The sequence below is a fragment of the Flavobacterium sp. genome (genome assembly GCF_040402895.1).
Taxonomy (GTDB): domain Bacteria; phylum Bacteroidota; class Bacteroidia; order Flavobacteriales; family Flavobacteriaceae; genus Flavobacterium.
On sequence record NZ_JBBALR010000006.1, the window covers coordinates 1 to 57,671 of the forward strand.

Annotated in this window: 55 protein-coding genes, 1 tRNA gene and 2 pseudogenes (1 of these 58 running past the window's edge); 25 read left to right on the forward strand and 33 right to left on the reverse strand. The window is 32.0% G+C overall.

What is annotated here, in order from left to right; all coding sequences use genetic code 11:
• The first annotated feature begins 13 nt into the window (after positions 1-13).
• From ABWP60_RS06560 to ABWP60_RS06570, 3 genes are all read left to right on the forward strand, one after another.
• Complete coding sequence (locus ABWP60_RS06560; protein WP_353150609.1) at positions 14-160, forward strand: hypothetical protein; 147 nt, start codon at positions 14-16, stop codon at positions 158-160.
• Between the two features lie 420 nt (positions 161-580).
• Complete coding sequence (locus tag ABWP60_RS06565; protein WP_353150239.1) at positions 581-1,855, forward strand: leucine-rich repeat domain-containing protein; 1,275 nt, start codon at positions 581-583, stop codon at positions 1,853-1,855.
• Between the two features lie 108 nt (positions 1,856-1,963).
• Positions 1,964-2,677, forward strand: coding sequence for a T9SS type A sorting domain-containing protein (locus tag ABWP60_RS06570; RefSeq protein WP_353150242.1), 714 nt, complete (start codon positions 1,964-1,966; stop codon positions 2,675-2,677).
• Positions 2,678-2,815: 138 nt separating this feature from the next.
• On the opposite strand, the gene ABWP60_RS06575 is transcribed toward ABWP60_RS06570, so the two are convergent.
• A tRNA-Met gene (locus ABWP60_RS06575) sits at positions 2,816-2,888 on the reverse strand.
• A gap of 249 nt (positions 2,889-3,137) precedes the next feature.
• Here ABWP60_RS06575 and ABWP60_RS06580 point away from each other — a divergent pair.
• Positions 3,138-3,890 carry a DUF2490 domain-containing protein gene (locus ABWP60_RS06580; protein ID WP_353150244.1) on the forward strand — a complete coding sequence of 251 codons (753 nt, stop codon included), beginning with the start codon at positions 3,138-3,140 and terminating at the stop codon, positions 3,888-3,890.
• Between the two features lie 104 nt (positions 3,891-3,994).
• Here ABWP60_RS06580 and groL read toward each other — a convergent pair whose 3' ends face one another.
• The 9 genes from groL to miaB all read right to left on the reverse strand — a co-directional run bounded on the left by groL (position 3,995) and on the right by miaB (position 11,452).
• Complete coding sequence (gene groL, locus ABWP60_RS06585; protein ID WP_353150247.1) at positions 3,995-5,620, reverse strand: chaperonin GroEL; 1,626 nt, start codon at positions 5,618-5,620, stop codon at positions 3,995-3,997.
• A 64-nt stretch (positions 5,621-5,684) separates the two neighbouring features.
• Positions 5,685-6,038: a four helix bundle protein gene (locus ABWP60_RS06590; protein WP_353150250.1), complete on the reverse strand. Its 354-nt coding sequence runs from the start codon at positions 6,036-6,038 to the stop codon at positions 5,685-5,687.
• A 28-nt stretch (positions 6,039-6,066) separates the two neighbouring features.
• Complete coding sequence (locus ABWP60_RS06595; protein WP_291240988.1) at positions 6,067-6,342, reverse strand: co-chaperone GroES; 276 nt, start codon at positions 6,340-6,342, stop codon at positions 6,067-6,069.
• A 137-nt stretch (positions 6,343-6,479) separates the two neighbouring features.
• The gene (secG, locus tag ABWP60_RS06600; RefSeq protein ID WP_353150253.1) at positions 6,480-6,818 is read right to left on the reverse strand and encodes a preprotein translocase subunit SecG; all 339 of its coding nucleotides are present in this window, start codon (positions 6,816-6,818) and stop codon (positions 6,480-6,482) included.
• Positions 6,819-6,828: 10 nt separating this feature from the next.
• Positions 6,829-7,659, reverse strand: a complete 831-nt coding sequence (locus ABWP60_RS06605; protein WP_353150256.1) for a DUF8458 domain-containing protein — start codon at positions 7,657-7,659, stop codon at positions 6,829-6,831.
• A gap of 97 nt (positions 7,660-7,756) precedes the next feature.
• On the reverse strand, positions 7,757-8,260 hold the full coding sequence (locus tag ABWP60_RS06610; RefSeq protein ID WP_353150259.1) for an LptE family protein: 504 nt from the start codon (positions 8,258-8,260) through the stop codon (positions 7,757-7,759).
• Positions 8,261-8,275: 15 nt separating this feature from the next.
• On the reverse strand, positions 8,276-9,544 hold the full coding sequence (locus tag ABWP60_RS06615; RefSeq protein WP_353150262.1) for a sigma-54 interaction domain-containing protein: 1,269 nt from the start codon (positions 9,542-9,544) through the stop codon (positions 8,276-8,278).
• A 42-nt stretch (positions 9,545-9,586) separates the two neighbouring features.
• The gene (locus ABWP60_RS06620) at positions 9,587-9,958 is read right to left on the reverse strand and encodes a GxxExxY protein (RefSeq protein ID WP_353150265.1); all 372 of its coding nucleotides are present in this window, start codon (positions 9,956-9,958) and stop codon (positions 9,587-9,589) included.
• Between the two features lie 39 nt (positions 9,959-9,997).
• Complete coding sequence (miaB, locus tag ABWP60_RS06625) at positions 9,998-11,452, reverse strand: tRNA (N6-isopentenyl adenosine(37)-C2)-methylthiotransferase MiaB (protein ID WP_353150268.1); 1,455 nt, start codon at positions 11,450-11,452, stop codon at positions 9,998-10,000.
• Positions 11,453-11,668: 216 nt separating this feature from the next.
• Here miaB and topA point away from each other — a divergent pair, with 216 nt between their 5' ends.
• From topA to ABWP60_RS06660, 7 genes are all read left to right on the forward strand, one after another.
• Entirely contained in the window at positions 11,669-14,170 is a 2,502-nt protein-coding gene (topA, locus tag ABWP60_RS06630; protein WP_353150271.1) for a type I DNA topoisomerase, read from the forward strand.
• Positions 14,171-14,228: 58 nt separating this feature from the next.
• On the forward strand, positions 14,229-15,371 hold the full coding sequence (locus ABWP60_RS06635) for a formimidoylglutamase (RefSeq protein WP_353150274.1): 1,143 nt from the start codon (positions 14,229-14,231) through the stop codon (positions 15,369-15,371).
• Between the two features lie 136 nt (positions 15,372-15,507).
• A complete protein-coding gene (porK, locus tag ABWP60_RS06640) occupies positions 15,508-16,887 on the forward strand; it encodes a T9SS ring complex lipoprotein PorK/GldK (RefSeq protein ID WP_353150277.1) in 1,380 nt (459 codons plus the stop codon).
• Between the two features lie 58 nt (positions 16,888-16,945).
• Complete coding sequence (porL, locus tag ABWP60_RS06645; RefSeq protein ID WP_353150280.1) at positions 16,946-17,581, forward strand: type IX secretion system motor protein PorL/GldL; 636 nt, start codon at positions 16,946-16,948, stop codon at positions 17,579-17,581.
• A gap of 54 nt (positions 17,582-17,635) precedes the next feature.
• Entirely contained in the window at positions 17,636-19,177 is a 1,542-nt protein-coding gene (gene porM, locus ABWP60_RS06650) for a type IX secretion system motor protein PorM/GldM (RefSeq protein WP_353150282.1), read from the forward strand.
• 18 nt (positions 19,178-19,195) lie between these two features.
• Positions 19,196-20,095, forward strand: a complete 900-nt coding sequence (gene porN, locus ABWP60_RS06655) for a type IX secretion system ring subunit PorN/GldN (protein ID WP_353150285.1) — start codon at positions 19,196-19,198, stop codon at positions 20,093-20,095.
• 121 nt (positions 20,096-20,216) lie between these two features.
• A complete protein-coding gene (locus ABWP60_RS06660; RefSeq protein ID WP_353150288.1) occupies positions 20,217-21,272 on the forward strand; it encodes an NAD(P)/FAD-dependent oxidoreductase in 1,056 nt (351 codons plus the stop codon).
• Here the strand turns inward: ABWP60_RS06660 and ABWP60_RS06665 are convergent.
• Entirely contained in the window at positions 21,261-21,653 is a 393-nt protein-coding gene (locus ABWP60_RS06665) for a DUF983 domain-containing protein (RefSeq protein ID WP_353150291.1), read from the reverse strand. The genes ABWP60_RS06660 and ABWP60_RS06665 overlap by 12 nt on opposite strands.
• Before the next feature lie 63 nt (positions 21,654-21,716).
• Between ABWP60_RS06665 and ABWP60_RS06670 the strand changes: the two genes are divergently transcribed.
• A complete protein-coding gene (locus ABWP60_RS06670) occupies positions 21,717-23,627 on the forward strand; it encodes an ABC-F family ATP-binding cassette domain-containing protein (RefSeq protein WP_353150293.1) in 1,911 nt (636 codons plus the stop codon).
• Positions 23,628-23,690: 63 nt separating this feature from the next.
• Here the strand turns inward: ABWP60_RS06670 and ABWP60_RS06675 are convergent, their stop codons facing one another.
• The 5 genes from ABWP60_RS06675 to ABWP60_RS06695 all read right to left on the reverse strand — a co-directional run bounded on the left by ABWP60_RS06675 (position 23,691) and on the right by ABWP60_RS06695 (position 30,324).
• Positions 23,691-25,838, reverse strand: coding sequence for a S46 family peptidase (locus ABWP60_RS06675; protein ID WP_353150296.1), 2,148 nt, complete (start codon positions 25,836-25,838; stop codon positions 23,691-23,693).
• A 179-nt stretch (positions 25,839-26,017) separates the two neighbouring features.
• Positions 26,018-27,295, reverse strand: coding sequence for a zinc-dependent metalloprotease (locus ABWP60_RS06680; RefSeq protein WP_353150299.1), 1,278 nt, complete (start codon positions 27,293-27,295; stop codon positions 26,018-26,020).
• A 53-nt stretch (positions 27,296-27,348) separates the two neighbouring features.
• A complete protein-coding gene (gene obgE / locus ABWP60_RS06685) occupies positions 27,349-28,350 on the reverse strand; it encodes a GTPase ObgE (protein ID WP_353150302.1) in 1,002 nt (333 codons plus the stop codon).
• 95 nt (positions 28,351-28,445) lie between these two features.
• On the reverse strand, positions 28,446-29,720 hold the full coding sequence (locus ABWP60_RS06690) for a hemolysin family protein (protein WP_353150305.1): 1,275 nt from the start codon (positions 29,718-29,720) through the stop codon (positions 28,446-28,448).
• Positions 29,721-29,751: 31 nt separating this feature from the next.
• Positions 29,752-30,324 carry an adenylate kinase gene (locus ABWP60_RS06695; protein ID WP_353150308.1) on the reverse strand — a complete coding sequence of 191 codons (573 nt, stop codon included), beginning with the start codon at positions 30,322-30,324 and terminating at the stop codon, positions 29,752-29,754.
• Positions 30,325-30,422: 98 nt separating this feature from the next.
• Between ABWP60_RS06695 and ABWP60_RS06700 the strand changes: the two genes are divergently transcribed.
• From ABWP60_RS06700 to ABWP60_RS06715, 4 genes are all read left to right on the forward strand, one after another.
• Entirely contained in the window at positions 30,423-30,956 is a 534-nt protein-coding gene (locus ABWP60_RS06700; RefSeq protein ID WP_353150311.1) for a HEAT-like fold family protein, read from the forward strand.
• A gap of 60 nt (positions 30,957-31,016) precedes the next feature.
• Positions 31,017-32,183: a 5-(carboxyamino)imidazole ribonucleotide synthase gene (locus ABWP60_RS06705; RefSeq protein WP_353150314.1), complete on the forward strand. Its 1,167-nt coding sequence runs from the start codon at positions 31,017-31,019 to the stop codon at positions 32,181-32,183.
• A gap of 9 nt (positions 32,184-32,192) precedes the next feature.
• Positions 32,193-32,678: a 5-(carboxyamino)imidazole ribonucleotide mutase gene (gene purE, locus ABWP60_RS06710; RefSeq protein ID WP_353150317.1), complete on the forward strand. Its 486-nt coding sequence runs from the start codon at positions 32,193-32,195 to the stop codon at positions 32,676-32,678.
• A gap of 66 nt (positions 32,679-32,744) precedes the next feature.
• Positions 32,745-34,769, forward strand: a complete 2,025-nt coding sequence (locus ABWP60_RS06715) for a M3 family metallopeptidase (RefSeq protein ID WP_353150320.1) — start codon at positions 32,745-32,747, stop codon at positions 34,767-34,769.
• On the opposite strand, the gene ABWP60_RS06720 is transcribed toward ABWP60_RS06715, so the two are convergent.
• A complete protein-coding gene (locus ABWP60_RS06720; RefSeq protein WP_353150323.1) occupies positions 34,766-35,536 on the reverse strand; it encodes a hypothetical protein in 771 nt (256 codons plus the stop codon). The two genes, ABWP60_RS06715 and ABWP60_RS06720, sit on opposite strands and share 4 nt — an antisense overlap.
• 142 nt (positions 35,537-35,678) lie before the next feature.
• Between ABWP60_RS06720 and gcvP the strand changes: the two genes are divergently transcribed.
• The 6 genes from gcvP to ABWP60_RS06750 all read left to right on the forward strand — a co-directional run bounded on the left by gcvP (position 35,679) and on the right by ABWP60_RS06750 (position 43,001).
• The gene (gcvP, locus tag ABWP60_RS06725; protein ID WP_353150326.1) at positions 35,679-38,522 is read left to right on the forward strand and encodes an aminomethyl-transferring glycine dehydrogenase; all 2,844 of its coding nucleotides are present in this window, start codon (positions 35,679-35,681) and stop codon (positions 38,520-38,522) included.
• A gap of 313 nt (positions 38,523-38,835) precedes the next feature.
• A complete protein-coding gene (locus tag ABWP60_RS06730) occupies positions 38,836-39,894 on the forward strand; it encodes a 3-oxoacyl-ACP synthase III family protein (RefSeq protein ID WP_353150329.1) in 1,059 nt (352 codons plus the stop codon).
• Positions 39,895-39,972: 78 nt separating this feature from the next.
• Positions 39,973-40,503 (forward strand): class I SAM-dependent methyltransferase, encoded by a 531-nt coding sequence (locus tag ABWP60_RS06735; RefSeq protein ID WP_353150332.1) that lies wholly within the window; start codon positions 39,973-39,975, stop codon positions 40,501-40,503.
• A 68-nt stretch (positions 40,504-40,571) separates the two neighbouring features.
• Positions 40,572-41,420, forward strand: coding sequence for a glycosyltransferase family 2 protein (locus ABWP60_RS06740; protein ID WP_353150335.1), 849 nt, complete (start codon positions 40,572-40,574; stop codon positions 41,418-41,420).
• Between the two features lie 67 nt (positions 41,421-41,487).
• Complete coding sequence (locus tag ABWP60_RS06745; RefSeq protein WP_353150338.1) at positions 41,488-42,234, forward strand: MlaE family ABC transporter permease; 747 nt, start codon at positions 41,488-41,490, stop codon at positions 42,232-42,234.
• Entirely contained in the window at positions 42,234-43,001 is a 768-nt protein-coding gene (locus tag ABWP60_RS06750; RefSeq protein ID WP_353150341.1) for an ABC transporter ATP-binding protein, read from the forward strand. Before ABWP60_RS06745 ends, ABWP60_RS06750 begins: the two co-directional genes overlap by 1 nt.
• On the opposite strand, the gene ABWP60_RS06755 is transcribed toward ABWP60_RS06750, so the two are convergent.
• The 6 genes from ABWP60_RS06755 to rsgA are packed head-to-tail and all read right to left on the reverse strand — an operon-like array spanning position 42,998 to position 46,635.
• Positions 42,998-44,251 (reverse strand): 3-phosphoshikimate 1-carboxyvinyltransferase, encoded by a 1,254-nt coding sequence (locus ABWP60_RS06755; protein WP_353150344.1) that lies wholly within the window; start codon positions 44,249-44,251, stop codon positions 42,998-43,000. The genes ABWP60_RS06750 and ABWP60_RS06755 overlap by 4 nt on opposite strands.
• A complete protein-coding gene (locus ABWP60_RS06760) occupies positions 44,248-44,610 on the reverse strand; it encodes a four helix bundle protein (protein ID WP_353150347.1) in 363 nt (120 codons plus the stop codon). Before ABWP60_RS06760 ends, ABWP60_RS06755 begins: the two co-directional genes overlap by 4 nt.
• A 60-nt stretch (positions 44,611-44,670) precedes the next feature.
• Positions 44,671-44,997, reverse strand: coding sequence for a nucleotide pyrophosphohydrolase (locus ABWP60_RS06765; protein ID WP_353150350.1), 327 nt, complete (start codon positions 44,995-44,997; stop codon positions 44,671-44,673).
• A 1-nt stretch (position 44,998) separates the two neighbouring features.
• The gene (locus tag ABWP60_RS06770) at positions 44,999-45,184 is read right to left on the reverse strand and encodes a hypothetical protein (protein WP_353150353.1); all 186 of its coding nucleotides are present in this window, start codon (positions 45,182-45,184) and stop codon (positions 44,999-45,001) included.
• Between the two features lies 1 nt (position 45,185).
• Positions 45,186-45,638, reverse strand: a complete 453-nt coding sequence (gene dtd, locus ABWP60_RS06775; protein WP_353150356.1) for a D-aminoacyl-tRNA deacylase — start codon at positions 45,636-45,638, stop codon at positions 45,186-45,188.
• A 19-nt stretch (positions 45,639-45,657) separates the two neighbouring features.
• A complete protein-coding gene (gene rsgA, locus ABWP60_RS06780; protein WP_353150359.1) occupies positions 45,658-46,635 on the reverse strand; it encodes a ribosome small subunit-dependent GTPase A in 978 nt (325 codons plus the stop codon).
• Positions 46,636-46,769: 134 nt separating this feature from the next.
• On the opposite strand from rsgA, the gene ABWP60_RS06785 reads away from it, so the two are divergent.
• Entirely contained in the window at positions 46,770-47,225 is a 456-nt protein-coding gene (locus tag ABWP60_RS06785) for a hypothetical protein (protein WP_353150362.1), read from the forward strand.
• Between the two features lie 31 nt (positions 47,226-47,256).
• Here the strand turns inward: ABWP60_RS06785 and ABWP60_RS06790 are convergent, their stop codons facing one another.
• The 4 genes from ABWP60_RS06790 to ABWP60_RS06805 all read right to left on the reverse strand — a co-directional run bounded on the left by ABWP60_RS06790 (position 47,257) and on the right by ABWP60_RS06805 (position 51,151).
• Positions 47,257-48,339, reverse strand: a complete 1,083-nt coding sequence (locus ABWP60_RS06790) for a chorismate mutase (protein ID WP_353150365.1) — start codon at positions 48,337-48,339, stop codon at positions 47,257-47,259.
• Between the two features lie 119 nt (positions 48,340-48,458).
• Positions 48,459-49,142 (reverse strand): SDR family NAD(P)-dependent oxidoreductase, encoded by a 684-nt coding sequence (locus tag ABWP60_RS06795; RefSeq protein ID WP_353150368.1) that lies wholly within the window; start codon positions 49,140-49,142, stop codon positions 48,459-48,461.
• 8 nt (positions 49,143-49,150) lie between these two features.
• The gene (locus ABWP60_RS06800) at positions 49,151-50,458 is read right to left on the reverse strand and encodes an ABC1 kinase family protein (RefSeq protein WP_353150371.1); all 1,308 of its coding nucleotides are present in this window, start codon (positions 50,456-50,458) and stop codon (positions 49,151-49,153) included.
• 15 nt (positions 50,459-50,473) lie between these two features.
• On the reverse strand, positions 50,474-51,151 hold the full coding sequence (locus ABWP60_RS06805; protein WP_353150374.1) for a TetR family transcriptional regulator C-terminal domain-containing protein: 678 nt from the start codon (positions 51,149-51,151) through the stop codon (positions 50,474-50,476).
• A 117-nt stretch (positions 51,152-51,268) separates the two neighbouring features.
• Here ABWP60_RS06805 and ABWP60_RS06810 point away from each other — a divergent pair.
• Positions 51,269-51,922, forward strand: a pseudogene (locus ABWP60_RS06810) (ATP-binding cassette domain-containing protein); the annotation flags it as partial.
• Between the two features lie 32 nt (positions 51,923-51,954).
• Here ABWP60_RS06810 and ABWP60_RS06815 read toward each other — a convergent pair.
• From ABWP60_RS06815 to ABWP60_RS06825, 3 genes and pseudogenes are all read right to left on the reverse strand, one after another.
• Complete coding sequence (locus tag ABWP60_RS06815) at positions 51,955-52,686, reverse strand: head GIN domain-containing protein (protein ID WP_353150377.1); 732 nt, start codon at positions 52,684-52,686, stop codon at positions 51,955-51,957.
• Positions 52,686-53,774 (reverse strand): acyloxyacyl hydrolase, encoded by a 1,089-nt coding sequence (locus ABWP60_RS06820; protein WP_353150380.1) that lies wholly within the window; start codon positions 53,772-53,774, stop codon positions 52,686-52,688. The genes ABWP60_RS06815 and ABWP60_RS06820 overlap by 1 nt, the downstream gene beginning before the upstream one ends.
• A gap of 55 nt (positions 53,775-53,829) precedes the next feature.
• Positions 53,830-54,051 (reverse strand): annotated as a pseudogene (locus tag ABWP60_RS06825) (methylenetetrahydrofolate reductase [NAD(P)H]); the annotation flags it as partial.
• A 212-nt stretch (positions 54,052-54,263) separates the two neighbouring features.
• On the opposite strand from ABWP60_RS06825, the gene metK reads away from it, so the two are divergent.
• A complete protein-coding gene (gene metK, locus ABWP60_RS06830) occupies positions 54,264-55,535 on the forward strand; it encodes a methionine adenosyltransferase (protein WP_353150386.1) in 1,272 nt (423 codons plus the stop codon).
• A gap of 59 nt (positions 55,536-55,594) precedes the next feature.
• Here metK and accD read toward each other — a convergent pair whose 3' ends face one another.
• The 3 genes from accD to tamL all read right to left on the reverse strand — a co-directional run.
• Positions 55,595-56,449, reverse strand: a complete 855-nt coding sequence (gene accD / locus ABWP60_RS06835; RefSeq protein ID WP_353150389.1) for an acetyl-CoA carboxylase, carboxyltransferase subunit beta — start codon at positions 56,447-56,449, stop codon at positions 55,595-55,597.
• A gap of 86 nt (positions 56,450-56,535) precedes the next feature.
• Complete coding sequence (fbaA, locus tag ABWP60_RS06840) at positions 56,536-57,603, reverse strand: class II fructose-bisphosphate aldolase (RefSeq protein WP_353150391.1); 1,068 nt, start codon at positions 57,601-57,603, stop codon at positions 56,536-56,538.
• A gap of 62 nt (positions 57,604-57,665) precedes the next feature.
• Positions 57,666-57,671 carry the 3' end of a translocation and assembly module lipoprotein TamL gene (gene tamL / locus ABWP60_RS06845; RefSeq protein WP_502904813.1) on the reverse strand. Its footprint extends 2,565 nt past the window's final position, so only the last 6 of its 2,571 coding nucleotides appear in the window; its start codon lies beyond the right edge, outside the window; it ends in the stop codon at positions 57,666-57,668.

Here is a 57,671-nt window from a genome sequence, read left to right on the forward strand (position 1 = left end):
AAGTGTATTTGATATGACAGGAAAACTGATCGAGAATAGAGAAGTTATGCCTTCAATATTACAAGACGTACAGTTAGGTTCAAATTGGTCTACGGGTGTTTACAATGTTATTGTAACGCAAGGGGAAGAAATAAAATCACTTCGAGTGATTAAGAACTAATCCAATTTCAACTAATTCAAAAACGCCTTTTCAGAAATGAAAGGGCGTTTTTTTTAGCAGTATTCTTGACTATTTTATTCAGATAATATAATAAAAAAACGGCTAAAATTCTTTCAGCTGTTTTTGGTTTAACTCTGTAGCCCTTTCAGAGGGCGACTAAAACAATTTGCTTAAAGACTATAAGTAATTTTTGTTGATTTATGAAGGCAAATAAACTTCTAGATTTATTTTTTTAAATATCGAAAACTCATATTCAATCCAATTTTTAAAAAAATCGTTTTTAATATATTTTATGCAAAAAAAAATTTGTAGATTTGAGTTAGCATTTTAAAATTTTATACCATTTTACTCAAAAGCAGCTATTCCATTACTATCAAGTAAAAAACGTTTAAAAATAATAATCCCAAACTAACTTAAAGTATGAAAAAAATTCTATTTTCATTAGCTCTAATTTTTGGAGCTTTAACAGACTCAAATGCCCTAGTAAGAATTGGTGCTAATTCGGGAGCCGGCTCCTCCTCCATCACTAGATTAACACCATCAGATGTTTTACTTAGTACAAATCCAACAACAAATATTACTAGTGGTGGTATTATTTATACAGTTACTTCGCAAACCACTGTTAAAGTGGGTTTAAATCCAGGTGCAAGTGGTGAAATTGTCATTCCAGCAACGGTAACTACAGATTTTGGTACATATTCAGTAACTAGTATTGGTAATAATGCTTTTTTTTCTTGTACTGGTTTAACATCTGTAACCATTCCAAGCTCAGTAACGAGTATTGGTACTCAAGCTTTTTCATCTTGTACTAATTTAACAGCTATAACCATTCCAAACTCAGTAACGAACATTGGGACTTTTGCTTTTTTTCAGTCTGGTTTAACTTCTGTAATAATTTCAAACTCATTAACGGAAATTAGTCAAAATACTTTTTCATATTGTACTAATTTAACATCTGTAACCGTTCCAAACTCAGTAACGAACATTGGTGTTCAAGCTTTTGCATTTTGTACTAATTTAACTTCGGTGACAATTGGAAACTCTGTGTCAATTATTGGTATAACTGCTTTTAAAGGTTGTTCTAGTTTAACCACAGTAACCATACCAAACTCGGTAACTAATATAAGTAACTATGCTTTTGAGAATTGTACTAGCTTAACTTCGGTAACAATTGGAAACTCGGTAACGAATATAGGTTATCGAGCTTTTGGTGAATGTACTAATTTAACTTCGGTTATTTGTAATGTAACAATACCCATAACAATTCCTGAAAATGTTTTTCAGTATGTAAACCAAGCCGCATGTAGCCTAACAGTTCCCGTAGGTAGTATAGCTGCTTATCAAGCGGCCGCAGTTTGGAAAAATTTCGCTCCAATTTTTAGCTTCTCAAAAGTCATTGATTCTCAATGTGGTGTTACTTTGTCAGCTTTAAATACTGTTATTAGAGCCAAAGCAATAACTGGTGTTTCCCGTTATAAATTTAAAGTTGTTCATGGAACAACAACTCAAATCATAGAGCCAACAAGCGAAAGATGGTTTCGTTTAACGTCTTTACCAGGTGGTCCTTTTTTTAATACAACTTATACTATTAGTGTAGCTGTTAAAAAGAATAACGTTTGGAGTGACTTTGGTGATGAATGTTCGGTAACAACACCTACTGCTCCATTAAGTAAATTAATAGATAGACAATGCTGAACAACTTTAGCTTCAATAAATACTTATATTTCACCTTATCGTTTATGGAATAATACAGGTTTCAGATATAAAGTTGTTAATGGAGCATCAACACAAACTATTGAAGCAGTGGGATCGTTCCGATTATCCTCTTTACCAGGTGGTGCTTTTTATAACACAACCTATACAATTAGTGTAGCAACTAGATATAACGGAGTATGGAGCGAATATGGTGATGAATGTACTGTAACAACTCCTGCTGCTCCATTAAGCAAATTAATAGATAGACAATGCGGTACGACATTAGCTTCAGGTAATGCTACTTTATTATATGCTACTTCCGTTTCTGTGGCTCAAAAATATCGTTTTGAAGTTAGTTTAGGAACAGATGTGTATACGTATGACACGGCATCAAGTAGTGAAAAACGTTTTAGAATGACTAACGTTCCTGGTTTAACATTAGTTAGCGGCACAACCTATACTGTTAGAGTAGCTACTATGATAAATGGACTATGGCAACCTTATGGTGAATCATGTTCTGTTACTACTTTTCGTGTTGCACCAAACTTTGTGAAATCAATGAATGTAGATACCATAAACTTTAATGTAGTGACGTATCCAAACCCATTTACAGAAAACTTTAATTTGAACTTAACTTCACTAAGTGAAGAAAAAGTAACTGTTATGGTGTATGATATGACAGGAAAATTATTAGAGAGAAAAGAAGTTGTACCAAGTGACTTGACAGAACTTCAAATTGGAACTAATTTTGCTTCTGGAGTTTACAATGTTATTGTAAGTCAAGGAGAGAATACCAAATCACTTCGAGTGATTAAGAAATAATCCATTTTCAACTAATTCAAAAACGCCTTTTCAGAAATGAAAGGGCGTTTTTTTAGCAGTATTCTTGACTATTTTATTCAGATCATATAATAAAAAAACGGCTAAAAGAAATTTTAGCCGTTTTTTGGTCCTCTTTAGTAGCGGGAACAGGACTCGAACCTGTGACCTTCGGGTTATGAGCCCGACGAGCTGCCTACTGCTCTATCCCGCGATATATGTTTAATTCTATTTTCTACTTTGAGGAATTAAGCAATGTTTCATCCTTAATTCTTTGGCAAATATACAACCAATTTTGGTTTTGACAAGTAAAACTTAAAAAAATATTAAACCATTTTATATTTGCATCATTTACAATAAATTAAGAATGATAAACATAAATATAAAATTGTAAAAAGCTGTAGTTTTATTTCAAAAAATTTAAATTTTAAGTCTTAATTTTACATTTAAATAAATTAAAAAAATGAAATTACGATTTAAAATTGTTTTCGGGTTAACTTTTACGCTTACCACAGCATTTGCACAAAAAACAATTCATGGACAAGCCAATTGGCTATTCTATACGGGTCAATACAAACTAACCAACAAGTTTGGTGCGCATTTAGAAGTGCAATGGCGTGGTGATGCTAATTTTGAGCAAAACAGACAGAATTTATTCAGAATTGGCGGCATATATTACTTAAACAATCAAATTACTTTTAGCGCGGGTTACGGATTGATTAAAACTTTCAAACCTTCGTTAACTGATTTTTTTACAGAAAACAGAGCTTGGGAACAAATACAATATAATCACAAATGGTCTGATAATAAGAATTTAATGACACAGCGTTTTCGTTTAGAACAACGTTTTGTAGATAATATTATTTTAAATAGTGATGATGAAATTGTAGTAGAAGCGACCAATTATCAAAATAGACTAAGATATTTGAATCGTAATTTATTTCATTTATTTAAATTTAATAATGAAAGAAACAAAGCGTATGCCATTTTACAAGACGAATTTTTTTTTAATTTAGGAGACAATAAAGTAAATGCTAACTTCTTCGATCAAAACAGGCTTTTAATTGGTTTCGGAATTAATTATGATGATACCATTCGGCTAGAAGTTGGTTATTTAAATCATTTGGTAACACCTGAAATTGGAAACAACATCATGAATCATAATGTTTCCATGAGTATAACGCATAATTTAGATTACACGAATTCTAATAAATAACAAAGTTTAAACAAACCAAAAATCCGTCAAGAAAACTTTCATGACGGATTTTTTATATTAATTTATTCACAAAGTTGGAATAATTGGGTGTCGAGGCTCTCGACTTACATCATTCCTGGCATTCCGCCACCCATTGGGCTTGGGCTTGATTCTTCTTTAATTTCAATCAAGGCACATTCTGTAGTTAAAATCATACCCGCTACAGAGGCTGCATTTTCTAAAGCTACACGAGTTACTTTTTTCGGATCGATAATTCCTGCTGCTAACATTTGAACGTATTCTCCTGTTTTGGCATTAAATCCGAAATCACCTAAACCTTCTGTCACTTTTGCAATTACAACAGAACCTTCTCCTCCAGCATTTTCAACGATAGTACGTAAAGGAGCTTCAACGGCACGAGAAATAATTTGTATTCCAGTAGCTTCATCTGCATTTTCAGATTTTAACGAAGCTAAAACGGTTTTAGCACGCACTAATGCAACACCTCCACCAGCAACAATACCTTCTTCTACAGCCGCACGAGTAGCATGTAACGCATCGTCAACTCTATCTTTTTTCTCTTTCATTTCAACTTCCGATGCTGCTCCAACATAAAGTACTGCTACACCACCAGCTAATTTAGCCAAACGTTCTTGTAACTTTTCTTTATCATAATCCGAAGTAGAGGTTTCCATCTGTGCTTTAATTTGGTTCACACGTCCTTTTATTAATTCCGTTTCTCCTGCACCGTTTACAATAGTAGTATTGTCTTTATCAATAGAAATGGTTTCAGCTGTACCTAACATTTCTAAAGTTGTGTTTTCTAATGAATACCCACTTTCTTCCGCAATTACAGTACCACCAGTTAAAATCGCTATGTCTTCTAACATGGCTTTTCTTCTGTCTCCAAAACCTGGTGCTTTTACAGCGGCAATTTTTAATCCACCACGTAATTTATTGACAACTAAAGTAGCTAATGCTTGACCATCAACATCTTCCGCAATAATTAATAACGGACGACTTGATTGTGCCACAGGTTCTAAAATAGGTAATAATTCTTGTAAGTTTGAGATTTTTTTATCGTACAATAATACATACGGATTGCTTAATTCTGCCACCATTTTATCAGCATCTGTCACAAAATAAGGTGATAAATAGCCTCTATCAAATTGCATTCCTTCTACAACATCTACATAAGTATCGGTTCCTTTAGCTTCTTCAACCGTGATTACACCCTCTTTACCAACTTTAGTAAATGCTTTCGCAATTAAATCGCCAATGGTTTCATCATTATTTGCTGAAATAGAAGCTACTTGCTTAATTTTCTCAGAAGAATCTCCAACCGATTGGGTTTGCTTTGCTAAATCGGCAACAATTGCTTCTACTGCTTTATCGATTCCACGCTTTAAATCCATTGGATTGGCGCCAGCTGCTACATTTTTCAACCCTTCTTTTACGATGGCTTGAGCCAAAACAGTAGCTGTTGTAGTTCCATCACCAGCTAAATCATTAGTTTTTGAAGCCACTTCTTTAACCATTTGCGCGCCCATATTTTCTAATGGATCGGCTAATTCAATTTCTTTTGCAACAGAAACACCATCTTTAGTAACCGTTGGGCCTCCAAATGATTTCGAAATTATTACATTTCTACCTTTTGGACCTAAAGTTACTTTTACTGCATTTGCTAATGCATCTACACCACGTTTTAATCCATCACGTGCTTCAATATCAAATTTTATATCTTTTGCCATTTTTTTTATTGTTTTAGGCAGAAGGCTTTATGCTTTAAGCAAACCAACTGCTGTTAATTTTATTTTATTTAGTAAGTACCAATTTCAATTTATAAATTTTACTTTTAATTAAATTTATTTTTGAATTAAATGTTTCAAAATTATTTAATTCAATATAGTTTAAATCTTTTGAGAGAGTTAATAAATATTCTGTTTCAGAGGCTGAACCTAATGCAATATTTAAAAATTGATTAAATTCTTTGTCGCTATTTCTTCCACATCCTTCACTAATATTTGTTGGTATAGATGAAACTGCTCTTCTAATTTGACTGGTCAAACCGAACAACTCTTCTTTTGGAAAACCAGAAGTAATTTTATAAACTTCTAATGTTAATTCGTGACTTAATTGCCAAATATCATATTTTTTAAAATCTCTCATAGCTTAGCTTATTGCTTAAAGCCTATTGCTACAATATTGCATAAATCTCATCTTCACGCATAATTAGGTAATCTTTACCTTCGTATTTTAATTCTGTTCCTGCATATTTACCATACAAAACAGTATCACCAATTTTTACAGTCATTGTATAATCGGTTTTACCTGTTCCAACGGCAACAACAGTTCCTTTTTGAGGTTTTTCTTTTGCTGTATCTGGAATAATAATTCCGGAAGCAGTCGTTGTTTCTGCTGCAGATGGTTCTATTACTACTCTATCTGCAATTGGTTTAATGTTTAATGCCATAATTATATTGAATATATTTGTTAGTGAACGCTTTCTTTAATTTCAGAAATTGTGCCAAACCCTTTTTCTGACAAATTTACTTAAAATAAAAATGCCAGCACTGACAGGCTGGCATTATATACTATATTTTGCAAAAATTATTTTGCTGTATCCGCTGGTTTTGTAGATGGAGTTGTTACTGGTTTTGCTGGCGCGTCTTTAACGATAGCAGGTGTAGCATTTTCGTCTACTAATTTAGAACCACCTGAACCATTATTAAAACTTAAAGTTGAAAATAAGATTAAAGCAATCAATGACCCTCCTAAAACCCAAGTTGTTTTTTCTAAAAAGTCAGTTGTATTTTTGACACCACCCATTTGACCTCCTCCTCCAAAAGAAGAAGATAAACCTCCACTCTTAGGATTCTGAACCATAATTGTTAATATTAATAAGAAACAAACGATGATGATTAATGCTAAAAAAATTGTAAATGACATAACTTCTGTATTAATTATTTTGTTGTAAAATTTTTATATTTTTTATTCGGTCTGCAAAGTAACTACTTTTTTCTGGATATTTCAAATTTAATATTTCATAAGCTTGTATTGCTTTGGTATATTTTTTTTGTTCAAGATAAATTTGCGCCAACGTTTCTGTCATAATTGAAGAAGGCATTTCGTTGCTTTTATTAATATTTATTGGTGTTGACGTATTATATTTTACTTGTGGCATTTTAGGATTTAACTCGATAAACTTTTCTATTAAATCAATTTTTTTTTCTAATTCCGAGGTTTTTTCAACTTCTTTTTCAGAATGTTCACGTACAATTGGCGTTATTTTAGCTAATTGAAGCCATTCTGAAAAGGAATGGGTTTCATTTTTATCAAATTGCAAGGGCTTACCAATTTCTAGTGCAATTTCTACTTCATTATTAATCTGTTTTTGATTAGAAAGTGGCAATGTTTCATTGGAATTTTTTATTTCTGAAAAAACATTTAAAGTTTCAGGAGCATTTTTTTCTTTCACATATTCAAAATCGGAAACTAGTATATTTTGAAATTCTGCACGATACTTGTCATACACTTCTTGTTGAAAAATTTTAAAATTATCGGAAGTAATAAAATCAAATAAAACACTTCTATCCGAAGTGTGTGCAGCCGTTTTTTTTAATTCATAATTATATCTGAAACTCTCTTGATTATACAATCCTTTTAAATACAAAGCACGTGCACTTTGATAAAAAGGAAATTCATTTACAATAGTTTCAAGCACTACCGTTTGTTTGTCGTTAATTGCTTTAGAATTATTGAGTAGATTTATATAATCGTTTGTGTTCATTTTATGTGAGATTCAAAAATAAAGATTGAAGTATTATGATTTTAAATATTTTTTTAAATTAATTATTGAATTTAATTTTTGATATTGCAATTGACAACTACCATTTGGCTAAAGATTCATTAAAAATATCTTGCGTAATTCTTTCATAAATGATTTCCAACGCTTCGTTTAAAACTGCAGAAGGCAATAAATTGGCATCATAATCATGAAAAAATGAAAAACGCTTTTCGAAATTATCATCTTCTGAATTTTTGCTTGAATACCTTACATTTATAGAAATTGTCATTCTGTTTTGAGAAGATTGCTGACTCGCATTTGATGCCATTGGCGTAATACGATATTCTACAATTTCTCCTTCATACAGCAAATCGCCACCAGAAGTTACCAAATCTAAATTGGTTTGGTTTTGAATGGTATTTTGTAATTTTTGCGTGAATGTTCGTTCAATTCCCACCTCAACAATTTCAGCATTATTTTGAAAATAATTTACCTGAAACGTTTTGGCATTAATTTTTCCTGTTCCTGTAAAGTTGTATTTAACATTACAACCCACAAGTAAAAACAAGGTTAAAATTGTGATTATTTTAATTTTAAATTTCATCTTTTTATTCTAAAACTACAAATCAAATTGTTTAATTTTTCTATATAAAGTTCTTTCAGAAATACCTAATTCCTCTGCAGCTGCTTTTCTTTTTCCTTTATTTTTTTCTAACGATTTTTTTATTAATTCTATCTCTTTCGCTTCTAAACTAAGGGTTTCCACTTCATCAATAGCCTCCGCATAAAGATAATTATTGTTAAAGTCGTCTTCATCATCAAACTCTTCTTGTTCTACTTCTTCTTCAACAGGTAAAACATTTCTTTTTATTTCTTGTTCAAAAATAGTGTTTTTTTCTTCAGAATTTCCATAAATTTTTTGAATTAGCGATTTGTTATTTTCTTGCACTTTAGCATTTCCATTTTGCATTAGTTCCAGTGTAAGTTTTTTTAAATCATTTAAATCGCTTTTCATATCAAAAAGTACTTTGTACAAAATTTCGCGCTCATTACTAAAATCGGAAGTGCTCTTTTTCTCTCCAACTACTTGCAGTGAATTACTTTCCATATTTGGCAAATACGATTTTAATGCCGTTAATGAGATATCTCTATTAGTTTCTAATACCGATATTTGCTCGGCAGAATTTCGTAATTGTCTTATATTTCCACTCCAACGGTAATGCATTAAATAAGTTATAGCATCCTCTGATAATTTAATCGGAGGCATTTTATATTTGTGTGCGAAATCGGCAGCAAATTTGCGAAACAATAAATGAATATCTTCTTTTCTTTCGCGTAAAGCCGGTAGATTGATTTCGACAGTGCTTAGACGATAATATAAATCTTCTCTGAATTTTCCTTTTTCAATAGCTTCTAACATATTCACGTTTGTAGCCGCTACAATACGAACATTAGTTTTTTGTACTTGAGAAGAACCCACTTTTATAAATTCGCCATTCTCTAATACTCGCAACAAACGTACTTGTGTAGTCAACGGTAATTCGCCAACTTCGTCTAAAAAAATAGTTCCTCCATTGGCTACTTCAAAATAGCCTTCTCTTGTTCCAGTGGCACCAGTAAAAGATCCTTTTTCGTGACCGAAAAGTTCTGAATCTATCGTCCCTTCTGGAATGGCACCACAATTTACCGCAATGTATTTCCCGTGTTTTCTATGTGATAAAGCATGAATAATTTTAGGAATACTTTCTTTACCTACACCACTTTCTCCAGTTACCAATACAGAAATGTCTGTGGGAGCAACCTGAATGGCTTTTTCTACCGCACGATTGAGTTTTGGATCGTTTCCAATAATCTCAAAGCGTTGTTTTATGTTTTGAACTGATTCCATTTTTTAATTATTTTGCCACGGATTATATGATTTTCAAAGATTTTATAGTACAAATCTGTTATGTTGTAATGATTTTGTTTGAAAATTTACTAACAACCCTACTTCAGATTTTGCTAATTTCATATAATTTAAAATTTGGGCTTTATGCTCATTAGAAAATTCTTTAACTGCCTTAACTTCTAATATGATATCTTCATTAACAACAAAATCAGCATAAAATTTATGATTTAAAACTTTACCTTTATATTCAATCAAAAATTCTTTTTCTCTTTCAAACTGAATATTGTTTTCCGTGAATTCAATTTCAAGTGCATCTTTATATACTACTTCCAACAAGCCTGGACCTAAATAATTATGGACATTCATACAAATTCCAATAATTTTAAAAGTTTCTTTTTCTCTATATAACTTCATATATACAATCTGTGAAAATCCTTTAATCCGTGGCTAATACTAATTCATGATTTCTGAATACCCAACAGCTTCACCTATTAATGTTCCACTGGTACAATCTGATATTTTTACTAATACAAAATCACCCGGTTTATAATGTTCTTTTGGAAAAACTACTACCGTATTTTGAGAATTTCTTCCACTCCACTGTTTGTCGGAACGTTTAGAATCTTTTTCTACTAATACTTCAACGGTTTGACCAACAAATCGCTGGGTGCGTTCTAATGCGATACGTTGCTGTAAATCGATAATTTCATTTAATCTTCGTTTCTTTACTTCTTCTGGTACGTCATCTTCCATTTTTCTTGCCGCCAAAGTTCCTGGTCTTTCTGAATAAGCAAACATAAATCCGAAATCGTATTTTACATATGCTAACAAACTTAAAGTATCTTGATGATCTGCTTCTGTTTCTGTTGGAAATCCAGCAATAATATCTTGTGAAAGTGAGATGTCTGGAATAATTCTGTAAATATTGTCAACTAATGTAATGTATTCTTCACGAGTGTGTTGACGGTTCATTTCTTTTAAAATTCTGGTACTTCCACTCTGAACGGGCAAGTGAATGTAATTGCAAATATTATGGTGTTTTGCCATAACTTCAATTACTTCAATATGCATATCTTGAGGATTTGAAGTAGAAAAACGAAATCGCATTTTTGGAAATTGTGTAGCACATCTATCTAACAATTGAGCAAAATCTACAGAAGTGGCTTTTTGCATTTCACTTGCTTTAACAAAGTCTTTTTTCAATCCACCACCATACCAAAGATAACTGTCTACATTTTGACCTAACAAAGTTACTTCTTTGAAACCTTTACGCCATAAATCAGCAATTTCTTCGATAATACTTTCTGGTTCTCGACTACGTTCTCTTCCACGAGTAAAAGGCACTACGCAAAACGTACACATGTTATCACAACCACGAGTTATCGATACAAATGCTGTAATTCCGTTACTACTTAAACGTACTGGAGAAATATCCGCATAGGTTTCTTCACGAGAAAGAATAACGTTTATCGCATCACGACCGTCTTCAACTTCTCTCAATAAATTAGGAATATCTTTGTAAGCATCTGGTCCTACGACCATATCTACAATTTTTTCTTCGTCTAAAAATTTTTCTTTTAATCGTTCTGCCATGCATCCCAGAACGCCTACTTTCATTTTAGGATTGAAATCGCGTTTTATGGCATTATATACTTGTAATCGCTTTCTAACAGTTACTTCTGCTTTATCTCTTATGGAACAGGTATTTACTAAAACCAAATCGGCTTCTTCTAAAACTTGCGTCGTATTATATCCTTCATTAGCCAAAATAGAAGCCACCACTTCGCTATCGGCAAAGTTCATTTGGCAACCATAACTTTCTATAAATAACTTCTTTTGGTTGCCTTGCTTTGTCTCCAAAACCATTGAAGTGCCTTGCTTACTTTCTTCTATAATCTTTTCTTCCATAACCCTCATTATAATTTTATTTTCGAAAACTGTTTTTTCAAAAATTCAGAAAGCAAAGATAATACTAAATTTTACTATCTGCCAAATTGTCAGCGTCAGTTTAACAAAAATTTAAAAACAATTAGTTAATCAAACAATAAGTAAAAATCAAAAAAACGATACCTATATATATTAATCAAAAAAATAATATACTTTTGCCAAATCAAATAATTGAAAATGGCGAAGAATTTAGTTATCGTGGAGTCACCTGCAAAGGCAAAAACCATTGAAAAATTTTTAGGAACCGATTTCCAAGTGGAATCAAGTTACGGACATATTGCCGATTTACCATCAAAAGAAATTGGTGTAGATGTAAAGGGTAATTTTCAACCTAAATATGAGGTATCTCCAGATAAAAAAGCATTAGTAAAAAAACTAAAAGACTTATCTAAAAAAGCAGATATGGTTTGGTTAGCTTCCGATGAGGACCGAGAAGGAGAAGCAATTTCTTGGCATTTATCTGAAGAATTAAAATTAGATCCAGCCAAAACAAAACGCATTGTTTTTCACGAAATTACAAAAACTGCCATTTTAAAAGCCATTGAAAACCCGAGAGATATTAATTATAATTTAGTAAACGCACAACAAGCTCGAAGAGTTTTAGACCGTTTAGTGGGCTACGAATTATCTCCGGTTCTTTGGAAAAAAGTAAAAGGTGGTTTGTCTGCCGGACGTGTGCAATCCGTTTCTGTTCGATTAATTGTAGAACGCGAACGTGAAATTCAGAATTTTAAAGCCGTTGGCAGTTATTCAATTAGCGCCGAATTTATTAATGAAGCCGGAAAAACAGTAAAAGCCAAACTAAGTAAAAATTTCAATACAAAAGAAGAAGCACAACAATTTTTAGAAAAAAATATTGCTGCCGATTTTAAAGTGGCCGATTTAGAAACAAAGCCAACAAAAAAATCGCCTACAGCACCTTTTACGACATCTACGTTACAACAAGAAGCCGCTCGTAAATTGTATTTACCTGTAGGAATTACTATGCAAATTGCTCAACGTTTATACGAAGCCGGTTTGATTACTTACATGAGAACGGATAGTGTAAACCTTTCGCAAGAGGCCATGGCTGCCGCACAAGCAGAAATTACTTCGTATTACGGAGCAGCATATAGTAAACCAAGAAATTATAATACCAAATCTAAAGGGGCTCAAGAAGCGCACGAAGCCATTCGTCCTACAGATATGAGTCGCCATACCGTTGATATTGATAGAGACCAAGCGCGTTTATATGATTTAATTTGGAAACGTACGTTAGCCTCACAAATGAGTGATGCGCAACTGGAACGAACCAACGTAAAAATTACAACTAATACGCATAATGAGTACTTTTCTGCAACAGGCGAAGTAATAAAATTCGATGGTTTTTTAAAAGTATATTTGGAAGGAAATGATGACGATGAAGAAGAACAAGAAGGCCTACTACCCGCATTAAAAGTAAACGAAAAGCTTACCAATAAATTTATTACTGCAACAGAACGATTTACGCGCCCTGCAAGTAGATATACGGAAGCGTCACTTGTAAAAAAATTAGAAGAATTAGGTATTGGTCGTCCTTCAACTTATGCGCCAACTATTTCTACAATAATCAACAGAAATTATGTTGAAAAAGGAAGTTTTGAAGGTACAGAAAGGAAATACGAACAATTAACCTTACTTGGTAAAGAAATAAAATCGCAAACTTTAAAAGAAAACTCTGGTTCGGATAAAGGGAAATTAGTGCCAACTGACATTGGAGGAATTGTGACTGACTTTTTAGTGAAAAACTTTGAAAGCATTTTAGATTATAATTTTACAGCTAAAGTAGAGCAAGATTTTGATGAAATTGCAGCTGGAAACGAAGATTGGCATAAAATGATGCGAAACTTTTACGATCATTTTCATCCAATTGTTACCAAAGTGGAAACAACAGCAGAACGTGAATCTGGTGAACGAATTTTAGGAACCGATCCAAAAACAGGAAAACCAGTAAGTGTTCGATTAGGAAAATATGGCGCAATGGCGCAAATTGGTGCTATTGATGACGAAGTAAAACAATTTGCAAGTTTAAGAAACGAACAAAACCTTAGTAACATAACACTAGAAGAAGTTTTAGATTTATTTTTATTACCCAAATCGTTAGGAACGTATGAAGGCGAAGAAATAGAAGTAAACAACGGACGTTTTGGACCTTATGTGAAATTTGGAACACAATTTATTTCTTTAGCTAAAGGGGAAGAACCTTTAGACGTTTCAATGGAAAGAGCCATCGAATTAATCAATGAAAAAAACAAAGCAGACTCTCCAATTGCTACTTACGATAATTTACCTGTACAAAAAGGAGTTGGCCGATTTGGTCCTTTCTTAAAATGGAATGGTATTTTTATCAATGTAAATAAAAAATACAATTTTGATAATTTATCGCAAGCTGATATCAATGAATTAATTGAAGACAAACAACAAAAAGAAATCGAAAAAGTACTTCATTATTGGAAAGAAGAAGGTATTAAAGTAGAAAAAGCACGTTGGGGAAGATCTGTAATTACAAAAGGAAAAATTAAAATTGAATTAAGTAAAGATATAGATGCTACAAAATTAACTCTTGAAACAGTAAAAGAGATGATTGAAAAGAAAGCACCCGCTAAAAAAACAGCTACTAAAAAAGCACCTGAAAAAAAAGCTACAGCTAAAAAGAAATAATTTATGTGTTTATCATTCTGAATTAATTTCAGAATCGAATACATTCAAAATATAATTTATGATATTCGAATATTTACAACCTGTATCAGAAGAACTTCAAAACTTTACAGAAAGCTTATCTAATCAAACATTAGGTAAAAAAATTGTAATGCATACCGCTACCGATTATCCTAATTTAGAAAATATATCCATCGCACTCATTTGTGTAAACGAAAATAGAGGTGCAGATTTAGAAAATGAAAATTACAATTTTAACGATTTTAGAAAAGCTTTTTATCAATTATTTCCAGGTAATTGGAACAAAGGAATAGCCGATTTAGGTGATGCCTTAGTAGGAAATGAAACAAGTGACACCTATTTTGTGTTAAAAACCATTTGTGCCAGTTTAATTAAGCAAAAAATTATACCTTTGGTTGTTGGTGGTTCACAAGATTTAACTTATGCTTTGTATCGTGCTTTTGATCAATTGGACCAAATGGTAAATTTAGTCGCAATTGATAATAAATTTGATTTTGCAAAAGATGAAAAACTTGACTCGGATTCATACTTATCGAGAATAATTGTAGAAGAGCCAAATAATTTATATAATTTTTGCAGTATGGGCTATCAAACCTACTATACCTCGCAAGAAGAAATAGATTTAATCGAAAAATTGTATTTTGACACCTACAGATTAGGTGAAATAAGTAAAAATTCAGCAATAGTTGAGCCTGTTTTTAGAGATGCCGACATAATTAGTCTTGATTTAAAGTCAATAAAATCATCCGATTCAGGAAATACAACAGAATTTTATCCAAACGGATTTGATGGAAGAGAAATTTGCACATTAGCCAGATATGCAGGAATTAGCGATAAAGTTAGTATTTTTGGAATTTTCAATCAATTTTATTCTAAAAATGAAAACCAACTTATAGCGCAAATCGTTTGGTATTTTATAGAAGGATACCACTTAAGAAGTTACGAATATCCATTTGAAGATAAAACAGATTATAATAGATATATAGTATTAGCAGAAGACCAAGAGTTGGTTTTTTACAAAAGTAACCGATCAGAAAGATGGTGGATGGAAATAAATTACAATACCATATATAATAAAACAGTTAAAAAAACGTTATTACCATGTACAAACGATGATTATGTAGCGGCTTGTAATGCTGAAATCCCCGAAAGATGGTGGAAAGCACACAGAAAAAGCTTTTAAAAAATCGTTAAAAGCATAGCAAAAATCGATAAAATACACTTTTTTTTATTTTATTTTTAATTTGCTATTGTATATGTCAAAATAAATAGATAGGTTTGGAGCCTTAAATAAAATAAAATTTTATAACCCAATTAATATGAAAAAGTTTTTAGTATTATCGGCAGCCTTAGCTCTATTAACTAGCTGTGGAAAAGGCGATAAAGGTGAACTGGTAGGAGTTAAAGGAAAAAAATGGTTTTCAGAAAAACCTTTTGGTATGTCACTTATACCTGGCGGTGCATTCATCATGGGTAAGTCAGATGATGATGTTGCCAACGTACAAGATGCGCCCACTAAAACAGTTACTGTGACTTCATTTTACATGGATGAAACGGAAATTACAAATAGCGAGTACCGTCAGTTCGTAGAATGGGTTAAAGATTCTACTATTAGAACAAGATTGGCCATACAAGCAGAAGAATCTGGTGTAAAACCAGCTGCAGGAGGAAAAGGAACAGGAAGTATTGGAGACTTTGCTTTTGCGGATGCCGATCCAGCTAAAATGACAGCATATGACAAATATATGTACGAAAATTATTATAGTGTAGGTACAGATTCAGATCTTTATGCTAATAGAAAAACAAACAAAAAAGTAAAATTGATTAAAGAAACTTCAAAATATCCAGATGCAGATTATGTTGAAGTAATGGATTCTATGTATTTACCAGAATCAGAATCGTTTAATGGGTTAAAAACGATAGATGTAAGTAAATTAAAGTTCAAATACAATCAAGTTGATTTAAACAAAGCAGTAAAGAAAAAAGGCCGTAAAAACTTTTATGAAGATGCAAAGCCTTTAGAAATATATCCAGATACAACCGTGTGGATTAAAGATTTTGCGTATTCATATAACGAGCCAATGCACAATAGCTATTTTTGGCACCAAGCTTATGGAGACTATCCAGTTGTGGGTGTATCTTGGGATCAAGCAAAAGCATTTTGTGCTTGGAGAACCATGTATAAAAACTCATATGTGAAAAAACAAAAAGGTAGAGACCAAGTAAATTCTTTCCGTTTACCTACTGAAGCAGAATGGGAATATGCCGCAAGAGGCGGAATTGAATCAGGTACATACCCTTGGGGTGGACCTTATGCTAAAAACGACCGTGGTTGTTTCTTAGCCAATTTCAAACCTATGAGAGGAGATTATGCTGCTGATGGTGCTTTATATACTGTAGAAGCAAAATCGTATGAGCCAAATGATTTCAACTTATACAACATGGCAGGAAACGTTTCAGAATGGACCGATTCTTCTTATGATGCTGGTGCTTACGAATTCGTTTCATCAATGAATCCAAATGTTTCTGATAAAGCAAATCAAAGAAAAGTAATTCGTGGTGGATCATGGAAAGACGTAGCTTTCTTCTTACAAGTTTCAACACGTGATTTTGAATATGCGGATTCAGCAAGAAGCTATATTGGTTTCAGAACGGTACAAGATTATATGGGAACGGATGCAACAGGAATCAAAAAATAATAAATAAAAATTTAACTAAACTAAATAATTATAACTTAACTAACTAAAATTTTAAATTATGGCAATTTTAAGCAAAAAAGCAATGAATTTCGCTTACGGTATGGGAGCAGCAGTAGTAATCCTTGGAGCACTTTTCAAATTAATGCACTGGCCTTTCGCAGGAATAATGCTAATCGTTGGATTAGGAACTGAGGCATTTATTTTTGGTTTATCTGCTTTTGAAACACCTGAAAATGATTTAGATTGGTCTTTAGTTTACCCAGAATTAGCTGGTGGAGACGCTAAACCAAAATCAGGAAAAAAAGAAAACCCGGAAGAAGCTCAAGGTCTATTATCTCAAAAATTAGACAATTTATTAAAAGAAGCTAAAATTGATGGAGAATTAATGACAAGCTTAGGAAATAGTATTAAAAACTTTGAAGGTGCTGCTAAAGGTATCGCTCCAACAGTTGATGCTATTGCTTCTCAAACAAAATATGCAGAACAAATGGTTAGCGCAGCTACTTCATTAGAAGCGTTAAACAACTTATACAAAGCACAAATTGATGGGGCTCAGAAAAATGCGGATGCTAATGCAGAAATTGCAGAAAATGCATCTAAATTAAAAGAGCAAATGCAATCTATGACATCAAACATATCTTCATTAAATGCGGTATATGGTGGTATGTTAACTGCAATGCAAAACAAAGGATAATTAGTTTTATCAAATAAATTAAACAAATTAATTAACTAAACTAATTAGAAAAAAATGGCAGGAGGAAAACTTACCCCTAGACAGAAGATGGTTAATCTGATGTATTTGGTTTTTGTGGCAATGTTAGCAATGAATATGTCAAAAGAAGTATTATCGGCTTTTGGTATCTTAAATGACAAAATCACAGAATCAAATGGTATTGCAGAAGCAAGAAATCAATCAGCTTTCGATCAGTTAGCTCAAAAAGCGCAAGATCAACCAAAACAATATGGTGATAAAAAAGCTAAAGTTGATAAAATCAGATTATTATGTAAAGAATTCTACAGCTATGTAGAAGGATTAAAAACACAATTCACTAAAGACGTTGAAAGAAAAGAAGATGGAAGTCTTAATTTCGAAGCAATGGATAAAGGTGATATAATTGATGAATACTGGTTTTCTGGTGATAGACCATCAGCTAAAGGTACTGAATTTTTAAATAAATTTAGCACGTTCTCAGCTCAAATTAAAGCAACGGGTGGAAGCTCTATTGTAGAAGCTGAAATGAAAAAAATTGAAAAAAGATTTGCTACAAATAAAGTAAAAACAGAAGACGGAAATGTGCCTTGGTTGGATTACAACTATAAAGGATTTCCTTTAATTGCCTCTATTACTAAATTATCACAAATTCAAGCAGATATTAAAACTACTGAAAGTGATATCATTAGCGGTATGTTCCAATCTGACTTAGTTGCAGCAGCCTCTTTAACAGCATACCAACCTATTGTAGTTCCAGACAAAACCGCTTTCTTCCAAGGAGAAACTGTAACTGGTAAAATTATATTAGGAAAATTTGATCCAAATTTAGTTGCAAAATCTGTAATTGTAAATGGTCAATCTCTAAAAGCGGAAGCGGGTCAAGCTAAATTCTCTTTTAGTGCTGGAAGTGTAGGTGAAAAAGAAATTAATGGTTCTTTCAACTTTGAAGAAAATGGAAAAATAATTCCATTACCAATTAAAGGTAACTACGTGGTGGTACCAAAACCAAATCAAGCTATTGTTTCTGCTGATAAAATGAATGTAGTTTACAGAGGGGTAGATAACCCAATTTCGGTATCTGTTCCAGGTATTCCTTCAAGTGATGTTAAAGCAAGTGCGCCTGGGATGAGATCTTCAGGAAAACCTGGACAATATGTTTTAAACCCAGGACAAGGTAAAGAAGTAACAATTAATGTTTCTGCTACTTTACCTAACGGCGGTGGAACCTTTTCAAGTAAACAAACATTTAGAATTAAAGGTATCCCTGCTCCTACTGGTAAAATTAGAGGTGAGGTTTCAGCTAAAGGACCAAAATCTAACTTAGAAGTATGTACTATTTCTGCAGCTTTAGAAGATTTTGATTTCCCAGTAACAATAAATGTAACTCAATTTAATGTTAAAGTTCCTGGACAACCAACGATTGTAGTTCAAGGAAACAGAATGAATGGGCAAGCCATCTCAGCAATCAAAAAAGCAGGTAGAGGTGATGTAGTTAGTATATCTGAAATAAAAGTTAAGTATGTTGGTATTAACCAACCTGCTAAAAATGTTTCGCCTTGTACATTCGAAGTACAATAATTTAAATAAAATAAAAAAATGAATTGGAGAAATTTTTTATTAGTAGTAGTATTTAGTTTGAGCACACTTTCGTTTGCACAATCTAATTTACTAAATGCAAAAACACCTGCAGAAATCGGTAAAAAAACCGAAGCAGAGAAAAATGCAGATAATGACAAACCTTTACCTTATGGCTACATAGGTGATAGAGATGTGTTTATGGGAAAAACCGTTTGGGAACTTATTGATGTGGACCAAAGAGTAAATTACCCAATGTATTATCCAGTTGACGATTCTAAAGATTTAGGTTCAGAAAGAAAACCACTTTTTGAAGTACTAATGAAGGGAATTGATGATGGTAAAATTACTGAAGTATACGATTCAGGGTATTTTACTGTAAAAAAGACGTTTGATGATATTCAAAAAGCTAGAGTTTTTATTGATACCTCAGATGCTGGTATTGAACAATTAGCGGCTGGTGAAAAAATTTCAGAAGAATTTATTACTAAGCAAACTATTGATGCCTTTCATGTTAAAGGATATAAAATCAAAGGTTTCTGGTATTTTGACAAACGTCAAGGGGAATTAAAATACAGATTACAAGGTATTTGTCCTTTAGTACCAGACGTATATACAATGAATAAAGAAGAAAATAAAAATGACGCTCCTATTGAGTTGTTTTGGATTTATTTTCCAGCTTCAAGAGATGTGTTACATGCCGCAAAAGCATTTAATGAGAAAAACTCGGCCATGCCATTTACGTTTGACCATTTGTTAAATGCACGTCGTTTTAATGCGGTAATTTACTTGGAAGAAAATGTATATGGTGATAGAGAGATAAAAGACTACATGAAAGAAAACTCTCAAATGCAATTATTAGAATCAGAAAGAGTAAAAGAAAAAATACGTAATTTCGAATTAGATATGTGGAATTACTAATAAAAATATTTCTCCAATCAAAATACAAAAAACTCTTGCTTCGGTAAGAGTTTTTTTTTATCCAAATAACTAAAACAGCATTACAATTTTAAGTAAATTTGCGGCACTATATTAAAACAAAATGGAAGTTGATTATCTTATTGTTGGTTCCGGTTTAGCAGGAATTTGTTTTGCAGAAACGTGTTTGTTACGCCATAAAAAAATTATCGTGCTAAATGATACCTCTCAAAATTCAACTATAATAGCGGGTGGTTTATACAATCCAATTATCTTAAAACGATTTACAAAAATTTGGGAAGCAGAAGCGCAATTAGCAATTTCCATTCCATTTTATAAAAAGTTAGAAGTAAAACTACACACTACATTTCTTTATGAAATTCCATTATTGCGCAAACTGAATAACATTGAAGAACAAAATAATTGGTTTGCAGCCTCGGACAAAACTACTCTCTCCAATTATTTAAGTAGTGAATTGGAAACTTTAAATAGCAAATCCGTAATAAGTAATTATAAGTTCGGAAAAGTAAATCATACTGGTTTTTTAGATACTAAAAAATTGAAAGAAACTTATACTCACTATTTACTTTCTAATTCTATGTATAATGAAGAAACCTTTGCGTATTCAAAAATAAGCATAGAAGAAAATTTTATACAATATAAAAACATTCGAGCCAAACAAATTGTTTTTGCTGAAGGATTTGGACTACATAACAACCCCTATTTTAACAACTTACCACTTGATGGAACCAAGGGGGAACTATTGATTATTAAATCCGAAAATCTAAAGTTAAAAGAAATAATAAATTCCAGCATTTGGATATTACCTTTAGGAAACAATTTATATAAAGTAGGCGCCACCTATAATTGGCAAGATAAAACCAACCAAAAAACAGAAGAAGCTAAATTTGAATTAGTTACAAATTTAAAAGAACTACTAAATTGTAATTTTGAAATCATCGAACATTTAGCAGGTGTTCGCCCAACCGTAAAAGACAGAAGACCACTTTTAGGAAAACACTACAAACACAACAACCTATTTATTTTAAATGGTATGGGAACCAGAGGCGTACTTTTCGCACCCTACTTGTCAGATAAATTATTTCAATATATTGAAAATGGAATTCCATTAGACAATGAAATTTCTATAGAAAGAATATACAAAAAGTTATTTGGATAGTTTTTCTTTCCAATTTTTATCAAAATGAACAAAAATATTAATCCAAATATTTCTGGACCACCTCATAATTAGAGTATTACTTAAAATTAAAGCGACAACTATTGAAATAAAAGCTGTTTTTAAATTGGCTTGAAATACTAAATACGAAAGTAAAAAGGTAATTATTCCAATCAAAACACCAAGTCCATAACTCACAAACATGGCACCAAAAAAGAAAGAAGGCTCAATTTGATATACCAGTTTACAGTGCGAACACTTTTCGTGCATGGCGTAAATTTTCATAACATTAAAAGGGTTTGCGTCTAAATACATGCTTTCTTCATGACATTTTGGGCAACAACCAACAACCATTGCATAAATTTTAGATCCTTTACCAAACATTTTACTAATTTTGATGTAAAGGTAGAATAAGTATAGTACTTTTGCACCTTATTAGAAAAAAACATGCTGAATATACATAATCTTTCCGTTTCCTTTGGTGGAACGTATTTATTTGAAGAAGTTACTTTTAGAATGGGCGCTGGAGACAGAGTGGGTTTAGTAGGTAAAAATGGAGCCGGAAAATCGACTATGTTAAAAATTTTAGCTGGTGATTTTAAACCCGATTCGGGACAAATTGCAACCGAAAAAGAAGTAAGAATTGGATTTTTACGCCAAGATATCGATTTTGAAGCTGGAAGAACGGTTTTAGAAGAAGCGTATCAAGCGTTTACAGATATTAAAGAAGTAGAGAAAAAGCTAGAAGAAATCAATCATCAATTAGTAACAAGAACCGATTATGAAAGTGAGGCTTATTCTCAAATTATAGAAGATTTATCTGATTACACGCATAGATTTGAACTTTTAGGAGGTTATAATTATGTAGGAGATACAGAAAAAATATTATTAGGCTTAGGATTTAAAAGAGACGTTTTTAACAACCAAACAGAAACGTTTTCAGGTGGTTGGCGCATGCGTATCGAATTAGCAAAACTATTGCTTCAAGCCAACGATATTCTCTTATTAGATGAGCCTACCAATCACTTGGACATAGAAAGTATCATTTGGTTGGAAAGTTTTTTAAGAAATTATCCTGGAGTTGTGGTTATTGTATCGCACGATAAAATGTTTTTAGACAATGTTACGAATCGTACGATAGAAATTTCATTAGGAAAAGCCTACGATTTTAATAAACCTTATTCGCAATATTTAGAATTACGTCATGAAATTCGTGAAAAACAATTGGCAACACAAAAAAATCAAGCCAAGAAAATTGAAGAAACCGAAAAATTAATTGAAAAATTTCGAGCCAAAGCTTCTAAAGCCTCTATGGCGCAATCTTTAATTAAAAAATTAGATAAAGTAGAACGCATTGAAGTGGATGAAGACGACAATTCCGTGATGAATATTTCGTTTCCCGTTTCAAAAGTGCCTGGAAAAGTAGTTATCGAAGCCGAACACGTAACAAAAGCCTATGGCGATAATACGATTTTAAAAGACATTTCACTTTTAGTGGAACGCGGAAGTAAAATTGCATTTGTAGGTCAGAATGGTCAAGGAAAATCGACTTTTATAAAAGCCATTGTGAACGAATTTGAGTTTGAAGGTTCCATAAAATTAGGTCATAATGTTCAAGTGGGTTATTTTGCTCAAAATCAGGCAGAGTATTTAGATGGAGAAATTACATTATTACAAACCATGGAAGATGCCGCAACGGACACCAATAGAGCAAAAGTTAGAGACATGTTGGGCTCGTTTTTGTTTCGCGGTGATGATGTGGAAAAAAAAGTAAAAGTACTCTCTGGAGGGGAAAGAAATCGATTGGCTTTGTGTAAATTACTCTTGCAACCCATTAACGTTTTGGTAATGGATGAGCCTACAAATCACTTAGATATTAAATCGAAAAATGTATTAAAAGCCGCACTTCAAAAATATGAAGGCACGCTCCTACTCGTTTCTCACGATAGAGATTTTTTACAAGACATGTCTAATTTAGTGTATGAATTTAAAGATCAAAAAATTAAAGAATACTTAGGCGATATCAATTATTTCTTAGAACAACGCAATCTAGAAAACATGCGTGAAGTGGAAAAAAAGGATATTGAGAAAAAAGATGATTCTGTAAATCAAAATGCTAAAACTTCTTACGAAGACCAAAAGAAAAACAAATCGTTACAAAATAGATTATCTAAAATTGAAAGTCAAATTAAACAATTAGAAATTGATATTCAAAACGACGATAAAGAATTGGCTTCTAATTACGACAAGCACTTGGAAAACGGTTCTTTTTTTACTGCATACAACAAGAAAAAAGCAGAATTAGACAAACTTCTTGAGGATTGGGAAATGGTTCAAGAGGAAATAGATAATTTGTAAAAATATAACAAAAAAAGAGTCCCGATTTCTCGAGACTCTTTTTTATTTGTATACTTATGTAAATTATTTTACTAAAGTCATTTCATCTACAATGTGTTTTGCACCTGAGAAATTTTCGATTACCCAAAGTACATAACGAATGTCAACGTTAATTGTTCTTTGTAACTTTTGATCGAAAATAACATCTCCAGCCATAGCTTCAATGTTTCCATCAAAAGCCAAACCGATTAATTCCCCTTTTCCGTTTAATACTGGAGAACCAGAATTTCCACCAGTGATATCATTATCAGTTAAGAAACAAACGTGTAAAGAACCATCTTTATCTGCATAACGACCGTATTCTTTTTTAGCATTCATGTCTAATACTTTTGTAGGTAAATCAAATTCTAAATCCCCTTTTTTGTATTTTTTAACTTGACCAGATAAAGTAGTGTAGTTATTTACAGACGCATCGTTTCTTTTATCAGTTGGTAACGAACGAACTTTACCGTATGTTAAACGTAATGTTGAATTGGCATCTGGATATAAAGTAGTCCCAATTTTAGATTCTCTTAAACCTTCTACTAATAAACGGAAAGAAGCTCCGAAATCGTTTTGCGCTTTCATTAACTCGTCACTTCTTTTACCAAAATGTGTTGTTAAATCATTTGATAAAACATATAATGGATCATTTGTAATCATAGCTTCACTTGGTAAATCTAAGAACGCTTTGATTTTTTCTTTAGAAGTAAAAATACTTAAATCGAAAGCAGCATTTACATATTTGGTAAAATTACCGTTATTATCTTTAGCTAATTTTTCAACCATTGGTGCTAAAGTATAACCCGCTTTTTTAGCATATAAACTTAATTGAGCTGCTAAAATATCTTTTTCTGCAGGAAGGTATAATTCCTTAAACATTTCATTTGCCATTTCTTCAATAGCTGGCGCCATTTCAGCACGTTTAGCAGCATCTGCTTTAGTATACATTTCTAATTGTCTTCCTAAAGATCTGCTAATAGTTCCAAAAGCAGACGTTCTAAATAACTGTTGTAAATAATTATCATGACGTGATTTTTCATTCGTCATATCATAATATTTATTTATTGTAGCTACAACAGTACCGTATTTAGCTTTATTTGCTGGTTTATTGGCCCAAGTATTAAATTTAGCTTCTTGAGTAGCTTTAGATTTCGCTGTTCCAAATTTAGTTAACGCATCAATCATACCTTGACGGTTTTTCCAGTAATTCGCAACGCCTGCAAACTTAGAAGCATACACTAAATTTAAGGCATCAGATTGAACCATATATTTTTTCATATTGTCCATTCCAGTTTTAGAACCTTCCACCCAAGCAGGGTAAGCAAATTTTACATTTTGCTCAATTCCACCAGCTGGCATCCAACGATTTGTACGACCAGGATAACCTAAAATCATTGCAAAATCATTTTCTTTTACACCACTTAAGTTAACTGGTAAGTGATGTTTTGGTTGTAAAGGAACATTATTCGCTGAATATTCTGCAGGATTTCCGTTAGCGTCAGCATAAATTCTAAACATCGAAAAATCCGCTGTATGACGAGGCCATTCCCAGTTGTCTGTATCTCCACCAAATTTACCTAAACTTTCTGGAGGCGTACCTACTAAACGAACATCTTTATAATCTTGATATACGAAATAGTAATATTCATTTCCTTGGAAAAATGGACGTACCGAAACGGTATACTTTCCACCTTCATTGTTTTCCTTTTCAATTTTAGCAATTTCTTGATTGATTGCTTTTTCTCTTTCCGCTTCGCTCATTCCTGGCGTTACTACTGCTAAAATTCTTTTTGAGCAATCGTCCATTCGAACGAAGAAACGCACAAATAAGCTGGAAGGTTTTAATTCTTCTTTTCTATTTGCCGCCCAATATCCTTCTTTTAAATAATTTTTTTCTGCAGTAGATAATTCCGCTATCGCATCATATCCACAGTGGTGATTGGTTAAAACTAAACCATCTTTTGAAATTAATTCTGCTGTACAACCTCCGTTAAACTGCACGATAGCATCTTTTAAACTGTGATTGTTAATACTGTAAATTTCTTGTGGGGTTAATTGTAAACCCATTTTTTGCATATCGCGGTGATTTAAACGTTCAATGAACATTAAAAACCACATACCTTCATCTGCTTTAACGCTCATTGGCATAAGCATAATTCCAGCAACTAAGGATAAAATAATTTTTTTCATTCTAATTTTAGATAAAGTTAATTAATATTAATAGTAGTCGATAAATTGAAAAAATGTTACAATTTTCTAACCATTTTTTATTTACGAAAATATATTTTTGATGATTTTATTATTATTTAATAAAAAACAGTTAAAAGTAAACTCTCAACTGTTTTTTAAAAATTATTAATATTATAGAATTACTCTATAATTATTTTTTTAGTGATTTGTGCGCCTTTACTTTGAATTGTTACAAAATACATACCGCTTAGAGCGTTTTCAAGCTGTATATTTTGAACTAAATCTGATGTCTGATTATATTCTGCATTAAAAATTTCTCTTCCTAAAGCATCAATAATTATAACCGAGTAATTATCTGTAACTTCAGATAATTGTATTGAAAATATACCTTTATTAGGGTTTGGTGAAATAGAAAAATTATTTTTTACAAAATCATTATTAGCTAAAACATTTGTTTGTAACTGAGAAGAAATTGTGTTATACCAAGCCATCATTCTAGTGGCTTGCCCAGCGGTAAACATATACATACAAACATCAGATACATAATCCATATAATTCATGGTTAACTGCGTGGTACCACAATTTGTAAAAATAATTCCAGGCTCTCCACAATCATACCAAGGTGTATCAGCAGCTGGTGTATCACAAACTCGATCTCCAGTTGTAGCGCAGTTGGATCCGCCGCAACCTTGAAAAGTATGATATAAATTAAAAAAGTGCCCTAACTCATGAGTTAAAGTTCTTCCCTTATTATAAGGCGCAGAAGGAACATATCCTGTACAGCTCGTTGGTGTACCCGTCATAGTAGCTCCAAAAGCATTATTATCAATAACAACAGTCATACCCTGAGAAGGTGAACCGCCTAAAGGAGAATAGCCTAAAATTCCACCGCTAATATTTCTAACAACTAAATTACAATAACCCGCCCATTCAAAATCACTATCCGCACCAGATAAGAAATGCGTTCCAAAAGTTACTGCTAACGTCCCATTTGATAAACCAGAACTCGATGGATGATTTTGAGTGGCTATTTCCCAAGAAACATCCATATTCCCAATATTTACGCCAGGATAAGAAGCGCTAGCAGCTGACCATAACGAAACATCTGAATTGGTAGCGTTATAATCTGCATTTAAAATGGCTACTTGTTTTTGCGCCAATAATCGTAAACAGCTTTTTACGGTTTCAGAACTAGAATTGACTACTGAAGGATAATGTACAGCAACCGGAATTCTTAATGTAACATTTGTACTAAGTATGGATGAACCATTTCTTTTTTGTTGGGCATTAGTTAGTCTTTCTAATTCGCTTTCAAATTGTTTTTGCAAATCTAAATATTGTTGTTTCAATTCAGGATTAGACAACATTTTTTCCATGTAAGCGTCAGTTCCGCATGTTCTTTGTTGACCAAAACTTATGGTAACTACAAAAAGTAATAAAAGTAATTTTGTTTTCATTTGATTATGTTATTAAATAAGTTTCAAAAATATAAAAAAAAATGAAAAAAATGTTAAACATTCAACATTTTCCACAATTTATCTTTCAATTCTGTAAGTCCTTGTTGTGCTACTGAAGAAATAAATAGGTAATCAAGCCCTTTTAATTCTGTATCTAATTGTTGTTTCATTTCTTTTTGTAATTCGTCGTCTAACATGTCGCATTTAGAAATTACCAACAATCTGTCTTTATCAAGCATTTCAGGATTGTAACGTCTTAATTCGTCTAAAAGAATTTCATATTCCTTCTTAATATCATCCGCATCTGCAGGAACTAAAAATAATAATGTAGAATTTCTTTCGATATGCCTTAAGAAATAATGTCCTAACCCTTTACCTTCTGCGGCTCCTTCAATTATTCCAGGAATATCTGCAATTACAAAGGATTGAAAATCTCGGTAAGCTACAATTCCTAAATTGGGTTTTAAAGTAGTAAATGCATAATCCGCAATTTTGGGTTTAGCAGACGTTAATACAGACAATAAAGTCGATTTTCCAGCATTCGGAAATCCAACTAAACCTACATCGGCAAGCACTTTTAATTCTAAGATTACATCCACTTCCTCTCCTGGAATTCCAGGTTGCGCATATCTCGGGGTTTGATTGGTGGCACTTCTAAAATTCCAGTTACCTAATCCTCCTTTTCCGCCACGAGCTAAAATTTTAGTTTCTCCATCTTCAGTAATTTCAAATAAAATTTCGCCTGTTTCTTTATCTTTTACAACTGTACCTAATGGGACTTCTATAAACTTATCTTCCCCATCATGTCCGGTACTTCTGCTGCTTCCTCCATCTCCACCATGCCCCGATTTCACATGTCGTAAAAATTTCAAATGAAACAAGGTCCATAAATTTTTACTCCCTCTAATAATCACATGACCTCCACGACCACCATCGCCACCATCTGGACCACCTTTTTCAATAAATTTTTCTCTGTGCAAGTGAGAGGAGCCCTTCCCGCCTTTACCAGATGCAACATATATTTTTACGTAGTCTACGAAATTTCCTTCAGTCATTTTATTTTTTTTTAGTTTTCAGAAATAGAACTAACTGAAACTATTGTAAATTGTACTTTATCAGTTTTTAACAGGCTGTAACTGTGCGAGTAGATTTATTCTGTAATAGCTTTTATTAGTATTTTATCAATTTTAACACCATCCATATCTATTACTTCAAATTCTAATTTATTCCATATTAGTTTTTCGCCTTGTTTTGGAATATTTCCTAATTCTGTAATAATCAATCCACTAACTGTAGTTACTTCATAATCATTGAGCATGTCATCTAAGTCAAAATAGGTCATAAAATCGTGTAATGAATATTGGCCATCCACTAACCAAGTTCCGTCTTCTCTTGTTAGTAATTGATATTCTTCATCCGAAAAATCAGCTGCATCACCTACTAAAGCTTCTAAAATATCATTTAATGTAATTATTCCTTGAAAAACACCATATTCATCTGTAACTAAAGCATAATGAATTTTAGACTTTTTAAAATTTTCTAACGCTTTATAAGCTGATGTATGTTCAATAAAATATACAGGCTCAATCATGATTTTCTGTAAATCGAAATTGCCTTTTTCAATATTTGCGAATAAATCTTTTAGTAATACTACCCCAATAACTTCATCCAAATTTTCATTACAAACAGGATATACAGAATGTAATTCATCTAAAATTTTTGCTTTTAACTCTTCATAACTCTCATCTAAAGCCAGATAAACAATGCTTTTTCTGTGCGTCATTAAAGAATTAACTTTTCTGTCGCCAATATGAAATACGCGTTCCACAATATCTTGCTCGATTTCTTGCACTTCTCCTACCTCAGTCCCCTCTTTAATAATGGCTTTTATTTCTTCTTCGGTAACCTTACCATCTGCGGTTGGTTTAATCTTAAATATTTTTAATATAAAATCTGTAGAAGTAGTTAATAACCAAATAAATGGAGCCGTAACAATAGACATCACTTTCATTGGAACGGCAACAGACTTAGCAATGGTTTCAGGATAATTTAGCCCAATTCTTTTAGGTAATAATTCACCAAAAACTAAAGAGAAAAAAGTTAATACAACAACTACAACTCCAACTGCTAATGAATGTGCATAAGGAAAAGTAATAGAATAAGTGGCAAAAAATGTTTCAACATCAGTTGTAATTTTATCGCCAGAATAAATACCTGTTAAAATACCAATTAAGGTAATACCAATTTGTACCGTTGACAAAAATTTGTTTGGTGAATTGGCTAAATCTAAAGCTGTTTTTGCACTCGTATTGCCTTTTTTGGCAGCGGTTTCTAACCTATTTTTTCTTGCTGATATGAGTGCGATCTCTGACATGGAGAAAATTCCATTGAGCAGTATCAACAAGAATATTATGACTATTTCCAATTTTTATAAAGTTGAATTAAATGCAATATACTTATAATTTATCGATTATTGTACTTAATCGCTCTGTGATTTCTTCAATAGAACCAATTCCGTTTACAGCATAAAACTTTCCTTGTGCCTCGTAATACGACATTAAAGGCGCTGTTTTTTCGTTATATTCTTGATACCTATTTCTGATTTTTTCTTCATCTTGGTCATCTGTTCTTCCAGAAGTTTTACCTCTTTCTAACAAACGTTTTACTAAAATTTCATCGTCTGCTTCTAAAGCAATTGTAGCCGTAATTTCTTCATTTTTAGACGTTAAAAAAGCATCTAATGCTTCTGCTTGTGCAATTGTTCTTGGAAAACCATCAAACAAAAACCCTCGTGATTGACTGTTTTTCTCTACTTCACTTTGTAACATCTGAATGGTTACTGAATCTGGCACTAAATCGCCGTTATCCATATATGTTTTCGCTAAAAGACCTAATTCCGTTTCGTTTTTGATATTAAATCTAAAAATATCACCTGTAGATAAATGTGTTAGCGTATATTTTTCTTTTAAAAATTCTGCTTGTGTTCCTTTACCAGCGCCTGGTTTTCCGAATAAAACAATATTAATCATTGTGTTGTTAGAGTTAAAATAAACCACAAATTTACAAACTATTAAACATAAAAAAATCATTATTAAGTGTTTTTTTAAAAAATGATTATTTTTACAAGATGAATTTAGCTTTTTATAAACTTATAGAAGAGAGTACGGCACATCGATTAAATCGAGAATTTATTCGTGATTATATACTTCAAAATCCGGAAAAACTGCAATTATTAATTGAAATTGCGCTGAACGAAAAAGACAAAATTCATATTAAAGCGTGTTGGTCATTAGAATTAATTTTTGAAATCCAACTGGAACTAATTCTACCTTTTTTAGATGATTTTTTAGCAAAAATTGCTTACTACAAAAACGATTCTACCAACAGACCAATTTCTAAAATATGTATGTTTTTATCCAAATCGAAAACTATAAAACTTTCCGAAAGCCATGAAACAAAAATTATTGAAACCTGTTTTGATTGGCTAATTCAGGATAAAAAAGTAGCTACAAAAGTCTATTCTATGAGAACTTTATTCCTTTTCGGAAAAAAACACCCTTGGATTAATGAAGACTTAAAAACCATACTTTCACAAGATTATTTTAAACATTCCGCAGCATATCAAGCTGCAGCTAAAGATATTTTACGAAAACTAAAATAAATGCTAATTGCGAAACAAATTCAAATTAGTATCTTTGCACAATCACAACACTAACAACTAATGAATTATTTTTCTTCAGATTATAAATTAGGAATTTTAGGTGGCGGCCAACTAGGCAAAATGCTAATTACCGAAACCCGAAAATTCGACATTACTACTCTTGTTTTAGATTCAAGCAAAGAAGCACCAGCGCAATTTGGCGCAACTAAATTTTTCACTGGAAGTTTGTTAGATTATGAAACCGTGTACCAATTTGGTAAAATGTGTGATGCCATAACAATTGAAATTGAAAATGTAAATTTAGACGCTTTAGCGAAATTAGAAGAGGAAGGTCATCTTGTTTATCCATCACCTAAAACGTTGCGTTTAATTCAAAATAAAGGAAAACAGAAAGATTTTTATGTAGAAAATAACATTCCAACCTCTAAACATCAAAGATTTGTAGATTTAAATGATTTGAAAAAATCGCTAGAAAAAGACGAATTAGAATTTCCTTTTGTTTGGAAATGCGCCCAATTTGGATACGATGGAAATGGCGTAAAAATTTGTCGTTCTACAATGGATTTATTACATTTACCTGAAGTAGAATGCATTGCAGAAGATATGGTGCCCTTTAAAAATGAGTTAGCCGTTATTGTTGCCCGAAATGCAAATGGCGAGGTAAAAACCTATCCTGTAGTGGAAATGGAATTTCATCCAGAAGCCAATCAGGTAGAATATGTAATTTGTCCTGCTAGAATTGATGAAAAAGTGGCACAATTAGCAATTGAAACGGCTTTACAAGTTTCGAAAGCATTTGATCACGTAGGATTATTAGCTGTAGAAATGTTTCAAACAGAATCAGATGATATTTTAGTTAATGAAGTAGCACCAAGACCCCATAATTCAGGACATCATACAATTGAAGCAAGTTATACGTCGCAATTTGAAAACCATTTGCGTTCGGTGTTAAATTTACCTTTAGGGAATACAGATAGTAAAGTTGCCGGAATTATGGTAAATTTGGTAGGGGAAGAAGGTTTTTCTGGACCCGTTATTTACGAAAACATTGAAAAAATAATGGCAATTGATGGCGTGACACCTCATATTTACGGAAAAAAAGAAACCCGACCATTCAGAAAAATGGGACATGTTACGATTGTAAACGAAGATATGACAGCAGCCAGAAAAATTGCCGAAGAAGTAAAGAATAGTATTAGAGTAATTAGTGAAATTTGTGTTAAATAAATATAACTTATGAGTAAAGTAGCCATTATAATGGGAAGCATTTCGGATATGTCCGTAATGCAAGAAGCCATAGATATCTTAAAAGGATTTGATATTGAAACCGAAGTTGATATTGTTTCAGCACATAGAACTCCAGAAAAATTATTCGATTTTAGTAAAAATGCGCACACTCGTGGTATTTCAGTAATTATTGCTGGTGCAGGCGGTGCAGCACATTTACCAGGAATGGTAGCGTCTATGAGTCCGCTTCCTGTAATTGGAGTACCCGTAAAATCTAGCAATTCTATTGATGGATGGGATTCTGTTCTATCTATTCTACAAATGCCTGGCGGAGTTCCTGTGGCAACAGTAGCTTTAAACGGTGCAAAAAATGCTGGGATATTAGCCGCACAAATTATTGGTAGTGCAGATAAATGCGTATTAGATAAAATTATTTTTTATAAAGAAAGTTTGAAAAATGCGGTAAATAAAGCCGCATCTGAATTGAAAAAATAAACATAAAAAAATCATAAAAACCCTGTCTTAGTTATATACTCTGACAGGGTTAATCGTATAAATAACATGAAATTACTAACCTCAACATTTAATACCAAACACAATACGGCGCCTTTTTCTAAAATAAAATTAGAAGATTACAAACCCGCATTTATTGAAAATATCAGCAAAGCAAAAGCCGAAATTGATGCCATAATTACGAATTCTGAAACACCTACTTTTGAAAACACAATCGAAGCATTAGATTTTGCCGGTGAAAATTTAGATAGATTATCGTCTATTTTTTTTAACTTAAATGCTGCGGAAACTTCAGATGAAATGCAAAAAATTGCACAAGAAGTTACACCTTTGCTTACAGAATTTGGAAACGACATAGCATTAAACGAAGATTTATTTAAAAAAGTAAAATCCGTTTATGAAAACAAAACCGGTATAAATTTAACAACAGAACAAGCTACATTATTAGAAAAAAAATATAAAGGTTTTACTCGAAATGGAGCGTTACTTTCAAATGATAAAAAAGTACGATTAAGAGAAATTGATACCGAATTAGCACAATTGCAATTGACCTTTGGTGAAAATACCTTAGCAGAAACCAATAATTTTGAATTACATCTTACTATTGAAGACGATTTAAAAGGGTTGCCCGATGGAGCTAAAGAAGCTGCTGCCGATTTAGCTAAATCTAAAAACAAAACGGGTTGGATATTCACCTTAGATTTTCCTAGTTATATGCCATTTGTAACTTACATTGATAAGAGAGAACTAAGAAAAGAAATGGCGGTTTCATTTGGTAAAAAAGCATTTCAAAATAACCAATACAACAACGAAGAAATTACTAAAAAAATTGTAGCACTTCGTCATGAACGTGCTAATTTATTAGGATACGAAACACATGCGCATTTTGTTTTAGAAGAACGAATGGCGCAAAACCCAACAAAAGTACTTTCTTTTTTACATGATATTTTAGAAAAAGCCAAACCCGCTGCTAAAAGAGAATTCGAGCAATTAGCTGCATTTGCAAAAGAATTAGATGGAATTGAACAATTAGAAAAATGGGATAGCGCTTATTATTCAGAAAAATTGAAACAAAAATTATTCAATTTAGATGATGAAGCTTTAAAACCGTATTTCAAATTAGAAAATGTGTTAAACGGAGCATTCACAATTGCAGAAAAACTATTCGGAATTACCTTTAACGAAGTTTTTGATATTGATAAATACCATTCCGATGTACAAACTTTCGAAGTTTTAGATGAAAATAAAAATTTAGTAGCGCTATTTTATACCGATTTCTTTCCAAGAAAAGGCAAAAGAAATGGCGCTTGGATGACCTCTTTTAAACCGCAATATATTAAAGAAGGAACAAATGAAAGACCACATGTTTCTAATGTGTGCAATTTTACGCCACCGACAGCTACAAAACCTTCTTTATTGACATTTAATGAAGTCACCACTTTATTCCATGAATTCGGACACGGATTGCACGGCATGTTAGCAAACACCACCTACCCTAGCCTTTCGGGAACTTCAGTGTTTTGGGATTTTGTAGAATTGCCGTCTCAAGTAATGGAAAATTGGTGTTACGAACCGGAAGCATTAGCTTTATTTGCAAAACATTATGAAACGGGCGAAATTATTCCACAAGAATATGTGGAGAAAATTAAAGAATCGGCAAGTTTCTTAGAAGGAATGGCTACCTTACGCCAATTAAGTTTTGGCTTATTAGACATGGAATATCATGGGAAAAACCAACAGATTGATAACATTAAAGCTTTTGAAAAACAAGCTATGGGCGGCACATCATTATTTCCAGATGTTGCAGAAAATTGCATGAGTGTTTCCTTTTCTCATATTTTTCAAGGTGGCTATTCTTCTGGATATTACAGCTATAAATGGGCAGAAGTTTTAGATGCCGATGCGTTTGCATATTTTCAAGAAAAAGGCATTTTCAATAAAGAAGTCGCAACCAAATTTAAAGAAAATGTTTTGTCAAAAGGTGGAACCGAGCACCCAATGACGCTTTACAAAAAATTTAGAGGTCAAGAACCAAGTGCAGATGCTTTGCTAAAAAGAGCTGGGTTGATTTAGCTAAAAATCAAAACCAACAACCACCACAAAATAGGAATACTTTCTACCCAAAAACTAGTGTAATACTTGTTGTTTTTTGTGGAAGAAAATTGAATAAAAAATCCAATTACTATTGCTATTACGAAATCTAAAATTTCATATTGTAATAGCAAACTAAACAAACAAAAAACAACTAAAAACATATATCCTAGATATTTAGTTTTTTGTATACCAAATTTCTGAGGAATCGTTTGTAAGGTTAGTGGATCCTGCTGTGAATCATAAATTTCAAATGGAATAAGCAAGGCACAAATCAAAAAAAATAATTTCACTTGTAAAATCGTATCGTAAAAAAACAACATTTTTGTATCTAACGTTGGAATATAACCTACAACAAACGTTACAGAAAAACTTACAATTGCAATTTTTAAAAACCAAAATTTTCTTAAAAACGGATACATTACAACCAAAAAAAAGATTTGTAAAAATGCGATTTGAAAACTAAATTTCAATTGAAAAAAACAAAATACAAAAGTCAAAAATGCAACTGTTGTAATTGCTAAAATGAATTTATTTTTATTTAATGAAAACTTAGTATATTTCCAAAATTCATAATATTTTAAAACCGTATACCCCAAAACACTTCCAGAAAAAATAGCTGCTTCTAAAAATACGTTAGAAGAAATGTTTAACGAAAGTTCTACGACTTTAACAAAGGAAAAAATGGCAAAAGCAACATGCAAACTGCTTTTGATGTAAAAATCGAGAATTTGTTTAAAAACTAACATTCAACAAAAATAATCAAAGTGTTAATAACAAGCTACATTAGTTGATAAAAATTAAAAAAAATCAACTAAAAAGCAATTAATTTTAGCAGATTAATAATTACTTTTGTACTCAAATTTAAACACAACCTATTTTTATATATACATGAAAACAGATGCTTTTGCTTTAAGACACATTGGAACAGGTGAAAACGACCTAAACCACATGTTAAAAACTATTGGAGTAGATTCAGTAGATCAATTAATTTACGAAACTATTCCTACAGATATTCGTTTAAAAAACGAACTAAATTTGGCAAAACCAATGACTGAATATGAATATTTAAATCATATTCAAGAATTAGGTAAAAAGAATAAAGTTTTCAAATCATATATTGGATTAGGCTATCATCCAGCAATTGTTCCTGCAGTAATTCAAAGAAATGTTTTTGAAAACCCGGGTTGGTACACCGCTTACACGCCTTACCAAGCAGAAATTGCACAAGGCCGTTTAGAAGCTATTTTAAATTACCAAACTACGGTTATAGAACTTACTGGAATGGAAATTGCAAATGCTTCTTTGTTAGATGAATCTACAGCTGCAGCTGAAGCAATGGCTTTATTATTTGATGTACGCACAAGAGATCAAAAGAAAAATAATGTTTCTAAATTCTTTGTTTCAGAAGAAATTTTACAACAAACATTATCTGTTTTACAAACCCGTTCTACACCTCTTAATATTGAATTAGTAGTTGGAAATCATGAAACTTTTGATTTTTCATCAGACTTTTTTGGAGCAATTCTTCAGTATCCAGGAAAATTCGGACAAGTTCATGATTATACTACATTCATAGCAAAAGCAACAGAAAATGAAATTAAAGTAGCCGTAGCTGCAGATATTTTATCTTTAGCAAAATTAACTCCTCCAGGTGAAATGGGCGCTTCAGTAGTGGTAGGAACTTCACAACGTTTCGGAATTCCATTGGGTTACGGCGGACCTCATGCTGCTTTTTTCGCTACAAAAGATGAATACAAACGCTCGATGCCAGGAAGAATTATTGGCGTTTCAATTGATGTAAACGGAAACCGCGCCTTACGTATGGCGTTAGGAACACGTGAACAACATATTAAACGTGAAAAAGCTACTTCAAATATCTGTACCGCACAAGTTTTATTAGCGGTTATGGCCGGAATGTATGCGGTTTATCACGGGCCTAAAGGATTAAAATACATTGCAAATAAAGTACATAATTCAGCTAACACGGCAGTAGAAGCTTTAAACAAAATTGGTGTGTATCAAACGAATACTTCCTATTTTGATACCATAAATGTAAAAGCAGATGCTGCAAAAGTAAAAGCCATTGCAGAAAGACAGGAAGTAAATTTCTTCTATATTGATGCCGATACAATTTCAATTTCATTCAATGAAACTACTTCAATTTCTGATATTAATCAGATTCTGGCTATTTTCGCTGAAGCTAAAGAAAAAACATTTGAACCTATTACAGAATTAGTAGAAACTACTGTTATAGCAGAAAATTTAATTAGAAAATCAACTTTCTTACAACACGATGTATTTAACAACAATCATTCGGAAAGTCAGTTGATGCGTTATATTAAAAAATTAGAACGTAAAGATTTAGCTTTAAACCACTCCATGATTTCACTTGGTTCTTGTACCATGAAATTAAATGCTGCTGCCGAAATGTTGCCATTATCAATGGCAAATTGGAATAATATACATCCATTTGCACCGCTTGATCAAGTGGAAGGTTATTTAACCCTGCTTAAAAAACTGGAACAACAATTAAATGAAGTAACTGGTTTTACAGGTACCACATTACAACCTAATTCTGGTGCACAAGGTGAATATGCTGGTTTAATGACCATTCGTGCGTACCATTTATCTCGTGGTGATAAACACAGAACGGTATGTTTAATTCCATCATCGGCACACGGAACAAATCCTGCTTCAGCAGCTATGGCTGGAATGGAAATTATTGTAACAAAAACTACTCCAGAAGGAAATATTGATGTCGCAGATTTAAGAGAAAAAGCTATTTTACATTCCGATAATTTGGCGGCTTTAATGGTAACCTATCCTTCAACTCATGGTGTTTTCGAAAGTTCAATTATTGAAATTACTAATATCATTCATGAAAATGGCGGATTGGTATATATGGATGGTGCCAATATGAATGCGCAAGTAGGTTTAACCAATCCAGCTACTATTGGCGCCGACGTTTGTCACTTAAACCTTCACAAAACATTTGCTATCCCTCATGGTGGAGGCGGACCGGGTGTAGGACCAATTTGTGTTAACGATAAATTAGTACCTTTTTTACCATCTAACCCAATTGTTAAGGTTGGTGGTGAACAAGCCATTACTGCTATTTCAGCAGCGCCGTACGGATCGGCTTTAGTATGCTTAATTTCGTATGGATACATTTGTATGTTAGGTGCAGAAGGTTTAACAAATGCAACAAAACACGCCATTTTAAATGCAAATTACATGAAAGCGCGTTTAGAAGCGCATTATCCTATTTTATATTCGGGTGAAATGGGAAGAGCAGCTCATGAAATGATTTTAGATTGTCGTGCGTTTGAAGATAATGGAATTAAAGTAACAGATATTGCAAAACGTTTAATGGATTATGGCTTCCATGCCCCTACAGTTTCTTTCCCAGTAGCAGGAACGCTAATGATTGAACCAACAGAATCTGAAGATTTAGCAGAATTAGATCGTTTTTGTGATGCAATGATTGCTATTCGTAAAGAAATAAATGCTTCTTCAAAAGAAGATACTCAAAATATTTTAAAAAATGCACCACACACGTTAGCTATGGTTACTTCAGACGAATGGGTGTTCCCATACACAAGAGAAGCCGCCGCGTTTCCATTAGAATATATTGCTGAGAATAAATTTTGGCCTACCGTTCGAAGAGTGGATGAAGCTTATGGCGACAGAAACTTAGTTTGTTCATGTGCGCCTATTGAAGCGTATATGTAATGTCAAATTACGATTTTAGATTTACGATTTAAGTAGTCTAAAAACAAACAACAATAAAATCTCAAATTCCGATTTTGTGAATTTGAGATTTTTTTTTGAAATTTTAAACTGAAAATAAAATTTTAATTAATTCTGAAATTGACAATAAAATGCATTTTTTTTAACATATTCGTAATAATTAATTAATTTACGATTTGTTCAGATGTTTTTGAATTTCAATTTAGTATTTTAGTATAAAATTAGTTAATAAATAATAAAATCAGATATTTAAAAAAAAGATTTACGCATTTTTAAACTATAATAAATTTAAAAAATGACAATAAAAATAACAGGTTCTGGAAGTTATATTCCAACAGAAACAGTATCAAATATCGATTTTTCTTCTCATATTTTTTTAAATGAAGACGGTACTGCGTTTCCATTATCAAACGACGTAATCACTGAAAAATTTTATGGTATTACCGGAATTGAAGAACGTAAATATGCCCCTGCTGATGTTCAAACTTCAGATATGGCAACAATAGCCGCAAAAATAGCCATAGAAAATGCCAATATCGATCCTGAAACTTTAGACTATATTATTTTTGCTCATAATTTTGGAGATGTAAAAAAAGGGGCCATACAAGGAGACATGTTACCTAGTTTAGCTTCAAAAACAAAACATAATTTAGGTATAAAAAACCCTAAATGTGTAGCATACGATTTGCTTTTTGGGTGTCCTGGCTGGGTAGAAGGTATGATTCAAGCTACGGCATTTATAAAAGCCGGTATGGCTAAAAAATGTCTAATCATAGGTGCTGAAACGCTATCTCGAGTAGTCGATCCACACGACAGAGATTCCATGATTTATTCAGACGGCGCAGGTGCTACAATACTTGAAGTTAGTGATGAAAATGGAGGTGTTTTAGCTCATGAATCGGCATCTTTTACGTATGACGAAGCAAATTATTTATTTTTTGGCAATTCATTTAACAAAGCACTCGACCCAAATGTTAGATACATAAAAATGCATGGTAGAAAAATTTATGAATTTGCACTAAGCAATGTTCCAAAAGCAATGGCTGCCTGTTTAGAGACAAGTGGAGTTAAAATTGATCAGATTAAAAAAATTCTAATTCATCAAGCCAATGAAAAAATGGATGAAGCCATTATTCAAAGATTTTACAAACTTTACGATAAAAACGTACCCGAAGGGATTATGCCAATGACCATTCACAAATTAGGAAATTCCAGTGTAGCCACAGTGCCTACATTATATGATTCGATATTAAAAGGAAAAATTAAAAATCAGGAAATTCACAAAGGCGACATCATATTATTTGCATCGGTTGGAGCCGGAATGAATATTAATGCTATCGTATATCAATTATAATATTTTTTATATTTATTGATAAATATTTCGTGTTTATCGTTAATTTTGCAATTATAAATCACCTTCAAGATTAGATTAATGTACGAAAAAACATATCCTAGTAAACGATTCAATATTACTTTAGAATTTTTAAAAAAGCATATTTCAACGTCAGAAACTATTTTTGATTTAGGTATTCCTAATCCTTTATCAAAAATTATGATAGAAAATAAGTACACCGTTATCAATACAAAAGGAGAAGATTTAGATACCAATCAAACTGCATTACGAGAAGAAAATTACGATGTATTTACAGGATTTGAAATTTTCGAACATTTATTAAACCCTTATACCATTTTAAAAAATGTAAAATGTGATAAAATCTTAATTTCTATTCCCTTACGCTTGTGGTTTTCATCGGCATACCGAAGCAAAACAGACAAATGGGATAGACATTACCACGAATTTGAAGATTGGCAATTGGATTGGTTATTAGAAAAAACAGGGTTTAAAATTATTGATAGTATCAAATTTACACATCCCGTAAAGAAAATTGGTTTCCGGCCATTATTGAGGTGTTTTACTCCGAGGTATTATTTGGTTTACGCGGAACGAAATCCCAAAATATAAATCCCAAATCCCAAATTATCCTTCAATTTAAGTTGGAATTTGGAATTTTTAAAATTGGAATTTTCAATATGAAATACTACATAATCATTCCCGCCTACAACGAAGAAGCATTTATGGCATTAACGTTACAATCTTTGGTAGAGCAAACCGTTTTGCCGTCGAAAATTATTGTAGTAAATGATAATTCTACAGATAAAACTGCTGAAATTGTTACTTCTTTTTCCATAAAATTTCCATTTATTACTTTAGTCAACAAAAAATCGGATGCCATTCATCTGCCGGGAAGCAAAGTAATCCAAGCGTTTCAAGAAGGCGAAAAACATATTGATGATCAATACGATATTATCGTAAAAGTGGATGCCGATTTGATTTTTCCAATTAATTATTTCGAAACGATTATAAATCATTTTCAATCGGATGCAACAATCGGAATGGCAGGAGGCTTTTGCTATATTGAAAAAAATGGGGATTGGATTTTAGAAAATTTAACCGATAAAGACCATATTAGAGGTGCCTTAAAAGCGTATAGAAAAGAAACGTATGAGCAAATCGGGAGATTAAAACCCGCTATGGGTTGGGATACTGTAGATGAATTATTATGTAAATTTTACAATTGGAAAATTGTTACCGATGAAAGCTTACATGTAAAGCATCTAAAACCAACTGGAGCCAGTTATACTAAAGCTGCAAGATATAAACAAGGCGAAGCGTTTTACAGCTTGGGATATGGATTTTTTATAACTGCAATTGCTTCTTTAAAGTTAGCTTCAAGAAAAGGAAAACCCTTTTTATTTATCGATTATATTTTGGGTTTTTGGAAAGCAAAATCTTCAGGGAAACCTTTATTTGTTAGTCCAGAACAAGCCAATTGGATTAGAAAATACCGATGGAAAAAAATGAAAGAAAAGTTGTTATAAACTTTTAAAGTAAAATTAAAATAGTATTTTTACTGAATACTATAACATATAAATCGTACCTGAATAAATGATGCTCATCAGATATTTATCGCAAATTGGCCGTTATTTCATTATGCTGAAAGAGGTGTTTAGTCGTCCAGTAAAATGGTCTGTGATGAAACAACTTATCCTAAAAGAAATAGACGATTTGATTATTGATTCTTTGGGAATTGTCTGTTTTATTTCTTTTTTCGTAGGTGGTGTTGTGGCTATTCAAACGGCATTGAACTTAACCAGTTCTTGGATTCCAAAAAATTTAATTGGATTTGCAACACGGCAATCGATTGTATTAGAGTTTGCTCCTACTTTTATTTCGATAATTATGGCTGGTAAAATGGGTTCGTTTATCACTTCAAGTATCGGTTCTATGCGTGTTACGGAACAAATAGAAGCTTTAGAAGTAATGGGTGTAAACGCGCTAAATTATTTAGTTTTCCCAAAAATGATTGCTGCATTATTATATCCTTTCATAATTGGAATTGCCATGTTTTTGGGAATTTTTGGGGGCTATTTAGCAGGTGTTTATGGTGATTTTACTTCAAGTACCGATTTTATAACAGGTATTCAAAAAGAATTTATTCCCTTTCATATTGCCTATGCGTTTATTAAAACATTAGTTTTTGCCTTTTTATTAGCTACAATACCCTCATTTCATGGTTTTTATATGAAAGGTGGTGCTTTGGAAGTGGGTAAGGCAAGTACAGTATCGTTTGTTTGGACCTCAGTAGTAATTATTTTAATGAACTATATTTTAACTCAATTACTTTTAAGCTAATGATTGAAGTACATAACATTCAAAAAAGTTTTGGCGATCAAATGATTCTGAAAGGAATTACAACAAGTTTTGAAGCTGGAAAAACCAGTTTAGTCATTGGTCAAAGTGGTTCAGGAAAAACAGTTTTTATAAAATCATTATTAGGCGTTCATGAAATTGATAGCGGTTATATTTCGTTCGATAATCGTATTTATAAAGAGTTAAATAAAGATGAAAAACGAGACATTCGTACAGAAATTGGTATGGTTTTTCAAGGAGGCGCTTTGTTTGACAGCATGACAGTAGAAGAAAATATAGGTTTTCCATTAAAAATGTTTACTAATAAATCGCCTTCAGAAATTAAAGAACGAGTAAATTTTGTTATTGATAGAGTAAATTTAATTAATGCTAACCATAAAAAACCTTCGGAAATATCAGGAGGAATGCAAAAACGTGTGGCGATTGCAAGAGCAATTGTGAATAATCCAAAATATTTATTTTGTGACGAACCTAATTCTGGTTTAGACCCAAAAACAGCAATTGTAATTGATAATTTAATTCAAGAAATTACCAGAGAATACAATATTACAACCGTAATTAACACACATGATATGAATTCTGTTATGGAAATTGGAGAAAAAATTGTGTTTCTAAAAAATGGTTTACTTGAATGGGAGGGCTCAAATAAAGAAATTTTTAAAACCGATAATGCTGCTGTTACTGACTTTGTATATTCAAGTGAATTATTTAAACGCGTGCGAAAAATGTACTTGGATGACGATGTTTAATCCGATTCGTTTTCTTCTAATAAAAATCCAAATTGCTTAAAATCTTCCCAAAAAGTAGGATACGATTTTGAAACTACCTCAGCATTTTCAATTACAATCGGCACTTTTAAAGCTAAAGGAGCAAAAGCCATTGCCATTCTGTGATCTTGATAAGTAGAAATTCTTATGTTTGCGTTAACATTTTCTGATTTTTCAAGAGTTAGTGAATCATTGGAAACAGAAATTATTGCACCCAATTTAGTTAATTCGATTCTTAAAGCTTCAAGTCGGTCTGTTTCTTTAATTTTAAGCGTGCGTAAACCCTTTAAATGACAACTGATTCCTAATCCAAAACAAGTTACTGCAATAGTTTGTGCGATATCGGGAGACGATTGAAGATTGAAATTGAATGACTTTTGAAATTTATTGGTGACTTTTGAAATGGTTATTGAATGATTGTCATGGAAAACCGTTTCTACCCCAAAATTTTTATATATTTCTACTAAAGCAAAATCGCCTTGTATACTATTTTCTTTAAAACTCGATAAGGTAATTTGTGTGCCAATTTCAGAGAGTGCAATATTTGAATACCAATAAGAGGCAGATGACCAATCAGATTCAATGGTGTATTGTGAATTGCGAATGGTGAATTGTGGTTTTACAATAATTTTATTTTCAATAAATGATGTTTCTATACCCATTTCATTTAATAACGCTAATGTCATATTAATATAAGAAACCGATGTGATTTCTCCTTCCAAAATTAGTTCCAATCCATTTTCTAGTTTTGGCGCTATTAGCAATAAGGCAGAAATATACTGGCTGCTCACGTTTGCTGGAAGTGAAACCTTACTTTTTGTTAGCTTTTTTCCTTTGATTTTTAATGGTGGAAACCCATCTTTTTCTGGATACGAAATCTCCGCTCCTAGTTCATTTAATGCATCAACTAGTATCTGAATTGGTCTTTCTTTCATCCTAGAAGAACCTGTAAGACAAACCTCAAAACCTTCTTGAATAGCAAAATAGGCAGTTAAAAATCGCATGGCCGTTCCGGCGTGGTGAACGTCAATTAATGGTGAATGGTGAATGGTGAATGGTGAATGTAAGGCTTTTATCATAACTTCAGAATCATCGGAAGTAGATGGATTTTCTAAAAGTAAATTTGGGTATAACGCTTGTAACAATAACAAACGATTGGTTTCTGATTTAGAACCCATCAACTTTAATTGTGAATTGTGAATTGTGAATTGTGAATGTAACAATAGGTTCATTTTTTTCCTATTTTTTGTTTAGTTGTAATAATAATTGAAGCTAAAATCTTATTAATTTCAATTATATCTGATTTCAAAGATTGAAATTGAGTTACATTTAAATAATCAGATTGATATAATAATTCTAACCAATAATCAGATTCATTAGCTTCTTTTTGGGCTATTGCTAATTTATGAATAAAATCTAGTCGGCTTTCTGCTTGTTCAGATTCTCGAACCATAGCACCAATTGAGGTGCCGCTTCTTAAAAGTTGTTTACTCAATACATATTCTTTCTTATCTTGATTCAAAAATTGGTATAATTTAACAACTCGTAATGCAAAACTAAATGATTTAGACTTAATTATATTTTCACTCATTCTTTTCTTATGAATTATTTATTGCATTCAAATTTACAATTTACCATTCACCATTCACCATTATTTAAGTTTCTCATTATTTTGATGGCGGTCGTGGTCGCGATTGGTTTTTAGATCGAGTTTTTTATCAAAAGCGTCTTGTAAATTAATTCCGGTTTGATTGGCTAAACATAAAACTACAAACACTACATCTGCTAATTCTTCGCCTAAATCTTTATTTTTATCGGATTCTTTTTCTGATTGTTCACCATATCTTCTGGCTATAATTCGAGCTACTTCACCTACTTCTTCTGTAAGCTGCGCCATGTTGGTTAATTCGTTAAAATAGCGAACACCATGATTTTTTATCCAATTATCAACGTCAAGTTGTGCATTTTGTATGTTCATTTTATTTCTTTTTTTGGAATTTTGGTAAAATAAATGAATTAAAAATCGACATAAAAAAACCATAAAATATCCCGTGTGTTACTGATTTTTGAACATCTTTATATTCTGCAAAATACATAATTACACCAAAAATTATGGCATAAATTAGCATCTCTATGATAAATCTTTTTAGATTGAAATTTTTCATACTACTCTTTGTTTTTTGAATCCATAATAATAGTTACGGGTCCTTCATTAACTAACGCAACTTTCATATCGGCTCCAAATTGTCCTGTTTGGATTTTTTTTCCTAATTCCAACTCTAAAAGTTGTATGAATTTCTCATACATTGGAATTGCAATATCTGGTTTTGCCGCCTTTATATAACTTGGTCTGTTTCCTTTTTTGGTTAATGCGTGAAGCGTGAATTGACTCACCACAATAATTTCGCCATCAATATCTTTAACAGAAAGGTTCATTACATTATTTGCATCTTCGAAAATACGAAGATATACAATTTTAGAAACCAGCCAATTAATATCTTCCAAATTGTCTTCTGATTCAATACCTACTAAAATAAGAAGGCCTTTATTTATTTGAGCCACAATATTTTGGCCAATTGTAACGGAAGCTTCGGAAACTCTTTGAATAACTACTTTCATTTTAATTGTGAATTGTTAATTATTTTCTAGTTTCATCGCTAGCAATTCGGTCTTCACCATAGATGTCATTTCGGTATTGTTCTTCGTCGCCTTCTAATATTTTCAAATAACTTTGGTACCTACTCCAAGTAATTTTATCTTCATCGAGTGCTTTTTTTACCGCACAATGTGGCTCTTCTTTATGTAAGCAATTGTTGAATTTACATGCTTCTTTTAAAGCAAAAAGTTCTGGAAAGTAATCCGAAACTTCTTGTTTTTCCATATCTACCATTCCAAAACCTCTAATTCCAGGTGTGTCAATAATTCTAATATTATTTGACAAATCAAACATCTCAGCAAAAGTTGTAGTATGCTGCCCCTGGGCGTGCGAATTAGAAATTTCTTTGGTTTTTAATTTCAGAGTAGGTTCAATTGCATTCACTAAGGTAGATTTACCTACACCAGAATGCCCTGAAAACATAGATACCTTTCCTTTCATAATATCCATTAATTCTGTAATACCTTTATTATCGGTTGCCGAAACTCGCAAACATGTATACCCAATTTCGGTATAAATGTGTTGTAAATACAATTGTTCGTTTAAAGTAGCCTCGTCAAAGGTGTCAATTTTATTGAAAATTAAAATCGCTTCAATGCCATATGCCTTAGCAGTAACCAAAAATCTATCAATAAAACTAGTTGTAGTTATAGGGTTATTTATAGTTACAATAAGAAAACCAATATCAATATTAGAAGCAATAATATGTGTTTGCTTTGATAAATTTACCGATTTACGTACGATATAATTTTTTCTATCATGAATGGTAGTTATGATACCGTTTACTTCATCTACAGTTTCGTCTAAATCAAAATCTACGATGTCTCCTACCGCTATAGGATTGGTGCTTTTAATACCTTTCATACGGAATTTACCTTTGATGCGACAATTGTAAAATTGATTATCATCAGATTTTACGTAATACCAACTTCCAGTAGATTTATAAACGGTTCCCGTCATGAATTGTATTAATTAAATTAATATAGCAAATATAAGATTTCTTATTATAAAGAAATAATAAATAAATTAATTAAATGAATTTGAAATTATTTTCAGATTTTTTATATTTGCTTTAATAACCTAAATCTAAAATTATGATTAAAAAATTATTTTTAAGTTGTGCCTTGTGTATTTATACAATAACAACATTCGGACAAACAGTTGAGTACAAAATTGTAACTTCAATAGAATCAGTCGTTCCAGGAGGAATTGGTAGATCTAGAATTATTGAAAATGGTACTGAAGTAGATTACACGCAATTCACTACAGTTAGAACTGCTGATGGCAAGGACAAAACTACAAGTGATAGATCAGATGTGAAAATTGATAATTTAAAAGAATCTACTTTATTGAATTTTTATAGTCTTGTTGGAATAAATTTTCAAAATATCGCTTCTAATGACGCTATGATAACTTCTCTTTTAAACAAATATAGTGTGGAAGGTTGGGAATTATTTAATGTAGCAAGTGCTGCAGAAAGTGATGGAGGCAAAGATGATAGAACAGGAATTTTTATAACACGATATATTTTTAAGAAAACCAAAAAATAATTAAAAGGCTATAACAAATTGTTATAGCCTTTTAACTTTTAAATACTATTTCTTGGTGCGCTATACTTTCTTGATGTATCGCTTTGTAAATTTTCAAAACAAATTCTTCGTTTAATCCTTTATTTTCACCGTCTAAAATCATTCTCCCTAAAATTTCATTCCAGCGTTTGTTTTGCAAAATGGCAACGTTTTTCTCTTTTTTAAGTTGTCCTATTTTTTCTGCTAACTTCATACGCTTTCCTAAAATCTCAATTAGTTTCGTGTCTAATTCATCAATATAAGCGCGTTGTAAAGCCATTTCTTTATTCCATTCTGCATTTTCATCAGTTTCTTTTCTCATTCTCAAATCGACGAAAATTTGTTTCAATACTGCTGGTGTTACTTGTTGGGCTGCATCACTCCAAGCGTTATCTGGATCAAAATGGGTTTCAATAATTAAGCCGTCATAATTTAAATCTAAAGCTTGTTGCGCTACTTCTTGAATCATATCTCGTTTACCAGTAATGTGCGATGGATCACAAATTAAAGGCAAATTCGGAAATCTATTTTGTAAATCAATTGCTATTTGCCATTCTGGATTGTTTCTATATTTCGTTTTTTCATAGGTGGAAAATCCTCTATGAATGACTCCTAGATTTTTAATCCCAGCTTGATATAAGCGTTCTAATCCTCCAATCCACAAAGATAAATCTGGATTTACTGGATTTTTTATCAATACAATTTTATCTGTGTTTTTTAATACATCTGCAATTTCTTGCACGGCAAAGGGATTTACAGTAGTTCGCGCACCAATCCACAGCACATCAATATCATATTGTAAAGCTAATTTTACGTGGTTGGCATTGGCAACTTCTATAGCCATTAACAAACCTGTTTCTGCTTTGGCTTTCTGTAGCCATTTTAAACCAATTTCACCCACGCCTTCAAATCCTCCAGGACGTGTTCTTGGCTTCCAAATTCCAGCACGAAAAATAGAAACATCCGAATTTTTTAGTTCGTGAGCAATTTTTAAAACTTGCTCTTCGGTTTCAGCACTACACGGGCCAGCAATAACTAAAGGATGATTTAATTTTAAATCTACCAACCATTGTTTGTATTCTTTTGTAATTTCCATTTTATTTGAATAAAAAATCCCGAAAAAAATCGGGATTTATTAATTTATATACTTTAATATAACGGATTGGTTATATCATTTAGTGGCGATTTTTATACTATTACAAATATATAAAATATTTAATAACTTAAACTTACCAAACCATTATCTTGAACGATAATTTGTCCCGTGATCCCATTTGAAGCCTCTGTTAAAAGAAAACAAGCAGTTTGAGAAACGTCAACAGGATTTAAAATTCGTTTTAAAGGATGCTTTGCTATCATATTCTCTCTAATTTGATCAGAACGTAAAATTCCTGCTGCCAATGGAGAATCGATTAGCGATGGTGCAATGGCATTCACTCTTATTTTTGGTGCAAATTCGGCAGCCAGACTTTTTACTAAACCTTCAACGGCTCCTTTTGCAGCAGCAATACTAGCGTGATAGGGCATTCCTGACTGAACGGCAACCGTGCTAAACATGACAACGCTTGCTTGTTCCGATTTTTTTAAAGTTGGTAAATAGTGCTGAAATGCTTTCAATGCGCCGAAAAAGTTTACATTTAAATCCGAATTAAAATCTTCTAAACTTAAACGATTAAAAGGTTTCAAATTGATACTTCCTAAACAATATACTAAACCATCGATAGATTCAATAGTGGGCAAATTATCTGTTAAAGCATCTAATTGATGCCAGTTTCCATTAAATTCATAAGTAGGCTCGGAACGAGAAATCACGTGACAAAAATTACCTTTTTCCGATAACTCTTTTACAATTTGTTCACCAACACCTTTACTTCCGCCAATTATAAGGTAATTCTTCATATTCTTTATTAATTTAAATATTTTTCAAAATCGTTAATTTTTACTTTTGCTTTGATATCAAACATTAAACTATATAAACCAAAAAATGTTCGGTTTACGTAGATAAAATGTTTAGAACCTCTATTGCCATTCATTTTTCGTAGCGTTTTATCACTTGCAAATTTTTCACTTAATACTGCAATTTGAGCTTGAAACTCTGGTTGTGAGAAATCAAATATTTCTGCTTGAATTGGTTGCGTAAAAACACTAAGCAATTCATGGAACATATCTGTAAAAAACGCTAACTCTTTCGGAGAATCCGTTGTTTTTAAAATTTCTAATTCGAATAATTTATTTGTGAAATAGTCCATATCCTTTAAGGAATCTGGTGTAGATACTTCAAAATAGGGCACATAAAAATCAGTTGGAATTTCTTTCATACAACCAAAGTCAATTGCAATTAAGTTGTCGTTTTTATCAACTAAAAAATTACCTGGATGCGGATCGGCATGAAATTTTTTCAATTGATGAATTTGATACATATAAAAATTCCATAACGTTTGCCCTACTTTATTACGTTGTTCTTGAGAGGCATTACTAGAACAAAATTCAGATAAATGAATCCCATTCATCCAATCCATTGTAATAATTTTATCGGAAGAATATTCTGGATAGTAATTAGGGAAAAGTAAACTATCTATTTTCTCACAATCTTGAATTACGGTCATCGATTGCGATATTTCCAATTTATAATCTGTTTCTTCCGTTAGTTTGTCTTCTACTTCTTGAAAATATTCATCTGAAGTTCCTTGCAAATTGAACATTCTAACTGCAATTGGTTTCACTAAAGCAATATCAGATCCAATACTTTCTCGAATACCAGGATATTGAATTTTCACAGCTAATTCTTTCCCATTTTTAGTGGCTTTATGAACTTGTCCTATACTTGCCGCGTTGATGGAATCTGGAGAAAAAGTATCAAATAATTCTTCTGGATATTGTTTAAAATACGTTTTAAATGTTTTTCGAACTAATGGGGCAGATAATGGCGGTACAGAAAATTGCGACAACGAAAACTTATCTACATAAGATTGTGGTAACAAGTTTTTTTCCATACTTAGCATTTGTGCAACTTTTAGCGCACTTCCCTTTAATTCCTTTAACCCATCATAAATATCAGACGCATTGCTTTCGTGTAATTTATCTTTAGTTAACGATGGATTTACGACTTTTTCGCCATAATATTTCAAGTAATTTCCTCCAACTTTCACTCCGGTGGTAACTAATTTTGTTACGCGCTGCATCTTCCCGGTTGGAATACTATCTATTTTTTTCATTATTTTTTGTTGTATTTATGATTTTGAAAACATGCCGTTCATTTGTTCTTTCCACAAAAATTTTCCAAAATCAATAATGCTTTGTGTAGGAATATTGTATGCCAAATCGAAACTCGCTTTTACTGATTTTTCAATAAAAACATCCGTTTTTTCAAAATTGGAAGATTCGTCGTGCATCCAAAAATTAAAGATGGATAAAAATTGCAACCAAGAGGCTTCTTGTAAAACTTTATCTTGAATTTTCACAACTGTTTCTTGATCCATTTTAATTGGCTTTTCTAAAATAGTTAGAGCATAATCTAAATACACTTCACGAAGTTTAGACAACTTCCCTAAGTTTTTCATTGGATTTTTATCTTGCTTTAATAAATAAATAACAAAACTTCTATTTGCCGTTGCCATTTCGAAAAAAGTAAAATAAAACGCAGATAATTTATCAGCACTTTCATAGGTTTGATACGCTTCATTTTTTTCTAATAATTCTAATGTGTAAGCAAACATCGTTACAAAATAGTTTTTTTCTAAAACCTCAAATGAAGTAAAATAGTGATAAAAATCCGTTTCATCCATATTGTTTAACTTAGCAAATTCATAAACCGAATTTGGTTTTTTTGCATTTGTTAAACAAAAATCTGTGTATGCAGAAACAATTACATCTTCGGTAATTACTTTCTTTTTTTTAGGTGCTGCCATAGTATAAATATTTTGTTGAACAAATTTACAAAAAAATTAAACAATAAAAACCATATTAACTTAAATTTATCTATTAAAGTATTGCTTTTATTTATTATTTTTGTTGAAAACAAGAATATGTCAATAGAAGTAAAAAACATAACCAAAACGTACGGAACTCAAAAAGCGTTAGATAACGTTAGTTTTTCTGTAAAAAAAGGAGAAATTGTAGGTTTTTTAGGTCCAAATGGTGCCGGAAAATCAACATTAATGAAAATATTGACCACATATTTAACAGCAGATTCTGGCGAAGCTACCGTAAATGGTTTTGATGTGACTTCTGCTCAGAAAAGCGTGCAACAATCGGTTGGTTATTTACCAGAACACAATCCGTTATATTTGGATTTATATGTTCGTGAATATTTAGAATTTAGTGCTGAAGTGCATAAAACAGACAAATCTCGTATTCAAGAAGTGATTGAATTGACGGGTTTAACACCAGAATGTCACAAAAAAATTGGCGAACTTTCCAAAGGATTTCGTCAGCGTGTAGGATTGGCTACAGCTTTACTTCATAATCCAGAAGTATTGATTTTAGATGAACCAACAACAGGATTGGATCCAAATCAATTAGTTGAAATTAGAGAATTAATAAAAAATATTGGTAACGATAAAACGGTTTTTTTATCTACACACATTATGCAAGAAGTAGAAGCTATTTGCGATAGAATTATCATTATTCACCAGGGGAAAATTGTAGAAGATGCACAACTTGCTGATTTAGGCAAGAATTTAGAGAAAGTGTTTAGAGAAAAAACTAAAGCTTAATTCAGTATCAAATGTCCTGAAAACAATTGCTCCACATTTATAATTGGTGGATTATTTTTCAGAATCACATTCCCAGTATTTAATATTTTTCCTGAAATGGATTGAATGGGTTTTAAAATCATATCATTAGAACCGCGTTGAAAGATTTTAATGTTTTGACAAATGAAATTTTCTCCATAAAATTTACCCGTACCAAAATAGAAATTACATAATAATTCAGAAGTATTTCCTGAAATATAAAAATTAGAAACGTGATTCGATTCAATTACGGTTTGTCCGTTATTTATATTTAAATAGAAATCGCCAGTACCGGCTTCGTCTTCATTTAAAGCAAATAATCTCAGAGTTGGATAGGCTAACGTTCCATCAGAATAAATATCTTGTTCCGTTTTACTATGAATTTCACTAATATTGGGTGCCGTTACATAAACAGTTGCTGCTTTGAAATCTCTGGTCCAATTGCAAGTGGAATTATCTTTTACCACTAAAAAATCACCTTGTTTATTGATTTCAATATTATCGATTATATTAGTTCCTGATTGTATGGTTACTTTAAAATTTGGACCTTCTTCTACTACTAAAGAAATTCCAGCATGTACGCGGATTTTATCGAAATCAGAAATAACAATTTCTTTAGTTACAGGATTTCCTGCATTTTTGATACAATCTTCTGAAATACCACAACTAGAAAGTAGTAGAACAAAAACAAATAGTATATATTTTTTCATCATAATCTAATTCCTAAAGTTAATTCTGCCGCTTCTGCTTTTGCTTTATGCGTTTTTAAACCAATTCCTGTAAATATATTTTTATTGATATAATATTTTAGCGCCAATCGCTGATAGATATCAATATCATATTTAAAAGGTTTGTACACATAATACCCAAATTGCGTTTCAATGGATAGTTTATTAATAAATAATTCGTGACCCACAAATACGCCAATTCTTTTATAATCCGTATTAGGGTCTAAAGGCTTTTTGTCTGGAAAGGCAACAGAAGAAAATTGAATATAATCTTTTAAATACCTTGAAAAAAACACATCTGTCCCAAATTGAATAGCGCTTTTTCTATTAAATCGTTTGTCTGCATATAAACCGATGTGATAAAACTGACGCTGTCCAATTCCAACTACAGGTGCTTCTGAAATTCCAGTTCGAAAGGCAAAATTGTATTTAATTTTTTCTGCATACGATTTTGAATTTGGCAAACTATCTTTTAGTATTGGCTTATCTTTATCAAAATTATAATTTAATCCGAATGTAAAGGAATAACTGTTTATACCACTATTAGGTGCTTTAAATCGTGCATTCGAAAAATGGGTAAGCATAAATCCTGTTTGAATACCTATTGGACCAAGTAGGTTTTGCTTTTGATATTGTAATAAAATGTAATTATTATCTAAAAATTTCGATCCAAAAGCGTTGTTTTTATTATTGCTTTCTTTATCGTAAGGATTGGTCGTAAATCCAATTCCTTGGGAAACCCTAAAAAGTAACTGTCTTTTTAAAAAGTAAAAATTATAATGTAACCCTATCGCATAATTTTTACCTAAATAGTTGTTATTGAAGTCAATAGCTTGAAAAGAAATTCCATAATCTGGATAAGCATAGACTTGTTGCCATTCTTTTTTACCCGATGATTTTTTATTGATACTTACCAAAAATCCATTCGGATGTCCGGTAGCCAAATGACTAACTTCTTGTGTATGTTTAAAAATAGTACCACGAAAGCCTTGAACATCTATATAATAGGCGTCCGTTTGATTTTGTGAAAACGAAATTCCAAAAATGAATAAAAGTAAAAATTGCTTCATAAAAATATTTAAGACAAATATAGTTTATGAACTGTAAATTCAAAGTAAATTGAAATTAAAATATTTGACTGGCAATGGCTTTGATGTTCACCGCTTTACCTATAGAGTAATAATGAAGTACTGGTATTCCTGCTGCCACAAGTTCTTTACTTTGTTTCGTACACCATTCAATACCAATTTGATTTACCACATCATTAACTTTTGCTTTCACGACAGTCATAATTAAATCATCTTGTAATTCAATACTAAATCGATGTGGAATTAAATTTAATTGTTTTTAGCTGAAATGGGTTTTGAAATTGAAAATAAAATTTTAATTACCATTTATGATTTAAATATCAAACTGATTTTATACCTTTGCACCAGAATTAAAGAGGAAAAATTTGAACTGATTGCAACCTCATAAAAAAATGCTAAAGCAGAAACTTTCCTACTTTAGTATTTCCTTGCAATTTTTTCGTTAATTAGTATATATTTATTTTTATAATTATGGCATATTTATTTACGTCGGAATCTGTGAGCGAAGGACATCCAGATAAAATTGCAGATCAAATTAGTGATGCATTAATTGACCATTTTTTAGCATTTGACCCATCATCAAAAGTGGCTTGTGAAACTTTAGTTACGACTGGACAAGTAATTTTAGCAGGTGAAGTAAAATCTAATACCTATTTAGACGTTCAATCTATTGCACGGGATGTAATTAGAAAGATTGGTTATACAAAAAGTGAATACATGTTTGAGGCCAACTCTTGCGGGGTTTTGTCAGCTATTCATGATCAATCTGATGATATTAATAGAGGCGTTGATAGAGCTGCCGCTACAGATTTTGAATCGAAAGCTAATGCGCAAGGTGCAGGTGATCAAGGAATCATGTTTGGTTATGCTACTAACGAAACCGTTGATTTAATGCCATTAGCGTTAGATTTGGCTCACAAATTATTACAAGAATTAGCAGAATTAAGAAGAGAAAATTCGGCTATTACGTATTTACGTCCAGATGCAAAATCTCAAGTTACTTTAGAATACAATGACGACAATCTACCAGTTAGAATCGATTCTATCGTAGTTTCTACACAACATGATGATTTTGATGAAGAAACGGCTATGCTAGCAAAAATTAAGAAAGATATTATAGATATCTTAATTCCGAGAATTTTAGCAAAATACCCTCAATACGCTCATTTATTTAACGATAAAATTGAATACCACATTAACCCAACTGGAAAATTCGTAATTGGAGGCCCTCATGGTGATACTGGACTAACAGGTAGAAAAATTATCGTGGATACTTATGGCGGAAAAGGAGCTCACGGTGGTGGTGCCTTCTCAGGTAAAGACCCGAGTAAAGTAGACCGAAGTGCCGCTTATGCTGCGCGTCATATTGCTAAAAACTTGGTTGCTGCAGGTGTGGCTAGCGAGGTTTTGGTACAAGTTTCTTACGCCATTGGTGTGGCGAAACCTTGTAACATTTATGTAAACACATACGGAACCGCTAAAAACGGTCTATTAGATTCTCAAATTTCTGATAAAGTAGCGCAATTGTTTGATTTAAGACCTTATGCTATTGAGCAAAATTTAAAATTAAGAACACCAATTTATAGTGAAACTGCTGCATATGGACATATGGGACGTAAAAATGAAGTAGTAACAAAAACGTTTAAATCACCAGATGGTGAAGTAAAAACAGTAGAAGTTGAATTATTTACTTGGGAAAAATTAGACCGTGTAGCAGATATTAAAACTGCTTTTGGAATTTAAAATTTTCTAAAGCCAGAATAAAAAAACCCGATTTTCAAATGAAAGTCGGGTTTTTATTTTTATCTAATGTCTTGGTTTAAGATTAAATCGATATAAAGATTAATTTTATCTTTTAATTCTTTTCTATGCGAAATAAAATCCAAGAAACCGTGTTCTAATAAAAATTCAGAGGTTTGAAATCCTTCTGGCAAGTCTTTACCGGTAGTGTCTCTAACTACACGCGGACCTGCGAAAGCAATTAAAGCACCTGGTTCTGCAATATTAATATCTCCAAGCATGGCATAAGAAGCAGTGGTTCCACCTGTTGTAGGGTCAGTACATAATGAAATATACGGTAATTGTGCTTCTGCTAATTGTGCTAATTTTGAAGATGTTTTTGCTAATTGCATTAAAGATTGCGCCGCTTCCATCATACGAGCACCACCAGATTTAGAAATCATTACAAATGGCAATTTATTTTTGATAGCATAACTAATTCCTCTAGAAATTTTTTCACCAACAACAGCTCCCATTGAACCACCAATAAAAGCAAAATCCATACAACAAATCACTATGTCATTTCCTTTAGATTTTCCTACTCCCGTTCTTACTGCGTCTTTTAGTTTGGTTTTTTCGGCAACTTCTTTTAAACGGTCGCTATATTTTTTGGTATCAACAAATTTTAAAGAATCTACAGAAGTTAAATTGGCATCTAATTCTTTAAATTCATTATCATCAAATAAAATTCTAAAATATTCTGCACTACCAATTCTTACATGATAATCGTCTTCTGGGCTTACCCATAAATTTCTTTCTAATTCTTCAGAATCTACAATTTTCCCTGTTGGCGATTTGTACCATAATCCTTTTGGTACATCTTTTTTGTCTTCAGTTGCCGTTGTAATTCCTTTTTCTTTTCTTTTAAACCAAGCCATAATTTTTCAAGTCAAAAGTTAAAAGTCAAAAGTCAAAAGCCTAACAAATCTGAAAACATACAGACATTCGACTTTTGACTTGATGACTATAATGTATTCACGTTATTTAAATCGGCGAAAGCCTGTTCTAATCTTGTATTGAAAGTAACTTCTCCTTCACGAATCCATTTTCTTGGGTCGTAATGTTTTTTATTTGGACTGTCACTACCTTCAGGGCTACCAATTTGTGTTTTTAAATAGTCGATTTTAGATGTCATGTAATCTCTAATTCCTTCTGTAAAAGCAAATTGTAAATCCGTATCGATGTTCATTTTTATTACACCATATGAAATAGCTTCTCTAATTTCTTCAATTGTAGAACCTGAACCACCGTGAAAAACAAAATCAACTGGATTAGCTCCTGTGTTAAATTTATTTTGTACATATTCTTGAGAATTTTTTAAAATTTTTGGAGTTAATTTTACGTTTCCTGGTTTATACACCCCGTGAACATTTCCAAAAGAAGCCGCGATCGTAAAACGTGGACTAATTTTCATTAACTCTTCATAGGCATAAGAAACTTCTTCTGGTTGTGTGTATAATTTAGAACTATCGACATCTGAATTGTCTACACCATCTTCTTCCCCACCTGTAATTCCAAGTTCAATTTCTAATGTCATATCCATTTTACTCATTCTAGCTAAATATTGCTTGCAAAGTTCAATGTTTTCTTCAATTGGTTCTTCAGATAAATCAATCATATGAGAAGAATACAATGGTTTTCCTGTTTCTGCATAGTGTTTTTCAGACGCATCTAACAAACCATCAATCCATGGTAATAGTTTTTTTGCACAGTGGTCTGTATGCAAAATTACAGTTGCACCATAAGCTTCTGCTAAAGTATGTACATGTTTTGCTCCAGCAATAGAACCTAAAATAGCGGCTTTTTCACCTGCGTTTGACATGCCTTTACCCGCATTAAACTGACCACCTCCGTTTGAAAACTGAATAATTACTGGCGCATTTAATTTTGCTGCTGTTTCTAAAACACCATTAATTGTACTACTTCCGGTTACATTAACAGCTGGTAACGCAAAACCTTTTTCCTTTGCATAATTAAAAATTTCTTGCACTTGATTTCCAGTGGCTACACCGGGTTTGATATTATGACTCATACTTTTTATTTGATAATTTATTTATGTTGTTTGAATTTACAAAAGTAACAATTTTATTAATTTTAAAA

Bases quoted from the DNA above. Each gene is read 5' to 3' on its own strand.
- ABWP60_RS06560 (WP_353150609.1), top strand. From the start codon at position 14: ATGACAGGAAAACTGATCGAGAATAGAGAAGTTATGCCTTCAATATTA.
- ABWP60_RS06565 (WP_353150239.1), top strand. From the start codon at position 581: ATGAAAAAAATTCTATTTTCATTAGCTCTAATTTTTGGAGCTTTAACA.
- ABWP60_RS06580 (WP_353150244.1), top strand. From the start codon at position 3,138: ATGAAATTACGATTTAAAATTGTTTTCGGGTTAACTTTTACGCTTACC.
- groL (WP_353150247.1), bottom strand. From the start codon at position 5,620: ATGGCAAAAGATATAAAATTTGATATTGAAGCACGTGATGGATTAAAA.
- ABWP60_RS06590 (WP_353150250.1), bottom strand. From the start codon at position 6,038: ATGAGAGATTTTAAAAAATATGATATTTGGCAATTAAGTCACGAATTA.
- ABWP60_RS06595 (WP_291240988.1), bottom strand. From the start codon at position 6,342: ATGGCATTAAACATTAAACCAATTGCAGATAGAGTAGTAATAGAACCA.
- secG (WP_353150253.1), bottom strand. From the start codon at position 6,818: ATGTCATTTACAATTTTTTTAGCATTAATCATCATCGTTTGTTTCTTA.
- ABWP60_RS06605 (WP_353150256.1), bottom strand. From the start codon at position 7,659: ATGAACACAAACGATTATATAAATCTACTCAATAATTCTAAAGCAATT.
- ABWP60_RS06610 (WP_353150259.1), bottom strand. From the start codon at position 8,260: ATGAAATTTAAAATTAAAATAATCACAATTTTAACCTTGTTTTTACTT.
- ABWP60_RS06615 (WP_353150262.1), bottom strand. From the start codon at position 9,544: ATGGAATCAGTTCAAAACATAAAACAACGCTTTGAGATTATTGGAAAC.
- ABWP60_RS06620 (WP_353150265.1), bottom strand. From the start codon at position 9,958: ATGAAGTTATATAGAGAAAAAGAAACTTTTAAAATTATTGGAATTTGT.
- miaB (WP_353150268.1), bottom strand. From the start codon at position 11,452: ATGGAAGAAAAGATTATAGAAGAAAGTAAGCAAGGCACTTCAATGGTT.
- topA (WP_353150271.1), top strand. From the start codon at position 11,669: ATGGCGAAGAATTTAGTTATCGTGGAGTCACCTGCAAAGGCAAAAACC.
- ABWP60_RS06635 (WP_353150274.1), top strand. From the start codon at position 14,229: ATGATATTCGAATATTTACAACCTGTATCAGAAGAACTTCAAAACTTT.
- porK (WP_353150277.1), top strand. From the start codon at position 15,508: ATGAAAAAGTTTTTAGTATTATCGGCAGCCTTAGCTCTATTAACTAGC.
- porL (WP_353150280.1), top strand. From the start codon at position 16,946: ATGGCAATTTTAAGCAAAAAAGCAATGAATTTCGCTTACGGTATGGGA.
- porM (WP_353150282.1), top strand. From the start codon at position 17,636: ATGGCAGGAGGAAAACTTACCCCTAGACAGAAGATGGTTAATCTGATG.
- porN (WP_353150285.1), top strand. From the start codon at position 19,196: ATGAATTGGAGAAATTTTTTATTAGTAGTAGTATTTAGTTTGAGCACA.
- ABWP60_RS06660 (WP_353150288.1), top strand. From the start codon at position 20,217: ATGGAAGTTGATTATCTTATTGTTGGTTCCGGTTTAGCAGGAATTTGT.
- ABWP60_RS06665 (WP_353150291.1), bottom strand. From the start codon at position 21,653: ATGTTTGGTAAAGGATCTAAAATTTATGCAATGGTTGTTGGTTGTTGC.
- ABWP60_RS06670 (WP_353150293.1), top strand. From the start codon at position 21,717: ATGCTGAATATACATAATCTTTCCGTTTCCTTTGGTGGAACGTATTTA.
- ABWP60_RS06675 (WP_353150296.1), bottom strand. From the start codon at position 25,838: ATGAAAAAAATTATTTTATCCTTAGTTGCTGGAATTATGCTTATGCCA.
- ABWP60_RS06680 (WP_353150299.1), bottom strand. From the start codon at position 27,295: ATGAAAACAAAATTACTTTTATTACTTTTTGTAGTTACCATAAGTTTT.
- obgE (WP_353150302.1), bottom strand. From the start codon at position 28,350: ATGACTGAAGGAAATTTCGTAGACTACGTAAAAATATATGTTGCATCT.
- ABWP60_RS06695 (WP_353150308.1), bottom strand. From the start codon at position 30,324: ATGATTAATATTGTTTTATTCGGAAAACCAGGCGCTGGTAAAGGAACA.
- ABWP60_RS06700 (WP_353150311.1), top strand. From the start codon at position 30,423: ATGAATTTAGCTTTTTATAAACTTATAGAAGAGAGTACGGCACATCGA.
- ABWP60_RS06705 (WP_353150314.1), top strand. From the start codon at position 31,017: ATGAATTATTTTTCTTCAGATTATAAATTAGGAATTTTAGGTGGCGGC.
- purE (WP_353150317.1), top strand. From the start codon at position 32,193: ATGAGTAAAGTAGCCATTATAATGGGAAGCATTTCGGATATGTCCGTA.
- ABWP60_RS06715 (WP_353150320.1), top strand. From the start codon at position 32,745: ATGAAATTACTAACCTCAACATTTAATACCAAACACAATACGGCGCCT.
- ABWP60_RS06720 (WP_353150323.1), bottom strand. From the start codon at position 35,536: ATGTTAGTTTTTAAACAAATTCTCGATTTTTACATCAAAAGCAGTTTG.
- gcvP (WP_353150326.1), top strand. From the start codon at position 35,679: ATGAAAACAGATGCTTTTGCTTTAAGACACATTGGAACAGGTGAAAAC.
- ABWP60_RS06730 (WP_353150329.1), top strand. From the start codon at position 38,836: ATGACAATAAAAATAACAGGTTCTGGAAGTTATATTCCAACAGAAACA.
- ABWP60_RS06735 (WP_353150332.1), top strand. From the start codon at position 39,973: ATGTACGAAAAAACATATCCTAGTAAACGATTCAATATTACTTTAGAA.
- ABWP60_RS06740 (WP_353150335.1), top strand. From the start codon at position 40,572: ATGAAATACTACATAATCATTCCCGCCTACAACGAAGAAGCATTTATG.
- ABWP60_RS06745 (WP_353150338.1), top strand. From the start codon at position 41,488: ATGATGCTCATCAGATATTTATCGCAAATTGGCCGTTATTTCATTATG.
- ABWP60_RS06750 (WP_353150341.1), top strand. From the start codon at position 42,234: ATGATTGAAGTACATAACATTCAAAAAAGTTTTGGCGATCAAATGATT.
- ABWP60_RS06755 (WP_353150344.1), bottom strand. From the start codon at position 44,251: ATGAACCTATTGTTACATTCACAATTCACAATTCACAATTCACAATTA.
- ABWP60_RS06760 (WP_353150347.1), bottom strand. From the start codon at position 44,610: ATGAGTGAAAATATAATTAAGTCTAAATCATTTAGTTTTGCATTACGA.
- ABWP60_RS06765 (WP_353150350.1), bottom strand. From the start codon at position 44,997: ATGAACATACAAAATGCACAACTTGACGTTGATAATTGGATAAAAAAT.
- ABWP60_RS06770 (WP_353150353.1), bottom strand. From the start codon at position 45,184: ATGAAAAATTTCAATCTAAAAAGATTTATCATAGAGATGCTAATTTAT.
- dtd (WP_353150356.1), bottom strand. From the start codon at position 45,638: ATGAAAGTAGTTATTCAAAGAGTTTCCGAAGCTTCCGTTACAATTGGC.
- rsgA (WP_353150359.1), bottom strand. From the start codon at position 46,635: ATGACGGGAACCGTTTATAAATCTACTGGAAGTTGGTATTACGTAAAA.
- ABWP60_RS06785 (WP_353150362.1), top strand. From the start codon at position 46,770: ATGATTAAAAAATTATTTTTAAGTTGTGCCTTGTGTATTTATACAATA.
- ABWP60_RS06790 (WP_353150365.1), bottom strand. From the start codon at position 48,339: ATGGAAATTACAAAAGAATACAAACAATGGTTGGTAGATTTAAAATTA.
- ABWP60_RS06795 (WP_353150368.1), bottom strand. From the start codon at position 49,142: ATGAAGAATTACCTTATAATTGGCGGAAGTAAAGGTGTTGGTGAACAA.
- ABWP60_RS06800 (WP_353150371.1), bottom strand. From the start codon at position 50,458: ATGAAAAAAATAGATAGTATTCCAACCGGGAAGATGCAGCGCGTAACA.
- ABWP60_RS06805 (WP_353150374.1), bottom strand. From the start codon at position 51,151: ATGGCAGCACCTAAAAAAAAGAAAGTAATTACCGAAGATGTAATTGTT.
- ABWP60_RS06815 (WP_353150377.1), bottom strand. From the start codon at position 52,686: ATGAAAAAATATATACTATTTGTTTTTGTTCTACTACTTTCTAGTTGT.
- ABWP60_RS06820 (WP_353150380.1), bottom strand. From the start codon at position 53,774: ATGAAGCAATTTTTACTTTTATTCATTTTTGGAATTTCGTTTTCACAA.
- metK (WP_353150386.1), top strand. From the start codon at position 54,264: ATGGCATATTTATTTACGTCGGAATCTGTGAGCGAAGGACATCCAGAT.
- accD (WP_353150389.1), bottom strand. From the start codon at position 56,449: ATGGCTTGGTTTAAAAGAAAAGAAAAAGGAATTACAACGGCAACTGAA.
- fbaA (WP_353150391.1), bottom strand. From the start codon at position 57,603: ATGAGTCATAATATCAAACCCGGTGTAGCCACTGGAAATCAAGTGCAA.